Consider the following 57,671-nt stretch of genomic DNA (forward strand, 5'->3'; position numbering starts at 1 on the left):
CAGCAACAAGTAAAACAACAATACCCATTGCATTTCCCATCCCTTTAAAGAAAGATTCTGTAGCAGTTAAGACTTTATTACCATCACGATGACGTATGAGTTCGCAAGCAATCGCAATGATAAAGGACATCATCGATACCACTTCAACGGATAAGTTCAAGCTTGATCCTGTGATCGCATTAATTGCAAAGACAACAAGTAAGATTAAGATTGGTAACAAGGGTAGTAATGTGTAGACAAATTTGTAAAGACCACTACCTTCAATTTGTTTGGGTGCTTCTACATTCAGAACAACCTTTTCTTCACCACTTGCAATAAGTTTTTTATCACAGTATTTTTGCCAGAATGTATGTGCAAGTGCCATCACAAGAAGTGTTGGTACCGAAACAATTGCATGATGTTGGAAGACATAGTCTGCAACAGGCATTCCAAGTTCCGCTGCAATCGCAACGTTATCTGCACCTAATGGTGTTGGCATAACTGTTGCCGTTGTCGCAATAATTGCGGCTGCGGTTAATGTCGACATACCCGATTCTTTTAAAACTGGATACAAGGTTGCAAGCAAAATAATGGATAAATTGGATGCACTTGGAATCACAAGGGATAACAAGTTCCCAAGTAAGAATACAATTGGAACCAAAACGTATGCTGATTTAATGCCTTTTAGAGGTTTTGTAAGTGTATTAACCGTTACCTCATTTGCCCCAATCGCATTCATATAAGCCGTATAACCACCCAATACAAGAATCACAAACCCCGAACTTGGGAGTGTTTTCTTAAATTGATCGATAATCGCGAGCAATGGATCAACTAAGATATGAACCGGTTCTTCAATAACCGCATTCCCCATCATAATCGCCACCATCATCAGTAAAATACCAACACCAAATAACGTAATCTTAATATCTAGTTTTTTAAGAAGCATGACAACTACGATTGCGACCGCAATCAATCCTGCTCCATACATAACAAATGGACTCATAACCTTCATTCTCCTTTATATTAGTTTTTCGTTTGACACTTTTGAATTGATTCGAGGAACCATGTTTTAAACATATCCGCATCAATATCAGTCGTAACTTTCGCATTTGCGGGCTGACCACAATATCCTTTCAGATCTACCACGGTAGCGCCTGATGTATATTCCCCTTGGGTCTCAATACCTACAAATGTCTCCACAACTTCAAACATTTCTGGTTTAAGTAAGTATGCAATCGCACAACTGTCATACATCTTTAAACCAACCTTAAAACTTCCGCCTCGATAGGTTTTAAATAAGTGATAAAACATATTTCCAACAGGATTCATGTCTTTAATCAATGCAGAATCTTCCGGATAAACAAGGGCTTTAAGACCTACATCAAGACCTGCCATCACAATATTTAAACCACTTTCAAAGACAATCTTCGCAGCCTCTGGGTCTACTTTAATATTAAATTCAGAATAGACACCCGCATTACCACGTCCGACACTACCACCCATTAATACCACTTCATCAATGCGTTCAATGACTTCCGGATATTCTCGAATTAATAAAGCAATATTGGTTAGTGGACCAATTGGAACAAGTGTAATTTTTTCCGCACTGTTCATAATGACCTCATGCATTGCCTCCACCGCATTTTTATCGAGAAGCAAACTTCGATCTTCCTCAGGGAAATCATAGCCATCCATCCCCGTTTTACCGTGAACACCACTGGCATCAATCGGTTCTCTTAGTAACGGACGAGCTGCACCCATGGCGACTGGAATTTTTTTACCGTAAAAAGGCAACAGCTTTAAGGTGTTTTTCGTAACCTTCTCTATACTTACATTTCCTGCAACCGTTGTAATCAACTGAACATCCAGTTCTTCTGAAAATAAAGCGATTGCCAATGCAACAGCATCATCAATGCCCGGATCTGTATCAATAATAATTTTTCGTCTACTCATGATTTCCTCCTTGGTTCATAAAATCCATTAACGCTTCAAGTGTGGGAAGCGCTTCTTGAGCACCTTGTTTTGTACATGCAAGGGCACCTGCAGCACTTGCATAGGTTAATGCTTTTTGAAGATTCCATTGCTTACTAAGACCGTATAAGAACGTTCCGATATAAGCATCGCCTGCTCCTGTTGTATCCACCACATCCACGGTATAGGATGGAATGATTTCAGCGTGATCGTTTGAAATACAAATGCTTCCAGAACCACCTAGGGTAAAGACAACCGTCTTAACGCCCCGTTCACATAAGGTTTTGGCCGCACGCTGACAATCTTCAAGATCATGGGGGAATATCTCAGTCAATATTTCACTCTCTGATTGATTTACCACAAGATAATCAATAAGAGGATAGAAATCTTCATTCATCACAATCGCAGGTGCAGGATTCACCACCGTTGTCATTCCCAAGCTCTTTGCTTGTTTGAGACCTTCATATACAGCATAGAGTGGGACTTCAAATTGGGTTAAAAAGAAATCCTGGTCTGATCCCTGTAGGGCTTCGTGAATGCGTGGAACACTAATATTCGCATTAGCACCTTGGTTTATAATAATACGATTATCGTGATCTGTTTTTAAGATCATCGCAACGCCTGTGTGTTCATCATCACTGAGAAGAACATGATTTGTATTAACCCCAAAATTATTTAAAGCATTTAAGGCAAGTTGACCATGATAATCCCGTCCAACACTTCCAATGAGAAATGTAGGGGCGCCCAGATTGGCACATGCCGCTGCTTGATTACCACCCTTACCCCCAATTGCTTCAAAATAATCATAGCCTGCAATCGTTTCACCTTGCGAAGGCACACGATTCGCGGAAATCATCAAATCCGCATTAATACTTCCAAGTACATAAATCTTACTGCTCATAAAATAACACCATCCCACTTCCTAATTCTTCAGTCGGTCTTGTGATAAAACCATACTGAGCATAAAACGCTTCAACACCTGGCGTCGCCATGAGACCTACATAAGCACCTTGACAGGCAACCCGTGCGAGATACTTAAAGATTGATTGCATCAGTAAATCGCCACAGCCTTGATGTTGATATTGCGGATGTACGATGACATCCTTGAGAAAGAACACAATCCTTCCATCACCGACCAGTCGGGCAATGGCAACCGCTTGGTCACCATCAAACACCACAACATCGTATAAATCATGATCAAGCGCAATTCGAATATCTTCTAAAGCATATGCTTTAAAGTTACAGACTGAATGCATCGCTTGATAAAGCTCCGGAGTAAGCACGTTCTCTTTAATTTCAAATACTCGTTTCTTCATGATTAAGCGCTTAACCTCCTTGTAATTCTAGTTTACACCGCTTTGTAACCGCTGTCAATAGTTTTAGATTAAGCGTTTAACCTAAAATCAATAAAAAAAAACATGAACCCATTGTTCATGCTTATTTAACAAGTTCCGGTTTTAATACGGTATCTTCTTGATAATTTTGATTTTCAATTTGTTTAAGAAGCTGTTTGCATGCGTGCATCGCTAAAACAGAAAGATCTTGAGAAACAGAAGTTAACGGAATCCCAAACATCTCTGATTGTTTTAAATTATCATACCCCACAACTTTAAGGGTTTTCTGAGTCAGCCCTGCTTCATCCATCGCCTTAAGCAATCCGTAAGCCATGAGATCATTACATGCAAAGACCCCATCAATGTCTTTACGTGCTACAACATCCTTCCCAAAAACATACCCCGTCTCATAACGATAATCTCCTTCATAACGATTTTCTTTCGCTATAGAATACCCCGATTCTTTTAAAGCACGTAGATGTCCTTCATAACGTTGTCGTCCCCCATAAGTAAGCAACGATCCGGTAAAACATGCAATGTGTTTACAACCCTGTTCAATAAGGTATTGTGTCGCCAGATACCCACCATATTCATTATCGTAAGAAACTTGATTTGTTTGAATGTTTTCAAAAATGCGGTCTACCAACACAAACGGAACACCAATCGAATCCAATTCCTGTTGTACATCCGCATTCACACGGTATGCATCCAAAGCAGGACAGAGAATTAACCCATCAACTTGTCGATCTTTAAGTTCTTTAATAAGCGTGCGATCATTTTCCACATGATCATCACTGTTGACCATAAAAACGAGATATCCTTCTTTACGGAGTAAGTCTTCGACATGTTTCGAAAACGATGAAAAATAAGGGTTCTCAATATCTGGAATGATTAAGCCGATCGTTTGCGTTTTATTGGTAGAGAGACTACGAGCAACATAATTTGGTCGGTAGTTTAACTCTTTCGCGATTCGCTTAATCTCCGTTTTCTTAGCTTCTGAAATCCGTGAGGGCGCGTCATTTAATACTAAAGAAACGGATGCTTCTGAAACATGCGCTAACTTCGCAATATCTTTAAGTCTAACTTTTTTCATATTCCCCCTCCATTCTTACTTCTATTGTAACTGATATTTTATTCATGTGAAGAACCTTTTACACAATTGATTCAGCAGCCACCGTTTTCCATAAGTTTAACAAATATCGGTAATTCAAAAAAAGTATGGATAAAACAATTGAAGATATTTCTTTTTGTGTTAGCATTGACGTATACATAGAGGAGGAACGATCATGGCACAATATGATGTTAGAGAAATGTATAAAGCTTTTACAGGTGGTTTAACTGAATTATCACGTACACAACGCGAGGGTGTTGGTGCGTTTATGAATCTTTTAGGAAAAAGTTATGCTCCAGGAGCATTGGATCCTAAAACGAAAGAATTAATCAGTGTTGGGATTGCGGTATATAACCGTTGCGAATACTGCATTGTTTACCATACACATGAAGCATTAAAACATGGTGCAACACGTCCGGAAATTGAAGAAGCTGCACTTGTTTCTGTTGCATTTGGTGGTGGTCCAAGCATGGCTTATACGGTAACACTACTTAAAGAAAGCCTTGATGAATTCGAAAAAGATTTTAAATAATTAAAGAAAAGCCCACAACTGTGATAAGCTCCCCTTAAAGTAGACACCCGAAATAAATAAAATCGGGCACTACAAAAAAGGAGGAGCTTTTTCTATGGGGAGAAAGAATAAATATCCAGCCGAAATAAAAGAACAAGCAATTAATGAATATTTGAATGGCATAAAAGGTGCACCAGAAATAGCTGAAGAATTATCTATTGATTCTAGTACATTACGTAGTTGGGTGAAAAAGTATCAAACTTATGGTATTGAAGTTTTTTCAGATAAAGATCGAAACAAAAGTTATTCGAAAGAGCTCAAGGAATCCGCAATTAGGGATTATCTTGAAGGCGCAGGTTCTCTTAAAGATATTAGTATTAAATATGGTATAAGTTCCCATGAGGTTTTGCGCGGATGGATAAAAAAGTATAATAGACTTGAAACTATAAAGGATTACGATCCTAAAGGAGAAGTCTATATGACAAAAGGTAGAAAAACAACAATTGAGGAGCGTCAGGAAATTGTCGCATATTGTATTGAACATGACTACGATTATAAGGGGACTGCTGAGCGCTATGAACTTTCTTATGCTCAGGTTTATCAGTGGGTGAAAAAGTATAACGAATTGGGAGATGATGGTCTTCTTGATAAACGTGGCAAGCGAAAACAAGAAGATCAACTTAGTAATGAAGAACGTTTAGAACGTAAAGTAAAACTACTTGAAAGACAACTCGAACTGAAAGAACGCGAGAACATTCTATTAAAAAAAGTGAAGGAAATCGAAAGGGGGCGATATTCTCCAAAGCAAAACAAGAAGTAAAGTATCTCGCAGTGCAGGAACTACATCATAAACATGGCTGGAGTATTCAGTGGATGTGTAAGGTACTTAAAATCGCAAGAAGTAGTTATTATAAATGGACGCATCGTGTTGAAACAAGCAATGAAATTGAAAATCATGAGCTTTGCAATCTCATTCTTGATTATGATGAACTATTTGGACATATCTTAGGCTATCGACGCATGACGGATTGGATCAATGAGTTGAATAGCGTTCAATATAACTCGAAGAGGATTCATAGACTCATGAAGATGCTAGGGGTGAAATCAGTGATTCGTCAAAAGTCTAAAAAATATTCACGAAGCACTCCTGAAATCACAGCTGAAAATATTTTAAATCGAAATTTCTTTGCCGCAAAACCGAATGAAAAATGGCTGACAGACGTCACAGAATTTAAGATTAAAGGTTCAAGTAAGAAACTATATCTCAGTGCGATTATTGATCTTTATGATTTAAGTGTTGTGGCGTATCAAATAAGTGATCGGAACAATAATCAACTTGTGTTTGATACTTATCATAAAGCTATCGCGAGATATCCAGAGGCAAAACCTTTATTTCACAGTGACCGCGGATTCCAATACACAAGTAGGGCATTTAGGAAACAGCTAGAAGATCAAGGAGTGATGCAAAGTATGTCTAGAGTGGGACATTGTATTGATAATGGTCCTATGGAAGGATTTTGGGGAACAATCAAATCAGAAATGTACTACCCTAATGAATTCAGTACAAGAAGCGAATTGAAGAAAGCAATTGAAGTGTATATTGATTTTTATAACAACAAGAGACTTCAGAAACGCTTCAAAAACAAAACACCAATGATGGTTCGAACTGAAGCGCTAGGAACAGAGACACCTGTAGTCTACGCGATTCCAACTAACAAGAAGATTGAAGCTTACTGGTCAAACATTAGAGAAAAACAAATGCAGTCACTTGTAGCATAAAAAAGATGATTCATCATAAAGTGATAAATCATCTTGGATATTTTATTTATTTCACCTGTCTACTTGACAGGGAGCAGTTCACTGATGTGGGCTTTTTATTTGCACCGGTAGAGCGATGCTTTTTTAAATCGTTAAATTATTTTTTTGTTTTTGTAGGAATTTTTCCTGCAGGATAGTAAGCATGTTCAATAATTTCTTTCATATCCTTAACAAGTGGAAGACGTGGGTTACATGGTGAACATTGGTCTTCGTATGCAAGATAAGCAATGGTTTCTGTTTCAGCCATAAATGCTTTTTCATTAACACCTTGTTCTTGGAAACTCATCTTAATACCACAACGAACGGCTAAGTCATGACATGCTTGGGCATAACTTTCAACACCTTCTTCGGTTGTGCTTGCAGGTAATCCAAGGATACGTGCTAATTCTGCATAACGTTCATGAGCACGGTATACATTGTATTTTGGCCATAATGAAGGTTTTTCTGGATGTGTTCCATTATAACGTACAACATAAGGTAAGAGAATTGCATTAATACGTCCGTGAGGCATTTCGTGGAATTTACCACCAATTTTATGTGCCAATGAGTGACTCATACCTAAGAATGCATTCGCAAATGCCATCCCTGCAAGGGTTGAAGCATTATGCATTTTTTCACGTGCATCCAAGTCATTTTTACCGTTATGTACCGCACGTTCAAGGTTTGCGAATACCATCTTAATTGCTTGAATTGCAAGACCGTCTGTATAGTCATTTGCGAAGTTTGAAACATAAGCTTCAGTAGCATGTGTTAATACATCAAGACCTGTATCTGCCGTTACGGATGCAGGAAGGTTTGTTGTGAAAATTGAATCAACAATCGCAACAGTTGGAACAAGTGAGTAGTCAGCAAGTGGATATTTCTTATTTGCATCTGTATCGGTGATAACTGCAAATGGTGTAACCTCACTACCGGTACCGGAAGTTGTTGGGATACATACAAGTTGTGCTTTTTCGCCCAAGTCTGGGTAACGGAATGCACGTTTACGGATATCCACAAATTTTTGTTTAAGATCATTAAAGTCTACATCTGGATGTTCATAGAAGATCCACATACCTTTAGCGGCATCCATTGGTGAACCACCACCTAAAGCAATAATTGTATCCGGTTGGAATGATTTCATCATTTCATAACCACGTTTAACTGTGTTTAATGATGGATCAGGTTCAACATCACAGAATAATTGAATTTGAACTTTATTACGACGTTTATTAAGTTGTTCAACAATTAAGTTGTAGTAACCTAAATCAACCATAGCACGGTCTGTTACAACGAATACACGTTCAACATCACGCATTGATTTTAAATATTGAATTGAGTTTCTTTCGAAATAAATTTTTGATGGTACTTTGAACCATTGCATATTGTTATTACGTCTCCCAATCTTTTTAATATTCAAGAGGTGAACAGCACTTACGTTATCGCCTACTGAGTTATGTCCATATGAACCACAACCAAGTGTTAATGAAGGAATAAAGTCATTATAGATGTTACCAATTCCTCCAAAGGTTGATGGTGAGTTCCAGATAATACGGATTGCAGGAACTGTTTCTCCAAATTTTTCGGAAAGTTCTTTTGATTTTGTATGGATTGCAGCTGAGTGACCCAATCCATCAAATTCAACCATTTGACGTGCTAAGCTAATTCCTTCGTCGCTGTCTTTTGATTTTAAGACTGCAAGAACAGGTGATAGTTTTTCACGTGTTAGAACTTCATTTGGGCCTACTTCTTTACATTCTGCTGCTAAGATTACTGTATTTGAAGGTACTTTAATCCCTGCTTGTTCAGCAATCCATGTTGCATCTTTACCTACAACATTTGGATTTAATTTTGCTTCAAGGACATTTGCATCACCACTGGAAACACCAAACATAAATTTCTCAACTTTTTTCTTATCTGCAGCTGAGAGGAAGTGCATACCGTATTTCTTGAATTTTTCAATGGCTTCATCGTAAACGTCTGCATCAATAATCACTGCTTGTTCTGATGCACAGATCATACCGTTATCAAATGATTTTGATAGAGCAATATCATTTACAGCTTGGGCAACATCTGCTGATTTTTCAATATATGCAGGAACGTTTCCGGCACCAACACCAAGTGCAGGTTTACCGCATGAGTAAGCAGCACGAACCATTGCATTACCACCGGTTGCAAGAATTGTCGCAACACCATCGTGATTCATCAGTTCATCTGTTTTTTCTTTTGATCCACGTTCAATCCATTGAACACAGTGTTCAGGAGCCCCTGCAGCAACTGCAGCTTCATAAACAACCTTCGCAGCCGCAATACTGCATTTTTGTGCAGATGGGTGGAATGAGAAAATAATTGGATTTCTTGTTTTAAGTGAGATTAATGATTTGAAAATTGCAGTTGATGTTGGGTTTGTAACGGGTGTAATTCCACAAATAACCCCTACTGGATCTGCAATTTCGGTAATTCCTGTGATTTCATCATCACTGATAACGCCAACTGTTTTAAGGTGACGCATATGGTTAATAACATGTTCACATGCAAATAAGTTTTTGGTTGCCTTGTCTTCAAAACAGCCTCGTCCTGTTTCTTCAACAGCAAGTTGCGCTAAAACACCGTGTTGATCGAGTGCAGCAACACTTGCCTTCGCAACAATATAATCGACTTGTTCTTGATTTAAATCCATAAAACTTTTTAACGCTTTTTGAGCATTCGCAACGAGTTCATTAACTTCGTTGTCCAATTCTACTTTTTTAGTTGTCATGGTATGTGACCTCCCTTGTTATTTCTTTCACATACATATTGTATGTTGGATTAAGGGCTGACTCAAACAAATCAACGTAAAAATGCGCAAATAAAAACTAAATTCGTGATGAAGAAACAAGTTAAGCGTTTTCATTGTGAAAACTATCACGAATTTAGTAAGTTTTATGATTTTGCGTCAAATTTTGTTTTACAGTTTGGACACGTAATTTCAATTTTTCCTTTTCGTCGGGGTACACGAAGTCGAGTTTCACACGTCTTGCATGTGAAATATTTATACTTCGGCCATGACTTAATGCGATCCCATTTTGCTTTTCCCTTACTTAAGAATGTAAGATACGCTTGATTCTCTTGATATCGTTTTTGAATCTTACGCGAGAAGGTACGGTAATAGACATAAACTAAAAGTAAAAGCCAAACCCCTTGTAGCCAAACTTGGCGGGTAAAAATCCCAACAAGAGCCACAACCACACCTAAATAAAGAAGATGTTGATTCAGTTTATCCGTTCCATAACGGCCCTGCATCATTTGAATAAATTTTTGCTTCATTGAAACGTCACCGTATATTGATGGACAATGTCATCACCTTTCTGAAGACGCTTAATTCCAAGCTTTTCACGAATGTCAGGATATCCACCGTATTCATCCGCAATACCAACCCAAGGTTCAATACATACAAAAGGTGCCATCACACCCTCCTTACAAGGACGCCATAACGCTAAATAGTCAAAACCTTCATATCCTACCGTAACAGCTTCTTGGGTGTTCTTATTTATTAATGTTACTTCTGAAGTATGATCATAGATTAAGGTTGTATCCTTGAAGTTTGCTTCATTCACCTCAAGTCGATCTAATTGAACGGGAGCCTTTCCATTAATAAAGCCTTCTTTAAGTCCGTATTGATGAACGTTTTCAGCTTGTTTAAAAACAAACTCATAATCACCTTCATCATCAAGTCGAAACGCAGGATGTGCTCCAATTGCATAAAACATTTCATTCTCATCTTTATTAAAGATATGCCACGTTACAGTGATGCGTTTTCCATCTAATTTATAAGCAATTTGAACTTTATGTTTAAATGGGTAAACATCTAACATTGCATCATCACTGTGATACTCAAATACAAATTCATTTTCAGTATGACGGACCACTTCAAATTCTTGATCTCTTAAGAACCCATGTTGGGATAAATGGTAGTCTTGGCCATCGATCGTATATTTTCCATTAAATACTTTTCCTACTATGGGGAAAAGGACTGGAGAAACACGCCCCCAAAATGCAGCATCACCATCCCACATTAATTCTTTTTGCGTTTCTTTATTTAATGCACGACGAAGTTCTGCACCTTTACAATCAAATTCTAAAAGTAACGATTCATTTTCTAATTTCATCCTTATACCACCTCATTTTACGTTTTGATTATATCATGTCTTTGTGGAAACGATGCCTCATTCCTCATATTTACATCAAATAACATAATACAAAAAAGCAGTCCTTTCGACTGCTTAGTATGCTTCCACAAACACATCAACATGTTCGTTACCATGAATCAGTTTCGATACAGGGCATCGTTCATGGGCTTGACGTACAAGGCGTTCACTTTCTTCAAGGGAAAGACCCTCTACGGCCAAATATGCATAGGCACTGAAGTAATAACCTACTCCATTTGCCTCTTTATGGAGGTCTACCTCAACACGTACTCTTGAATGATGTTCAAGTTTGCGTGCTTTTAAAAGTGCTTGGCTTGTAGCATTAAGGCATGTTGCCCATGACATAGCAAGAAGTTGTTCTGGATTGGAACCTTCTTGTTCGTCTAAAGGTGGTGTCATTGCAAGTGCCAGACCATCTTCAATTCGAGTTTGATTGGGCACAGTCGTTTCATTGATTGCCGTTGTTTTATAAATCGATGTCATGTTTATCATTCTCCTTTGATATTTATTATACAATAGTCTTAATTCTCTATCCTTGTGAATGCTCATTTTGTTATTTTAATCACGTTATTTTATTCTTTTTTTATGAGTATATTGGGTGAAAATCCTGCGTGAAGACTCTATAATAACGGTGGGTTAATGAGCTGGGAGGTTTTATTATTATTGAGTTTAAAAATGTTTCTAAACATTATCAAGGTAAAAACAAAACATTCAAGGCACTCGACAACGTTTCCTTTGAGATCAAACAATCTGAAATTTTTGGAATTATTGGTGAAAGCGGAGCCGGTAAATCAACTGCGTTGCGTTTAATCAATGGATTAGAACTACCCGATGAAGGTGTCGTTTTCGTTGATAGCACCGATTTAAAATCACTATCAAGTAACGCAATGCGTTCACTTCGTAAAGAGATTGGCGTCGTTTTCCAGAATTTCAATTTGTTGGGGAATCGTACAGTGTTTGATAACATTGCCTTGCCACTAAGACTTGCAAAGAATAAAGATTGTAATGCGGTGTCTGAAGCACTTTGCTTTGTACACTTAGAATCAAAGATCCACCACTATCCTGCACAACTCAGTGGTGGTGAACGTCAGCGTGTAGCCATTGCGCGTGCACTGATTACTAAACCTAAGATTTTAATTTGTGATGAACCATCATCTGCCTTAGATCCTCATACTACCAAAGAAATCCTTGAGGTTTTAAAACAGATTAATCAACAATTCGGCACAACAATTGTGATTGTTACTCATGAATTAGAGGTTGCGAAGACGCTGTGTGATCGGGTTGCGATTTTGGATAATGGAACGCTTCATGAAGTGATTTCAGTAAATCGTCACGACGAAGATAATACAACACGCTCTTACGCAATCCATGCAAAGGACTACTTATTACAATGATATCGATATACGCTGAATTTCATGCTGAGTTGCTTAAAGCACTGAGCGAAACCTTTATTCTTTTAGGATTTTCAATTCTATCTGCACTTTTAATTGGATTACCACTGGGCACACTTATCTACCTTACCCGCAAAGACGGGTATTACGAAAACCGATTTGTTTCGTTTATCTTAAATGGATATGTTGATGTGGTGCGTTCGTTTCCGTTTTTATTGTTTATTGTGTTTATGATTCCAGTGACTCGATTCTTAATTGGGACTTCACTTGGAACTTATGCAGCCTCAGTACCCATGAGTTTTGTTGCAGCGGCATTGTATGCTCGATTTGTTGAACAAGCACTCCTCGAGGTTCCTCAGGGAATTATTGATAGTGCCCTCTCACTTGGAGCAACACCGTTTCAACTTGTTTTTAAATTTCTGTTTGTTGAAGCACGATCAGGCCTTGTCCTCGGACTTACATCTTCCATTATTAGTTATGTAAACTACTCGACGGTAATGGGTGTTGTTGGTGGAGGTGGTATCGGAGACTTCGCAATGCGATATGGTTATCAGCGATTTGAGTGGCAAATCATGTATGCAACCATTCTCATTATGATTGTTCTCGTACTGATGATTCAATTTACAGGAAATAGAATCGCTAAACGAATTGATAAGCGATAAGGAGAAAAGATGATTAAAAAAGGACTTGTATTACTCACAGCAATGCTCATGCTTACCGCATGTGGCGCCAAAAATAATCCAGATGACATGAAGTTAAAGGTTGCATCACATATGATGCCAATGACCGATGTTGTCGAAATTGCTAAAGAGGAATTGAAAAAAGACGGTTATGAACTTGAACTTGTATCCGTTTCAGACAATACCCAAGCTAATACTGCTCTTAATAATAAGGAAATCGATGCTAACTTCTTCCAACATGTTCCATTTATGGAAATGTTCAACAAGAGTCAAAGTGGAACTCTTGTGGGCATTCAGCCGATCTATGATGCAATTGTAGGTTTCTACTCTAAAGATCTTAAAGATCTTAAAGATTTAAAAGATGACGCGAAAATTGCTATTCCAAATGATGCAGTCAACCAAGCACGTGCCCTTCTAATCTTGCAAGATGCTGGACTCATCACATTAAAAGATGGCGTTAAATATGATGCAACGATTAAAGACGTAACAGATCATAAAAACTATCAATTTATCGAAGTTGATCTCTTAACTTTAAATCAAGCATATGAAGAAGTTGATCTCGTATTCAACTATCCTACTTACATAAAACAAGTTGGACTAACACCAAGTGATGCACTGATTTTAGAAAAATCAGATGGACACTATGCCATTTCACTCGTAGCACGTGAAGATAATAAAGAAGATGTGAAAATTCAAGCACTTAAAAAAGCAATGACAAGTGATGCAGTTCGTAAATTCTTAACAGAAGAACACAGTGCAACACTCTCACCAGCTTTCTAAACATAAAAAAACCTCTCGATTTAAGTGGAACTAGGGAACTGACCTAGTTCCGTGGGACTAAAGAAAAAACCAAGTTAGGATGAAGTTAACCGATAATTTACGGGCGATTGATATCCTAGCTTTTCTTGTATTCGATTTTCATTGTAATATTTTAAATAGTTTATCACAGTTTGTGATACAATTTCAGTAGAACCCTTTAGTTCTGGGTTTAATTCGAATGTTTCACACTTTAGAGAGGCATGAAACGATTCGATAGGAGCATTATCAGCGGGTGTCCCCTTACGGGACATACTCATGGTAATGCTTTTATTTTTTACTCTAAGTTGATACTCTTTTGATGTATAGACACTCCCTTGATCAGAATGAAGAATACATGGCTGAACGATATCCGGAAGTTGATTTAATGTATCAACCACACATTCTAGGTTTTGTCTGTCACTCAATGTAGACGCAATAATCTCACCATTATATAAATCCATGATCGTAGATAAATAGAGCATCTTATGGCCATAAGGGATGTAAGTGATATCTGTCACCAATTTCTCTAGAGGACGTAGTGATTTAAAGTCGCGATTAATGATATTGGGCATAATGATCTTCGGATTTTTGTTTTTTCTATACCGTTTGACCTTAACACGGCATTGACATTGGTGTTTCTGCATTATCTTTTGAACAGTGTTCTTATTGATAATTCTTTCTTTTCGAATTAATGCAGTTATTTTTCGATATCCATAACGAAATTTATTTTCTTTACAAAGTTCAATTACTAATGCTTCATTGACAGAATAATTATTAGACTCAAGTTGCTCTTTTTTAGTCCAACGGTAATACGTTGACTTAGGTACCCCAAAAAGATTCAAGATATCTTTAATAGATACAGTGTTGCGATACTCTTCAACGAGCTTGATGATTATTTCAGGAACCACATCCTTTCTCTTTCCAAATACTTTTTTAATAGTTCAATTTGTTGCTCCAAAGATTTAATTCTAAGTCTTTGTGTTTCTTCGACCGTGTCTCCTTCAGGCCCTTTTCCAAAAGTATATTGCTTGCCTACAGGTTGAGAAAATCGATAGTGTTCACCATTTCGATACCATCTCCACCATGTTTTGACTTGTGTTACATTTTTTATTCCAAGTTCAGTCTGAATAAACCTGCTTGAGTATCCTGCCAATTTCATTTCTATAACTTTCATCTTTGTCTCATAGCTATGCATAGTTCGTGTTCCCATATAAAAACCTCCTATATTGAACTATTTTACAATAATTCTCATACAAGAGGTTTTTTTCTTTAGTCCCACGGAACTAGGTCAGTTCCCTAGTTCAGTTCCAGTTGAGAGGTTTTTTTATGTTTAATTATAAGAGTTCTATTTTTCCCTTACATGTGTCTAAAGTCTCATCATCCCAAAGACTCACTTGAACTTCACCAATATGAGCATTTCCTAATAACAACATACACATTCGGCTTTGACCAATTCCACCACCAATTGTTAGTGGAAGCTCATCGTCTACAATCATCTTATGGAAATCATATTTTAAGCGATCTTCTTGATTTGCCTCTTTGAGTTGATACAACATCGCATCACGATCAACACGAATTCCCATACTTGATAATTCAAGTGCAATCCCAAGTGGTTCATGCCAGAACAATAAATCTCCGTTTAAAGACCAATCATCATAGTCCGGAGCGCGATTATCATGTGGTTTGCCACTCTTGAGTTTATCACCAATCTGAATGATAAACGTTGTGTGATGTTCCTTAACATATGCGTTCTCTCGTTCTTTAGAGCTTAGGTTTGGATACATGTCTTCCAATTCTTGACTCGTAATAAACGCAACATTAGAATCAATCATAACATCGACATCTTGATACTTTGTATGCAAGCGACTTGAAGTCTCCACAATTGCATTCACAATACTTTGAACTGTATCCTTAAGATAATCAATTGTACGTTGTTCACGTGAAATTACACGTTCCCAATCCCATTGATCTACATAGATTGAGTGAATGTTATCCAACTCTTCATCACGACGGATTGCATTCATATCCGTATAAAGACCGTTTCCTTCTCTAAAATCATATTGATGCAACGCCATGCGTTTCCATTTTGCCAAGGAGTGTACTACTTCACCCTCTGCATCCAGCGAGGGAACGTCAAAACGAACAGGACGCTCCACACCATTTAAGTCATCATTTAAACCCGAATTTCGTGCCACAAACAAAGGCGCAGAAACCCGTTTTAATTTTAAACTTCCTGTGAGCGCCTCTTCGAAGCAACGCTTAATAAAACCAATCGCAGTCTGTGTGTCATAAACACCAAGCCTGGACTGATACCCTTCTGGTACAATAGTTTTTTTCATATAAACACCCCTTATCATCTATTTGTACTGATGATAATTCTACCACACATAGATACGAAAAACTATGATCTACGACCATTTAGAGTCACGTTTTTACGTTCGCTTTTTGATGCGATCTTTTTTGAATCCAACTCATAAAATATACAGTTAACGGCACTGCAGCCATCATACCAATGGAACCAACAAGTGCTTGGAGTACTTCAACAGAAAACCATAAGCTATTGAGAATATAGGTACCACTTCGCTGATAGAGATTTAAGAGGATAATTGATGGCAAAGCGCCTCCAGTATACGCAAGGACAAGTGTTGTAACCATGGTTGAAATCGCATCAATGCCGACATTCATACCTGCTTTCACGAGATCTCGTTTCGGTAATGACGCTTCGATTTCTATCATCTCGCACATTGATGAAGCAATCGACATGGAAATATCCATCATGGCACCAAGACCTCCGATAATTACGGCACCAAATAGGATTTGATTTACATTGAAAGGCTGTTCGCGATTCATCATCGCTATATACGAGTATTCTTCTGACGCTGCACCTCTAATCTTTAAAAAGAAGACTATCAACATTGCTGATAAGATTGCGATCAGAACACCACCTAGTGTTCCTACAATCGAGGCCATTGTTTTCTTGGAGAATCCCGACAATGTGATAAATGATAGAAGAGTAATACAGAGCGCAACAACCAATACCAAAAGATACATATTTTGTTGAGCTAAAATACCTGGTATAAAGACGGTTCCCACTACAAAAACAGTTGACGCAAAAGAAATTAAGGTTTTTAATCCTTGTCTTCGTGCAATCAGTAATAAGAGGATACTAAATATCCCAATCACGACAAATACACGCATGCTGCGGGTTGGACCGTTGAGGGTGTACTGTACACCCTCATCATTGGTTGTTTGATTCAACAGAACGGAGTCCCCTTTTTGTAACGGAAGAAGGGCTTGAGCCGTATTTTCACTCAAGGATTGTTCGATTGAGATTGTTTTATTGAGATAGGGAAAGGATTCAGAATATACGTCTAAAAATAATTTTGTCATTTTAGAAGTCTCATCTTTTTCGGTTCGTACTTTAGTCACTGTACCTTGATACAAAGCCTCCTGTTTACTCTCCAAAGACTGTGCCATAACGGCATGATTTTGAAAGTAAACACTTAATAACGAACATACGATAATGATTAATAGGATGACTCCGTGGGGTAGATATTTTCGCATCAATATTCACCTCCGAGTGTGTATTGGTAGATCGTCATTGGATTTTCACGACAAGGTATACTTCGTCCATTAGTATCACAACGCATATTCCAGCCATTCCCCCAATAAGCACCACCAGTACCAAAGGTGACCGAACCATCCCATCGTTGATACACAGCTTCAATTGAATCCTCACCAAGATAGTAAAGTTCATGATGTAAGTGCGGACCCATGGACAAACCCGAAGAACCCATTTGAGCTAACACTGTTCCCCCCGAAACGATATCACCAGGGGTTACATTCATACTACCTTCTTTTAGATGCGCAAACATCGCGCCATAAACAATACCATTGGTCTTAAAAATCATGGTAATATAATTACCAAATCCACCATTACAGGATCCATTTGGATAAGATCCATAGGTTGGGCAGCCCCCGTTTACTGCGGTAATAAGTCCCGAGCCCGGTGCCAATATATTGAGACCGATTGATCCTGTAACAGAAGCCAAGTCTACCCCCATATGACGGCCTCCCCAGGGATAGGTCCACGTTCCCGCCGATACCCAATACCCACTTTCAACCGGACGAATAAAGCCATTGGTTTCTTCTAAACTTGAAATACGACTTAACAATCGACTATCAAGGTCAATTTTTTCCTGGAGTTCGTCATATTGAAGTTCGAGCGCCTTATTCTTTTCCATTAAAGATGCAATCGTCTTTTTGACTTTTTCCATATATGTTTTCTTAATCGTTTCTTGTTCTTCAATGAGTTTATTCTTTTTTTCTAACTCACGTCGTTGATGGTTCAAGTGCTCTTTTTCTAAATCAAATACCTTCTTTGCTTGAATTAATTTATTAACGGTAATATCATTGCTTTCTTTGATACGTGCAATACCTTCGACACGGCGAATAAGGGAGACAAAATCTACGGCTGCAAAGACAAACTCTACAAGTGGATCTACATAAAGCTGTGATTGAGACGTCGCAATATTTTTCTTTACTTTTTCATTCAATACATCGATTTCTTTTTGATAGACATCAATATTGATTTGCGTTTGTTTAATGTCTTCGTTGATTGCGGTGATTGAAGCCTTTAATTCCCGAGCTGTTGTAGAGAGCGCGTTAATTTCTTCTTGATACACCCGTATCGTTTCTTGTTGATTTTCAATCGAGGTACTAATATCGTCTTTTTGTTTTTCGATTTCTTTAAGACGCGTTTGGGAATCACTTATTTTTTGGTTGATATATTCTGTAAATTGACTGCATAAAGTTTCATGGTCACGTGATGCCTGACCTGAGCATAAGTCATGAAAATATGCTTCGTCTTTTTTAAAGTCATTTTCAGATAGTGCATGAATGGTCGAGGTTGAAAAAAAGAGTGCAAGCACTATGAGTATACTTGCACTCTTTCTTTTATTAATCATTAGAGCGACAAGCCCTCAACGAGACTTTCTAAGTTTTCATTCATGACTTTAAAATAATCATTTCCGTTTTCTAAATCTTGCTTTGATAAACTCTCAAGTGTATTGAGCTTCAAGATTTTTACACCTGTTTCTTTGGATATCGTTTGGAGTAATTTATCATTACTGAGTGTTTCCATATAAATAGCCTTAATGTTTTGACTCTTTATATACTGGATGGATTCATCAACTTGTTTTGCAGTTGGCTCACTACTTAAGAGACTTCCTGCGATTGCAACTTGTTCGATACCATAAGGTTCAAGCATATATCCATAGGCAGTATGATCCACGACAACTTCTTTATTTTTCACATTTCGTAACTTATTCTCAAAATCATTACTCAATGATTCAAATTCCGCACCAAAGCGTTTAAAGTTTTCTTCATAATAATCTTTGTTTTCGGGATCTACTTCCACAAATGCATCTTTAATATTTTTCATTTGTTGATAGGCGTTCATGGGATTCATCCAAATATGTGGATCGTATTCACCGTGATGATGATCGTGATCGTCATGATCATCATGGTCATGATGATCATGGCCTTCATGAAGGGTAACCCCTTGGCTTGTATCCACGATCTTCAATTTATCATTTTTTACACTTTGTAATGTTTTAGGAGCCCATGCCTCAAAACCCGCTCCATTCATGATAAAAACATCAGATTCTTGAATGCGAATAATGTCATTTGCACTGGGTTCATATCCATGTGCTTCCCCACCTTCAATGATATTTTGAACAGATACTTTGTCCCCTCCGACTTTTTGCGCAAAATCATAGAGTGGATAAAAACTTGTCATTACCTTTAATTTTCCAGATTCATCTTTTTTCTGTGACTGACACCCTGTAAGCATCATCAAGACTAATAACATTAAACCTAATTTTTTCATTATAAATCCTCACCTTCGTGCCCTTGCAATTCCTAAATATGAATGATTTGGGTGTTACCCTAAATTCACATTAGTTCGTTTAAATGCGAAACGTTTGCAACAAAAGAATAACTTTGTTCTTCTTTTTTGTCAATGGATATGTTCAAAAAAATAAAAAATCGAGATTTTCACTCGACTTTTAATATTCTGCTTCATAGGTGTAATTAAATAGTTTCATGGGGTTTTCGCGACACGGTGCATCATGATTATTCATTTCACATCGTTTCTCCCAACCGTTACCCCAATTTGCACCACCCGTACCAAACGTGATGTTTCCATCCCATCGATCATATGCAGCCTCAATACTATCAGATCCAAGATAATAAATTTCAAGATGTAGGTGAGGACCAGAAGATAGTCCTGAAGATCCCATATTCGCAATCACATCACCTGCGCGAACCACAGAACCCGGTGACATCTTGAACGAATTTTCTTCAAGATGCGCAAACAGCGCTCCATAAACCTTTCCATTCACACTAAACATCATTGTAAGATAATTACCCCATCCCCCATTACAATTTCCACGAGGATAAGAACCATAGGTTGGACAGCCGCCTTGCGTTCCCGTAATTATTCCAGACCCGGGTGCTAAAATCTCCATTCCAACACGGGCATCAATATGCGCCAGATCAACCCCCATATGACGACCACCCTTCGCATAATGCCACGTACCCGTTGATACCCAATAGTTCGACTTAAGCGGTCGTACAAATCCATTTTCATTAGGTAAATTACGCAAGTCTAAGAACAGTTTATTTTCAAAACTCAACTTTTCTTGAACCTCTTTACTTTGATCTTCAAGAACTTGATGTTTTGCCATTAACGATTGAATTAAATCTCGAACTTCCATCTGATAAACTTTAATGTCATGTTCCTCTTTTTTAACTGATGCTTCCTTCGCTTCCATTTGTTCCTTCTGAGAAAGTAAGTGTTCTTTCTCTTCATCAAAAGCCTTACGCGCTTCAATCAATTCATTAACGACCCCATCATTACTTTGCTTAATACGAGTTAAGCCTTCCATTCTTCGAATCAAATCTACAAAATCTGCAGCACCAAATACAAACTCGATATAATTATTAACATAAAGCGAAGATTGCGAAGCGCGAATATTAAGCTTGACCTTTTCTTCCAATATTTTAATTTTTTTCTCAAACACTTCAATCTTAGCTTCCGTCTCAACAACATCAGCTTCGATCATTCGAATACTCTCTTGTATTTCTGTAACACGTTCTTTTAAAACAAGGATTTCTTTTTGATAAACCTCTAACAATTCATTATTATCTTCAATTTCTTCTAAAACAGTATCTTTCTGCTCACGAATACGTCGCAATAAGGTTTCTGAGTCGGCAAGTTTTTCATTAATATATTCTGTGAATCCGGTACATTCGTCCTGATGATCACGAGCCTTAGCACCCGAACACAATTCATGATAATACCCTTCATCACGCTCATAGTCTTTACGTGAAAAGGCATCGATGGGTTGAATACCAATCAATGCGAACACGAGAATAACATTAATACATTTTTTAAACCGAGATGCCATGAATCTAAACCCCTCAAATCACTTTGTGAAACTTTCGTGAATATTATACCATAATTTATAATAAAACGATTGCCATTGGCAACCGTTAGATTTCAATATAAATTTGTTTAAGTGTTTCCACATCTTCATCTGAAAGTAATAGACCTTTAGATACATAGGTTTCAAAGTCTCCGTAGATTTCTTGAATCGCATCCCATGCTTCTTTGAGATAGTTTGTATCAACCGTCATGTATCCCCGAATATTATCTACTTGATCATCCGTTAGATTTTCTTTAACCTTAAATCCCGCCAATTCTTTTTCAACAAGTTCATGAGTCATCGTATTGGTTTCAAGGTAATCCGCTAAGATTGCTTCATCACTCGCACCCAATATTTTAAGAATTTGAGCCGCCGCAAAACCTGTTCGGTCCTTACCTGCCGTACAGTGAAAATAGAGAGATCCCTCTTTATTATTAAGGAGATATTTAAAAAATGTACGATACTCATCACGAGCGTAGTGACTTTCCACGAACAATCGGTTTAAACCTTTCATGTGTTCCGTAGAAATTTCACGTCGATATTTGAGTGCCATTTTCTCCGGGTCTGCATTTTGTTGTGCTTTGGTCATGATATCAAGATGAACATCTTCAACACCATCAATGACCATATTTGGCTTTTCTTCAATTTCACGATCAGATCGCAAATCAATAACCGTTTTCAAGTGGTATTCATTGATGAGATGTGCAATTGTAGTCTCATCCAAATTATATAAGGGACCCCCTCTTAGAAGTTTATGGTATTTTACGTGGCCTCCCTTTACAGGAATCCCTCCTAAATCTCTAAAATTACGAATTTTATGATGCATATTTAAACCCTCCTTAGCTTTTATTATAAGGGTTTTATGTTTTCAAAGTAACGTTTGGTATCAATCTCTTTATTTTAGATATAAAAAACACCCGATACCGGGTGCTTTCCTAAATTCAAATCTCAACCGCACCACCCAAGGTGCGGTTGTTTTTGTATAATAAAAGGAGCCCACCCGACTAAAAGGAGCTCCCATATGAAGTATAAACAATTAGATAAAAAAATGAAAGACCAAATTGATATTCTATTAAGCATCGGCTATTCTATGCGCAAGGCAGCACGTAAACTCAATATATCTCATTCTACGATTTCTAGATATAAAAATAATGTCTATAAGAAACGAACGATTGATATCCGAGACAAATATTCCCACTTAATCGAATATCTGCATTCTCACTATGATCCTAAAGTTCATTCGGTAGAAGTATGTTTGAGTAACTATAAACGATATCATCCATATAAACCGTGTGTTACATCGCAGCAAGTCTATAACTGGATTAACCAAGGTAAACTTGATATAAAACCAAATAGAATGTGCTATAAACGTCGAAAACGCAAAAAAAGAATTAGTGGAATGATGAATCATTTAAGATGGAACTTGGAAGAGAAAACGGTGCTTCCAATTAGCCTTAGACCTAAATACATTGAGGAACGTAACGAGATTGGTCATCTCGAAATCGACTCTATAATCGGTAAGAAACATGAATCTGCAGCAATTATATCCATTGTAGACCGCTGCTCAAGAATGACCTGGCTTATTAAAGCAGAATATCGATATGACTATTACACATCAAACTTAATTCGAAAATTTATTGAAGAGAATAATATAACAACCAAATCAATAACAGTAGATAACGGACTTGAATTTAAAACACTAGGAATTACAGCCAAGCGGTTGGGTGTGAAACTATATAAGTGTGATCCATACTGTTCTTTTCAACGTGGAACCAATGAACGAGCGAATGCAATCGTTAGAAGGTTTATACCAAAAGGAAAATCAATGTATGATATAGCGCAACAATATCTTGATGATATTTGCTTCAAAATTAACTCAATGCCGCGAAAAATATTTGACTTCAAAACGGCCTATGAGATAGACTTTAATAAAAGTAAAAGTGGTGCGGTTGAGATTTGATAAAAGAAAAACACCCGATACCGGGTGCTTTTTATATTATTTTCCTGAACAGCTGAATGAACCTTCTGATTCAAGAACTGCTTTAACAGCATCAACGCTTAAGTCTTCTTGATCAAGAATAATTTTTTGACCAGACTTGTTTAGGTATGAGAAATATTTTTCTAATTGAGTACCTTTAGCAACTGCAAGATCAACAGTTGTTTTAACTGTGATTGCGGTATCGGATTTCTCATATTCAAAGGTAACACCATCCGTTACTTTTGATTCAGCGAATTGCTTATACAAGTCATCATAGGTATTCATTTGAGTTGCTTTATCCATTTGGATTACGGTTTCTTCTTCTAAACCAACAACCTCAGAATTTTTCACATCCAACTTAAGTGTACGTTTAATGCCATCAGCTTCTACTGTACAAACGTTCTTATTTGCGGAACATCCAACAAGTACAAGTGAAAATAATACTGCTACAATTATTTTTTTCATTTCCTTCTCCTTTTAACCGTATAAATCATATCATAGATTTAGTTTTACGGAATGAAATTTTATTAAAAATCAACATAATTTTGAAATGTTTATACACTAATCCACTTCAATTCGTACATAATATAAATATCTTTTCCTCTTGTGTTATTTTTCTTGCTTTACGGTAATGTAAACGCTATTATAAATTCAGGCGTACTATTGCAAGTAGTACAGTAGGAGGTATCATGAATCATTTTAAAAGAGCCTGGTTGAGTGTCTCACGACGCAAAGGGAAATCTTTCATTCTTTTAACCGTTGTATTTATACTCGGTAACTTAATCGCAGGAACGTTTGCTATTAAACAAGGCACATCACGTGTTGAAACAAATCTTAAGGAGAAGCTGGGTTATAATGCAACCATAGCGCTTGACTACGAAGCCTTTGATCGCATTGATTTCGAAACGCTTAAGATTAGCGAATCAACCATTCAAAAATTAGGAAAACTCCCTGAGGTCGCATTTTTTGATTACGCGCTTAAGCATGATATTCAATCGCGTTCTCTAAAATCCTATCAAATGCCTCATGCACGAGATCGTGCAGATACTGAAGAGCCGATTCACTATTTCTCATTTCAAGGTGTCGAATATCTTGACCTTCTCGATACGAAAACCGGGCGGATTGAACTCACGTCAGGCCGTACCTTTACCGATGATGATTTAAAGTCTGATGTCTATCCAGTCATTCTTTCGGATATTGTGATGACTGAAAATAACATTCGTCTTGATGAAGTCATCGATCTTAAAACGATGCTTCCTAATTATGGTGTTAATGAGAGTGAAGCAGCTCAAGACATAAGCTTTAAGATTAAAGTTGTAGGATCGTTTAAACCGGTATCGTTTAGTCAAAAATCCGATAATGAAAACTGGGGTCTTGCCTCCATGTATAACCGAATCTACATTCCTAATCATCGTTTACGAACGCTACGCGCTGAAGAAGCGAAGATTGCGGAAGCACAAGGGATTGATATCCTCGGTAATGACTCAATCTATAATGAAGAAAAATATAACTATAGAGATTCTGTATTTGTGATGGAATCGGAAGCAGATTTAAACGCATTTACACAACAAGCAAAAGAACTTTTGGAGGATGGACTCATGGTTCGCACCTCCCAACAATCGTTTGAAATGATTGCAGCGCCCATGGCAATGTTGAATGTGATGGCAGACTATACCTTAAAGGGTGCAGCCATTACCACAACCATCGTGCTTTCCCTTGTGGTGATTCTCTTTTTAAGAGATCGTAAGCATGAGATGGGTATTTATCTTGCATTAGGAGATCGCCAATGGGGCGTATTAGGGCAAGTAACCTTGGAAGTCCTCATGATTACACTTATGGGTCTAACCTTGTCGTTTGGAACGGGTTTAATGCTTGCGAATAAGGTCTCAGATGTTCTTATTTCGGATTCTTATATGGATGACGTATTTATTGACACGGAAAGTTCTTATCTCCCTTCAATTAATATGATTGAAGTCAATGAAGATTATCGCATCGAGCTGTCCCCTTCTTATGTCTTGTCTGTCTATCTCTTGGGTGCAGGTGTTGCGGTTGCTTCAAGCATCCTTCCAATGTTTTATGTTACACGCATGAAACCAAAGAAAATCTTAATGTAGGAGCGCGATCATGAAACTAATAGAAACCAAAAACATTAATTATTTTTATCAAGATGGCGATCAACGTCGCTTCATTTTGCGAGATGTGAATACCAGTTTTGAAGCCGGTACCTTTTATGCCATTTTGGGCCAATCCGGATCTGGAAAAACGACCTTTTTATCCCTACTGAGTGCACTGGATACACCGCGTGAAGGTGCTGTTTACTATAAAGATAAAAACATCTCCGAGATTGGACTTGCCGAGTATCGACGCAACCAAATAGGAATTATCTTTCAAAGCTATAATCTTATTCCTCATTTAACGGCTGTCGAAAATGTACTTGTAGCCATGAACATCACCACCAATCAAATTCCCGAAGAGACAAAAGAAGTTGCATACAATCTTCTTGATTTTATTGGCATTACCCGAAGCAAGGCCGATCGTCTTGTAACCATGCTTTCCGGTGGAGAACAACAACGAGTTGCGATTGCGCGTGCCTTATCAACCAATGTGGATGTAATTCTAGCGGATGAGCCGACTGGTAACTTGGATGAAGAAATGGAAGCTGAAATTATTAATATCTTCCAACATCTTGCCCATGATCACCAGAAATGCGTTATTGTTGTGACGCACTCCCAAGAAATCGCTAAACAAGCCGATAAAATTTTATATCTAAAAAAAGGATCATTGGAAGAAATTAGTAGAGGTGACTTGAATGAGTAATTTTCTTGATCAGTTTAAACCCGGTGTTTATGACCGAAATAAAATACATATAGGAACTGAAAAATCTGAAAAGAAAGTAATGGAAATGGATGACCTTGAATCCACAAGCACCTATCAGGATGAGGAGCGCTTCTATGTGCGTGAAGAAGAAACGGAACTTGATCCCTCCTATAAAGCAAAAAAACAAAAAAAGATGGTTTTTATCGCAATCGGTGTGGTCCTATCACTGCTGCTCATCGGTGGAATTTGGAATAAACAATCTCATACAATGATGCCTGACTTTACAGACAAACAACGTCAAGAAGTCGAGATATGGGCTAAAAAACACAAAGTCGAAGTAGATTTCAAAGATGAATTCAGTTTGGAATACGATGAAAATGTTGTCATCTCACAAGAATTCGAACCCAAAACTAAAATCCGTAAAGGCAGCTTGGTAAGTGTCGTGATTAGTAAGGGACCCGATCTTGAAGAAGTCATTAAGCTCCCTGATTTTGAAAAACTTAATGGAACCGAAATCAATGCATGGATCGAAGACCAAAAAATGCGTTACATCCAAGTCGAAAATGTATTCTCCAAAGATGTCGCAAAGGGTAATTTTATCTCATTTGAAATAAAAGATAAAAATGTAACGAAAGATCATTTCCAACGTAAAAACAAAGCACTCATTAAAATTTCAAAGGGCCCTGAACAATACGAAAAAAACATCATCGTTCCAGACTTTAAAAATCGAACAAAAATGGATCTTGAACTTTGGGCAAAAGAAAAAGAATTTGTAAGTACCTTTACCTATGAAGAACAATTTGATGACAAAATCGAAGCAGGCGGTGTGATCTCACAAAGCGTGAGTGCAGCAGAGAAAGTTGCGAAAAATGATGAACTTACCTTCGTAATTTCAAAAGGGAAAGCCGTACGTGTTCCTGATTATTCCTCTTCTGATCTCAATACTTTCGATACAATCAATTCAATGGGGGCCCAAGTAATTCAAAAACAAATTTACACAATGAATTACCCCTATGGCGCTTTTGTTGAACAAAACACAGAACCAGGAACTATTCTAAACGATGATCCTGATACGATTGTGATTGTTTACTACTCCATTGGCCAACCTTATATTAAAGGTCTTGTAGGCTTGACAGAAGGCGATTTACCAGCTTATTTCTATGAATTTAGTGCTAAAGGCGCACACATCACCTATGATGTGACTCGCGTTGCGGAATGTGGTGAAAAAGGAACGGTCGTACGTGCTTCCAAAAACAACCAATTTGTATCCACAACCGACCATATTAATATCTACATCAGTGATGGTACCAAAGCATGTGCCTCACCCGATGCCTAAACAATACGAAAAACACCTCGTTTAAACGAGGTGTTTTCTTTTAGACAGTTTGCGCTGCACTAATGCGTGCAATAGGGACACGATACGGTGAACAGGATACATAATTAAATCCAGCATCTCTGAAGAATTTAACCGAACGTGGATCACCGCCATGTTCACCACAAATTCCAATCTTTAAGTCTGGTTTTACGCCGCGTGCTTTTGCTATCGCAATTTTAATTAATTGTCCTACACCCTCCTGATCTAAAGATGCGAAGGGATCATTTTGATAAATACCTTTATCATAATAATCTTTTAAGAACGTTCCTGCATCATCACGTGAAAACCCATAAGTCATCTGAGTTAGATCATTGGTTCCAAACGAGAAGAATTCTGCCTCTTCCGCAATCTTATCAGCGAGCAAGCATGCACGCGGAAGCTCAATCATGGTTCCAATACGATAATGAACTTCTACTCCCGACTTCTCAATTAATGCATCCGCAAGGTTTCGAATACGAGTTGCGAGATAATTAAACTCATCGACGTCACCTACAAGTGGAATCATAATTTCTGGATTCACATGGTTACCATTTTGATTGACATTGATTGCAGCTTCAATCAATGCTTGTGTTTGCATAAGCGCAATTTCAGGATAGGTGATTGCAAGACGACAACCACGATGTCCCATCATTGGATTATATTCATGTAACGATCTCATGACCGTCTTAATCTCCGCAACGCCCATGTTCATTGATTCTGCCAATTCCTCAATTTCTTGGGTTGTGGTTGGCATGAACTCGTGTAAGGGTGGATCAAGGTATCGTACGGTAACACTTCGATTTTCCATGACCGTAAAGATTGCTTCGAAATCCTTTCGTTGAATGGGTAAGATTTTCGTTAATGCAGCCTCACGTTGTTTAGGCGTTCGACTTAAGATCATCTCACGCATTGCACGAATACGATCACGTTCAAAGAACATATGTTCAGTACGAATTAAGCCAATTCCTTTCGCACCAAACTCAATTGCAGTTTGCGCATCACTTGGCGTATCCGCATTGGTGTATACATCAATGGGACTCAATGCATCCGCCCATTCAAGGAGGGTTTCAAATTCCTGTGACATGGTTGCTTCTTGTGTTTTAAGTCGACCATGGTAAACACAACCGGTTCCTCCATCAATTGAGATTTCGTCACCGAGTTTATAAACCTTACCATCAATTTCACAGGTATTATCTTCATGCACAATCACATCACTACATCCTACAATACAGGATTTCCCCATCCCACGCGCTACAACCGCAGCATGTGAGGTCATCCCACCACGACTTGTGAGAATTCCCTCAGCTAGATGCATCCCCTCAATATCTTCAGGTGATGTCTCTAAACGAACTAATATAACAGGTTTTCCTTTTTGCGTGTATTTGACTGCCGTAAGCGTATCAAAGACGATCATACCACTTGATGCACCGGGTGATGCCGGTAATCCTTTCGCAATCGGTTCAATTGTTTTTAGGTTTTCGGTATCAAATTGAGGATGGAGTAATCCATCCAAAATGGATACATCAAGATTGTTGATGGCTTCTTGTTTGGTAATAGTTCCTTCATGAACCATATCATAAGCAATTTTCACAGCTGCTTGAGCCGTTCGTTTTCCACTTCGTGTCTGCAACATAAAGAGTTTTCCTTTCTCAATGGTAAACTCCATATCTTGCATATCATGGTAACGCTTTTCAAGTTTTTCTGCGAGTCGCTCAAATTCATGATATGCCTCTGGCATCGTTTCTTTGAGTGTTGAGATGGGTAGCGGTGTGTGTGTTCCCGCAACAACATCTTCTCCTTGAGCATTGTATAAAAATTCACCGTAAAGTTCATGCTCACCGGTTGCCGGATTTCGTGAAAACGCAACACCTGTAGCACACCCATCACCACGATTTCCAAAAACCATTTCTTGAATATTTACCGCAGTTCCCCAATCATCGGGAACATCATGCATTTTACGATAATACTTCGCTCTTGGATTATTCCAACTTCTAAAGACTGCCTCTACAGCATGCACCAATTGAACTTGAGGAGAATCCGGGAAGGGTTCACCCACTTCAATACGATACGTTTCTTTAAGACGTTGAATCAATTCCTTCAAAGCGATAACACTCAAATCATGATCACTGTCAACACCATATTTATGGACCACTAAAGCAACCTCACGATCCATCTTCATCTTTTCAATCCCCATAACCACATCCGCATACATTTGAATTAGACGTCGATACGAGTCATAAGCCATCTTTTCATTATCTTTGGCCAGCGCTTCGACCACTTGATCATTCAAACCGAGATTCAAGACGGTATCCATCATCCCTGGCATAGAAACTCGAGCACCACTTCGAACGGAAACAAGCAATGGTTTCTCTGTTCCCCCAAACGTTTTACCCGTTAACGATTCCAACTTTTTAAGATTTTCAAAAATCTCATCAAGGATGTTTTGCGCGATCGCATGATCTTTTTCATAGTAATGAAGACACGCATCCGTACTGATTACAAATCCTTGAGGTACCGGTAACCCCAAATTCGTCATTTCACAGAGGTTTGCACCCTTACCACCTAGGGTTGGACGCATCGCTGCACTTCCTTCAGAAAACATGTAAACATATTGCATATCGAAAAGCCCTCCTTATACACTTTTCATTATACATTGTCCGTTTTATTTTTTGGGTGCACGCCAACAAGGTAGTACCTACAAATTTTAAATCTCACCGTAATTACACAAGGATAGCAATATCCTTAAAGTAACTGTTATATCTTAGTGATACAATGACTGTAAAGGGGGGCGTGTTTATGAAGCGTTTCATGGTTTTTGTAATCTTACTTATTGCACTTACTGGATGTAATGCGAAAAGCGGTGCTGAGTCGATGCATGATGGAATCCGAACTGTAAGTCATACAGATCTTTGTTTATCCACCATACAAAACGAACTGTCTACAGTTAACGAAGGGTTTTACTTCATACGCGATACCCAGGACAATGCTTATTTTTATATTTACTCGAAAGCACGTAATTTTGAACAGATGAGTATTTCCAACCAAATGATTGATAAGGTACCTCACGTTGTTTTTACTGCTACAACCAAAAATCTTGTCGATCATTATGATGAGCCAAAACTTGATGGATTTATGGCTGTGAATGTGAATGAGCAAGTGGGCCAATTTAAGTTTATGGTAGACGGAAATGAAATTTATCCACAAATTATTACTTCCCGCATTCAACTTGAATCAGCACGTTAAAAAAGAGATCGCATGCGATCTCTTTTTTAAGATTATTGTTCGTATCCGTTAGGATTTGATTTTTGCCAGTTCCATGAATCTTCACACATTTTATGAAGATCACGTTTTGCTTCCCAACCTAACTCTTCACGAGCTTTTTGTGGATCAGCATAACACTCCGCAATGTCACCCGGACGACGTTCTTTAATTTCATAAGGAATTTCATGTCCCACAACATCACTAAATGCTTTTACCATTTCAAGAACCGAATAGCCTTGACCTGTACCAAGATTATAAACGCGGTATTCCGGTGTTTCTGTCATTTTCTTAAGGGCTGCCACATGGCCTAAAGCAATATCAACCACATGAATGTAATCGCGAACACCACTACCATCAACCGTGTCATAGTCATCTCCAAATACAGATAGATGATCTAATTTTCCAACTGCTACTTGAGTAATGTAAGGTACAAGGTTATTTGGAATACCTTTTGGATCTTCACCAATCGTTCCCGATTCATGAGCACCAATTGGATTAAAGTAACGTAAAATTACAACATTCCATGAAGGATCCGCAATATTTAAATCACGCAACATATCCTCTGCCATGAGTTTTGTACTTCCATATGGACTTGTCGTGGAAAGTGGGAATGTTTCATTGATTGGAACCGTTTTAGGTGCTCCATAAACCGTTGCGGATGAACTGAAGATAATATTCTTTACATTATTATCACGCATCACCTCACAAAGTGTAAGTGTACCTGTAATATTATTTTGATAATACTCTAAAGGTTTGGATACACTTTCACCAACTGCTTTTAGAGCTGCGAAATGAATGACAGCATCTACGGATTCTTTTTCAAAGATTGCATTTAAGCTTGGTTTATCAAGAACATTGGTTTCATAAAACGTAACGGTTTTTCCAGTAATTGCTTCAACACGTTTGAGTGCTTCGACACTTGAGTTACTTAAATTATCAACCACAACAACTTCAAATCCTTGGTTTAATAATTCAACACATGTATGACTCCCAATATAACCAGCACCACCTGTAACTAAAACTTTCATACTACCTCCCAAGGCCAATTCTTGGCTTCTTCTAAGTTTATTTTATCAGTTTACAAGATTAATGCAATGTAATAAAAAAACAAGAAATGTTATTTTCTTGCTTTTTTTATTGCGTAAATTTTACTAATGTTTACTGGTATAACTGAGTCATGTCGATGAATGTATCAAAGTTTGGGAATGACATTTCTACTGAATCATTTAACCCAACGACTTCAATCGTAATCAATAATTCCATCGATTCCATTGAATTTTTTTCGGTGACCATAAAACTCAGGTCGATGTTCTCAATCTCTTCCCCAACCTTCACAATTGCTTGACCTTGCTTGAAATCTAAGTCCACATCTTGACCTTGTTCTTCCAACGCATTTTTAAAAGTTTCGGATTGTAAGAAGTCATTTAAGTCAAAGGTATACACCAGTTGATTGTTTTCCGATACAACAGTTGCTTTTTCAAAATTAATATCTACCGGTTCGGATTGCATATCGTTAAGTGGTAGTTCTAAGAACATACCAACTTGTGGAATTTGTTTAAGATCAATCTTCATTTTTTGTTCCATAAAGTCCATATAAACATCAGAACCTTTTTTATAGATGTTCATTGATGCATCTTTTTCATCAGGTACGTTGATTTTGAAAATCAAATCAAAATCAAGGACTGATTCACCTTTCGCATATTGAATTCCCATATTTGCGGATACCGCATCATTAAGCTGTTCGCGTTTTTCTGGTTTCATTTCAAGGGCGAGGTCAATATCTACGGCATTTGCACTCATCAAACGTTCAGAAGCTTCATTGAGCTTTGCTTTTTGTTCATCAGTTGGTTTGTTTGATTTAGAACATCCTGATACCAAAACAAGAACGATCAGTGCAGCAGTAATAATTTTTTTCATAATGAGTTCCCTATTCAGTCTAAGACTGACCTTTTCTATTTTTTTTATTCAATAATGATCCTACACATACTAGGATTCCCGCAATCAGGATCATTGCACCCGTATCATTAGCTTGAACTCCTGTTTGAGGCAATGTTGGGGTTTCAGGCGTTGGAGTTTCAGGTGTAGGTGTGGGTACTGGTTTTTCTGGTGTTGGCGTAGGTACCGGCTTTTCTGGTGTTGGTGTATTATTTTTTGTATAAATATAAGTAACTTTTAAGGTTCCATCAATATACAAGCCTTCCACTTCATCACCCTTCATTTCTTTGAATGTGAATCCATCCACTATTTTTTGAATTGTTTTGTAAGATGTTCCGACATCACCTGTTGTGGTTTCTGAATCCGCAATAACATTACCGTTTTCATCCACATAATGAGCGATAACGGTTCCTTTTTGTGGAATCACAATAGGTGCATCTTTTTCATAAACATATACAACGTTAAGAACGCCATCAATGTAGTTTCCCTTAATTGAATCCCCTTGATTTAACTTAAATGTGTAACCTGGGAATGAAAGCTTCTCAGTATCATAAGCTGTCCCAACGGGTTCTTTCGTAGTTTTCGTTGGTTCTAATGTATTACCATCGGTATCCACATAAGAAACATTAAGCGTTCCTTCAATGATTGGATTTTCAGTTAAGATGGCTTCGCGACCTAAGGCATTTTCGCCTTCGGCTTGTTGGATATCAAAAGGTGTTTTCCAATTTGTTTTTGAAATTGCGGTATTAAAGTCGGGTTGGTAGCGACTGATATCTGTGATTCGTCCTATCAAGACTTCATTGGACGATGCTTCGGTAACGGCAGCTCCGTTCACATCCCACAATTTATAACCATCATGATTTATGCGAACTGTAAGTGTATTATGACTGTCCGCAAATGAGTAAGCTGCTCCTTTAGTATTTGAGAAGATAAACTTACCATTCGCATCGGTTGTGGTTGTCGCAACATCCACATCACCATCTGGGGTGTTTTCCACAAGCGTAATGGATACGCCTTCTTTTAAGCTTGCATCATTCCATACTGGTGTATCCCCATCATCAATGATTTGATGTTTGACCGTTCCACTAATTTCAGGTTGGATCACATAGATGTTTTGATGGTTGGGTGTTGCGGGTTGATTTGCACTGCGGCTATCATTCCAACTCTCCAAAGGCTCATATCCCTCAAGTTGTCCTTGCGTCATATTATTATAATTAAGTTCGATATTGTGATTAAGTGCAATTGCTACGGTTTTATCCGTTACAGCACCAGGAATCAATTTATCCACGCTGAGTTTATACCCTACAAGGGGTTTTGCGTATGAGTAAGCATGGGTTTCAGTATTGAAGTCAAGTTCATCTGTTGCTTCCTCAAAATTTACATAGTCAGTAGTAACGTAGAATTTGAAATCAAATCCATTATCATGCATTTCTTGGATGGTATGATCGTCATCGTGATAATTATTACTGAGATAAAATTTCAAACTTCCTGTTTCAAAGTATTGGATTCCATCATCGGGTGAGACTGTTGTCCACACCATATGATTATCCGCACTTAAAAAATTACGAAGTTGAATGTAATTCTCGCGATACATGCGACGGTTTTCCGCATTGGGATAGATTAAAACCCCACCGTAATCTGACTGAGACTCAACACCAGAAATAACAGCTTTTTGAGCACTGCCTAATGCGTCTATCGGAGTCGGTTGGTTTGTGATTACGAATGTTGTCACGGTTAGAATTAATGCGAGTAAAGATTTATAGATTTTTTTCATAAGATTCCTCCTCTTGTAGTCCCATCGTATCATTTTCCGAGATTAAGAGTGTTTTCATGTTCTTAAAAATTCAATTTCTGTCATAAAATGAACACACTTCACAAAACGTTCATTTTAGAAGCCCAATGGCCGTGGTTTTTGTAGATGGAGCGTAGTTTTTCACAAGATAACGAAAACCAGTATCATTTAGACCTCGAAAACGTCATTTTTAACCAGAACAAGAGCTGAATATCGAGAGTTTGTGAAAAAAGAGCCAAACTTAATTAATGTTTTGCTTGTGTGTTTTAAAGCACTTCCATACACTAAAAGGGCAGTAACAGAAAGGAATCGTGAATATGTTTGTTCGTTTTACGCATAAAGATCGACACACCACATGGGCCGTAATGATCTTATTTGTTTTAAGTTTTGGGTCATTATTTGTAGGTGTCTTGCCCTTGTCTTTTAACGCATTGATTACAGGGAGTGGTGATGCGTGGTCGATTCTGCTTACAAGCCGTCTTCCCCGTCTTTGTGCCATCATTCTGACAGGTTCTTCACTGGCAATTTCCGGAATGATCATGCAAAAGGTGACGCGTAACCGATTTGTATCTCCCTCAACTGCTGTAACGATGGATGCAGCCCGGATGGGAATTCTCATCGCGTTGATTGTCTTTCCAGGGGCATCATTACTGCATAAGACTTTGCTTGCCTATGGTTTTGCGATTTTAGGTACCGCTCTTTTTTTGAGGCTCTTACGTCTAATTCCCTTAAAGAATGTAGTCTTTATTCCCCTACTTGGGATTATGGTCGGAACTATGATTGAATCGATGACCACCTTTTTGGCCCTTAAGTTTGATTTAATGCAAGCTTTAGGAGGGATGATGACGGGATCGTTTACCCAAATTATTGCAGGGCGTTATGAGTTGCTTTTTACGTCCGTCCCGCTGTTATTGTGTGCATTATTTGCCGCCCGTAAATTTGATATTCTATCCCTTGGCGATGATTTTGCGCGTAATCTTGGCTTAAAACCCAAGGCAGTGATGAACCTTGCTTTAGTGCTCGTATCGTTGCTTACCGCTTCAGTCGTGGTGACGGTAGGAACACTGCCTTTTATAGGCTTGATTGTCCCCAATATGATTGCCCTGCGTTATGGTTCCTCCAACTCATTTTTACTGTGTGGGCTTTATGGGTCATGCCTTGTCTTAGTATGTGATCTCATTGCACGCATCGTAATCTTCCCCTACGAACTTCCCGTAGGATTTATATTGGGAATTGTTGGGTCCTTAGGATTTCTAGGGATGATCCGTCATGAATTATAGAAAAATCTTAGGATGGATTGCCTTTATCTGTGCTGTTTATTATATAGGAAGTAGCTTAAACAGTGCGTATATCTTTCAACGGCGATGCGTCCAAATCCTCACCCTATGCATCACTTCTTATTTAGTTAATCTAAGCACAACGTTATTTCAAAGACTCACCCATAACCGCATTGTCTCTCCGGCTTTATTGGGCTTTGAACGCTTGTACCTTTTGATTCAAATCGGGTGTCTTATGATTCTAAACAATCCGATGCTCAATCCTCTCATCGCCTTATTCACCATGTCAATCATTGGCCTCATGATCTACCCCAAAATCTTAAAGCGATGTGGAAATGACATCTATTTGATGCTTCTAATTGGGACAGTCTTTTCAACCTTAATGGGTGCTCTCTCCACAACCTTACAAATGATGATGGATCCGCTGGAATTCAGTATCCTTCGAAGTCAAAACTTTGTATCGTTGAATGCCATCCAACCACAATTTTTAAGTATTTCCGTGGTACTTACGCTTCTCATCATCGGCATCTACAACCACAAACGCCATCAGTTTGATGTTTTAGTCCTTGGGGATGATACTGCACAAAGTTTAGGTGTGGATGTCCCTTTGGTCCAAAAGGAAATCTTATTTATTGTCATTCTCGCAAGTTCGCTTGTCACAAGTCTTGTCGGACCACTAACGTTTCTTGGTCTACTGACCAGCAATTTAGCTCAAGAACTGTGTCCAAATGCGAAGACAAAACCGATTATCATCACCGGAACGCTTCTAGCCTTTATACTGCTTCTCGGATCCCAACTTATCTTCGAACGTCTTTTTAATTTCACCGGAACCATCACCGTTTTGATTAATTTGATTGGCTCATTGACACTAATTATTTTTATGATTAAGGAGCGTAAACATGATTAAAACAGAAAGACTCACTAAAACCTATGGGAGCCTTAATGCCTTAGAGAACTGTGCAATCACAATTCAAAAAGGTGCTATGACCGCCATTCTTGGCGAAAATGGATCGGGTAAATCAACCTTGCTCAATCTAATTGGACGATTATCCCATCCCTCATCAGGGAAAACATATCTTAACGACAACGATATCCAAACCTTCAAAGCCATTGATTTTGCGAAACACGTTTCAATTTTAAAACAACGCAATCACCATAACTTGAATTTGAGTGTCTACGATCTTGTGTCCTACGGTCGTTACCCCCACAATCCACGTCACCTTACGGACGAAGATCATCAAATTGTGAGGACATGCCTTCAAGACATGAAATGTTGGGATTTTAAAGACCAATCCATCCAAACCCTTTCCGGAGGTCAGCTTCAGCGTGTCTACATCGCGATGGTCTTAGCTCAAGATACCGAAGTAATTCTTTTGGATGAACCGTTAAATAATTTGGACTTAAAACATGCCCATGAATTCATGCAATGCCTGAACCATTTCGTAATCCATCGCAATAAAACCATCGTCATGATCATGCACGATGTAAATATGGTATATCGATATTGTGATGCGGTTGTTTGCTTAAAAGATGGGAAATGCATTGCGCATGGCGCCGTTGATTCAACGCTAACACAAGCCATCCTAAAACAGCTTTATGATTTAGACTTTACAATTTTCACCCATAACACAATCAAACAATGTTGTGTAGAAACGAGGAACTATGAACTTTAAAACATTAATCGTGTGCTTTGCCCTCATCTTCGTGACGGGATGTACACCTCAAAAAACAAAAGATACCACCCTTTCCATTACACATAAATTAGGAACAACCGAGGTTAGCGAAAACCCACAGAACGTATTTGTCTTTGATATGGGAATCATTGATATGATGGAATCCTATGATTTACCAATTTCCGGGGTGCCTACTGCTTCCTTAACGACAACGCTTAAGTCAAAGTTGGACCCAAACCTTACCGATATTGGTACGCTTTTTGAACCTAATTATGAACGCATAAGCGAAGCACAACCGGATCTTATCGTTATCTCAGGTCGCAGTGCCAAACATTACGAAGCCCTCTCAAAAATTGCCCCTACCATCTATATGGGAAGAGACAGTCATCCCGATGGCTTAATCGCATCCATGAAGGCAAATACTGAGGTACTTCATCAACTCTACCCAGGACGTGATCTTGAAGGCTTGATGACTGATTTAGAAAGTCAGGTAGATGCATTCAAGAATGAAGCACAAAATCAAACGGGCACCTTACTTTTCTTAATGGCCAATGGCAATGAGATTAAAGCCTTCGGACCTGAAAGCCGATATGATCATGTGTACCGTGATTTCGGATTTACGTCCGTTTCCAAACAATTTGATGTCTCAACCCATGGTTCTACCCTCTCCTTCGAACAAATCCAAGACCTTAACCCTGATTATATCCTTGTAATGGATCGCTCCCGGGTAACCGGTGGTGAAGGAAATGCGGAAGTCTTGATGGACAATGCCTTTGTGAAAGCAACGCGTGCCTACCAAAACGGCCATATCATCTATGTGGATCCTGAAGTTTGGTACCTAACCGAAGGGGGAACAACCGCAGTTTTATCCATGATTGAATCATTAAAACCTCTATTACCGTAAAAAAAACACACTCTAGAAGTGTGTTTTTTGCTTAGAGTTCATGTTTCACAAACAACAACAATGTGTGAACACTGAACTAAATCCTTGGTTAATTTTGTAATTACAAATGAATTGATTCCCTTTAAATAAGTCTATAGACAATCATCGCTACCAAAGACACCACAAAAGTAATGTGTGAATTTTTCTTGTTATAAAGAAACATGATTCCAAAAAGACAAAGTAATAAGTAGTATTCTAAATGACTGAAAACACCTAAAGAATCTGCTTGAACAAAATAAATAAAAAGCGAATTTGTCGTATAAATTGTTATGATTGAGAATATTAATTTTTCAAATATAAAATAATAATACTTCTCTTTTTTTCTGATTTTAATATTTGTCTCAACATCCAAATATGGAGTCAAGAAATCAAATACATATAGAATATTAAAAATAGAAACTAATAGAGAAGCGCAAAGTTTCATTAATGTGAAATTACTCGAAGGAATTTTAAAAATAAGGTGTTCAATCTGACTACTCTCTACGATATTTTTTGTTATACAAGACAATATTAATAATAGGTTAAGTAAGAAAAATCTATATTTTTTCCAATTTACCATTTACGAGCTCTAATTTCTTATCAAAATTTATGTCTTCTATTTCATCATGTGAACAAATTATGATTGTTTTTGCCTTCATATTACTGATTATATTTGTGAAACTTAAAATAGATTCATCATCGAGACCGCGTGTTGGCTCGTCAAGAAGAATAAGATCTTGATCTTCCATGATTGCCTGAATTAGACCCGCTTTCTGTCTCATCCCAACACTATAATTTTTCATTTTGATTTTACTATCGATTTCTAAATCAAAAGCGTCTGCTAATTCTTTTACATATTCATAATTAAAATTTGATTTTATATTAAATAAAAATTTGAGGTTTTTTATTAATGTTTGGTCTTCTATAAAAGAGGGATTTTCAATAAGAGCCCCTATATTTTTATAATTGGTTTTTATGCTGCCATCATCCGCTTTTAGTATTCCAGATATAATTTTTAGTAAAGTTGATTTACCGCATCCGTTTTTACCTTTTATATAAATGATTGAATGATCGTTTAGTTCTAAATTTAGATTTTCTAAAACAGTTAAATCCTTATAGCTTTTTTTTATATTTTCTAATATTAACATAGGTTACTCCTTTTTATAAAACTGACATAAACACAACGTGAAATCCAAAAGTTAACAAAAAACTTAAGAGCGAGACAAATAAAAAATAACGGTTATTAAAATAAATTACGAAGGATAAGAGTAAAGATATACTGTAGTACAGTAAAAGTAGTGACAAGATATAGATAAATAAAATTGTGAGAAATTCAAATTTAACAAAAAATATTACGGGTATTATATGTGCTAGCGTACCATAGCAAAAAATAAAAAAAATAGTCCTCTGTAACCTTATCGATAATTCGCGATTATTTACACGAGCCAACAGAAAAATTTTTTTTTTTGAGATTTTATAAACTATAGTAAAACCAATTATTAGACATACAACATTTAAACTCATCCAATAAAAATTATGATTCAACAAAACAGCGATAGCACGCGCTCCTGAATTATAAATAAGAGCGTATTCAGCTATATTTAGAATTATAAATATAAACAACAAGATATACTGTTTCTTTGAAACACACGAAAGTATTTTTCTATTTGGGTTCATCCTTCTGTCTCTCTCTTTTTAACAGTTATAACATAAAAAAGAATCGATATTAAAAGGTACAGAACAATAGAAGCAAGGAATATGTTAAGTCTGTTTGCTCCCGATGAGAAGTTGCCAACTGTTGGAAGATTTCCTATAACCAAGCCGTAGAAATACATTGATAAGTTCTTCAATGCACTTAATTTATTCGTAAATGGAATGATAAAAACTCCAACTATAAAAATAGTTGTGATAGAAATTAATGGACTTAGTGCAGTATATAAGTATTTATTTTTTATATAATAAATTAAACTGCTTAAAAAGACACAATAAACTGTGGTTCCGATAATTGAAAGTAAAAAATAAACAAAGAAATTAATCGGATTATGTGTGCTAAACGGTAACATTTGCGTTAATGTCGGATCATTGACTTCAAAGGTCAGTGGAGATTTGATAAATATAATGATTAATAGTAACGAAATTTGTTGTAACAACGAAATAAAAAGAGTTCGCTTTATTACGTTTTTGATCTTGCTCGAATAATACTTAAAATATCCAGTTCTTAATATTACTAAATCATCAAATTTATTTTGTGTGATGAGATATTCGAAATTTAGAGCATATATGCTCTCTAAACTAATTATTATTAAATAATAAACAAAAAAGAATCCTGGATTTGTTATTGTATAATAATAGAAAGAGGCATCGAAATTAAATATTTCTTGCTTTAAAACAAAAATAACTTGGACTACAATTATTGGTAACATAATTGATAGTAAATTTTTTTTACTTGATTTGTACATTTTTCCCCCGTATTAATAAAACTTTATCATTATAGACAATGCTGTACAACGCATTATTTGTCTATTTGCTTGATGTTTTTGTAAGTGTTTAGTGTGTGTTTTTGATACACTACTGGAGTATTCTCATCGAATTATCAACTCAAATCATTTTGTATCTATACTATGTCTATCGTAATTGTGGATTAACGCCGGTTGTGAAAGACTTAGCGGTTTCCACACAGAGACTTACCCTTTCCTTTGAAAAATCCAAGACGTTAACCCGGACTATATCCATGGTTGAATTATTAATTCCTCTATTTCCGTAAAAAAACACACTCTAAGAGTGTGTTTTTGTTTAGAGTTCCAGTTCGTGTTCCACAAACACTAACAATTCTCGAACCCTGTCTTTCGCAATATTATAATAAACCCGTTTATTGCTGCTGGGTTCGCATTGAATCAACCCATCATTTAATAATTCTTGGATGTGATAGGAAATGGTTGCGGGTGTTAAATCAAGCAGGGTCGCGAGTTCCTTTCCGTATTTTTGTCCATGATTCAAGGCTTTTAAAATCGCAAATTTACTTGGATCACCCATACTTTTCATCATCTTACATGCATTTTTATCGCTGAGTTGATTTCGATTTAAAAATGCTTCTGTCATCGTAATTCCCAAATACGTTACATCCACAAATGAATTATTAGCCATCACACTTGGATAAATAATCCCCTCATGATCATCCCAAACAATTCCAAACGTATCACGAAGATATTCAATATAAGTATTTGACTCAAGACGCGCGGTCCACTCTTGGTTTAAGACCTCAATTTCTTGATCAAACACCGATAACATTTGTTTCAGCGGTTTTGAAAGGTCTGTCACAATACCTTTAAACTCGTGATACAGCACATCAGCGGACTCGACCATACTTACTAATGCCCACTTTCCAGAATAACTTAACGATGCATGATTGATTACCTGGAAAATCCCTTCATGACGCGTGGATCCTTCACTAAAAAATGCTTTTAAAATATCTTCAATGGTTTCGACCAATAAAGCCTCAATCTCGTTTTGATTACGTGTTTGGATTTCAAGAAAACATTTAAAGGGAATATAGTACAGTTGTGCTTTTTCATTGCCAAGTAATTCAAGAATTTCAGTTGCATGGGGGTAATCTTTTTGAACTTGAATCATCGATGCTTCACACCCTTTATAAATTGAATCAATGCGATCATGAATCGCATGAGCATCCTCTGCATAAGGGGCCTCTTGGGTCAAAAAACGTCGAAACATTACATAAGCTTCAAATTCATAATTTAGTTTTTTCTCAAATTTCATCGTAAACTCCTTTAAATATGTTGGGACTGCACAAAGCGTTCATAGACACCGTGCTCTGTTAACAGCGAATCATGGGTTCCCATTTCCACAATCACACCGTGATTTAATACAATAATTTTATCAGCATCTCGAATGGTGCTCAATCGATGTGCCGCAATAAGAATTGTTTTTTCGTTTTGGATGTTTGCGATGGCTTTTTGAATCAGTTGTTCTGACTCACTGTCCAATGCGGATGTTGGTTCATCCATTATGAGAATGGGTGCTTCACTTATTAGTGCACGAGCAATCGCGATGCGTTGACGTTGTCCCCCTGAAAGCATTCCACCTTGTTCGCCCACATGTGTATCATACCCTTGGGGAAGCGACACAATAAAATCATGGATTGCGGCTTTGTGTGCGGCTGCCTCAATCATCGCATCACTGACAATGCCTTTACTGCCTAGACGAATGTTTTCTCGGATGGTGGTGTTGAACAAGGGGGATTCTTGTTGGACATAACAAATTTGATTTCGGACACTTTGCAGTGAATAATCTTGCACATCCTTTCCATCCAACAAAATCTGCCCCTGATCGGGTTTATAAAAGCCAAGAAGTAATTGAAAAATGGTTGACTTCCCACTTCCCGATTCTCCCACAAACGCCACCTTAGATTGTGGACTGATCGTAAAATCAACAGACTTTAAAATGGTATGATCTGGTTGATATCCAAATTGAACCTGATCAAAGGTAATTAAATCATGACCTTTCCCAAGACTTAGGTCTTGTCTATCAATACGACCCTCTTCACATTCCATGTCCAACATCGTTAAGATACGATCCGCAGATGTTTGAACTTCCAAAATATAGTTCCAAGCAACACCAAAGTTTCCAAACATATATCCAATAGATGCCTGTAATGGTAACAACAACATTACCTTCGCAAATTCAAAATCAGTGGTCCGTGCTAAGTAAAAGCCAATTCCCACAAACAATATTTTACCCAAAGCCCCAAAACCATCATTCCACATAGTAACTCGATGCTTTTTAACTTCCGCATTTATGAGGGCCTTTGCATGCGCTTGGTTTAATTCACGATAATCATCCACCACCGTATTCTGTGCATTATACAAACGCACCATTGTTTCATTTGCGATAATATCGGATACGTGATTGGTTGCTTTGTTTTGGAAGTTTCGTGCTGATACGTAATCAGTTTGAATTGCGTCTGCATACCGTGTTGCCACCCATACACTCACAATTCCCAACACAACCGCAATCACCCCAAATCGCACATCCACAAAGAATGTTGTGATTAAGGCTGCAAGACCACCCACTGTAGGATGAATAAACATGTAATTAAATCCTTGGAAATAATAATTATTAATGACATCCGCATCACTGGTTAATAAGGTCATCATATCGCCGGTATGTGAAGCACGAATTGTTGCTTCTTTTTGACGTAAGATATGATGAATCATGTGTTCTTTGAGACGTTTCTCTGCGTTTAATCCCCCCATGAGATTTCCCGTTTGTCCCATTACAAGAAGTGGAAACATAAGGAGAAATAGACCGGTTATTGTGAGGAGGATTTGTAAATCAAAAGTTCCTGCTGTAGCTTGTTCGATGGAAATCTGCGTCATCTTTCCAAACGTAAAGTTAAGACCGAAATTTGCGAGACTGGCAACACAACCGCCTAGAATTGCGCCAACAAAAGCCCACGAACCAATTTTGGATATTCGTCGCATGGTTTTAAATACGTTTGTCATGATGATCACCTCCATTTTGAATTGCGATTAAACTTGCATAGATCCCGTCTTGAGCCATCAGTTCATGATGCGTTCCACTCGCAACAACCGCCCCTTGATCCATCACAATAATGCGATCACAATTGCGTAAGGTTGCAAGACGATGCGCAATAATCAGTTGCGTACGTTCTGTCGTATCCATAACATGCTGGATGAGCTGTTCTGTTTCCACATCTAAAGCTGAAGTTGCTTCATCAAACAACAAGACATCACTCTCTTTAAGCAGCGCTCGTGCAATCGACAAGCGCTGACGTTGTCCCCCGGACAAACGATTCCCCTTTTCGCCAACGATAAAGTCCAAGCCGTTTTGATCCACAAAGTCTGAGAGATGAACGTGATCCAGCACCTCATGAAGTTTCTTATCCGATACCATCTGATTGCCATACTGAAGATTTTGACGAATGCTTTGATTCATCAATTCACTATTTTGAAATACAACCGCCAAGTCATTACGTAAGGCTTGTTTATCCCAATCTTGAATCGAAATCCCTTTATAATAAACCGCACCGGCTTGAGGCGTATACAGTCCTAACAGGAGCTTCATCAGCGTTGATTTCCCTGAACCACTGGTTCCCACAACACCGACGTGTTCCTGATCATAAATCTCAAGATTGAAGCCCTTTAATACGAGAGTATCCGTATTTGGATATCCAAAAAATACATCTTTAAAAGCAATAACAGGATCGCTATCCTCTGATCCCACCGCATTCCCGAATGTTTCTTTCGCAGCATCCCAAATTGGATAAATTCGTTCGGTTGAAACCAATAATTGCGGAATGTTTTGAACCATATTCGCAATAACATTAAATTCATTTGAAATCAGTTGAACTAAAAGAAAGGCACTGACAAGTTGACCCAATTCTAGCTCACCGTGTGCGATAAGATAGGTTCCACCAATACCAATGAGGAAATTGGGAAGCATGGCAAAGACTGAAAATGGAAATTGCAGTAAGTAGAGGGAACGGATTCCATAGATTCCCTTATCCCGTGAATCCACCAGTGCTTTCTCGACCCATGAAGCAACCGTATCATACAAACCAAAGGTTCTTATGGTCGTTCGGTTATTCATCACATCTTGCGTGAGGGCATTGGTTTTACCCATAGCCGTTTTCCATGGAAGGATGAAATCACTGGATTTTTGTGAAGCATAACGTTGAATGATAAAAGCCAATGGAAGGGGAATAAAATACAAGATTAATAAACGCACATCAATACGAAGAATCCCAAAGGATAAGATTATTAAAAGTACAACCGCTTTAGATAAGGTGACACTTAAATTTGTTGCGGAAACAATGCTTGAAACATCATTTTCAAGCCGTCCAATGAGATCACCTTGTTCCAGTTGTGAACTGACACGATAATCACTTTCCAAAATGCAATCAACTGTTTTTGTTTTAAATTGACTGCGCATTGTTTCAATCACTTGAGTTTGATATTTTTGAGCCTGATAAGTCATTAATACCGCAAGGAGGGTAAGACAACCAAACCCTATTAAACTGGTTTGAGTTTGGGTAAAATCACGCAGTAATATCGATTGGGTTAGTGCTCCAAAATATTGCGATGCCATTAATTCCATGGCACCAATTAATACGAAACTACAAAGGAGTACCACATATCGATTGAAACGATTGCTTTCGCGCCATGCACGCTTTAATTTATGGATCATAAACCATCCTCCTACGCTTAGTTATACATTCATCTAATGTTATGTTAGATAAAGATTAACACAAGCGGTCTTTTCAGTCAACAAATATCTAATATCGTGTTAGACATTAATGAGAACCATAAAAAAAGAGTCTTACGACTCTTTGACTTGGATACGATCTAGATTAATAACTCCGGCATTTTTTAAGATTTGGTACATCTCTTCGGAAACATTTTCCAGATCCACATAATAGAGATAGACTTGATACTGCGTTTCGTTAACACCATCAGAAGCTTCAATTTTAAGCTGTGTCGCCTCTTTCACCGGTGATTTTGAAGAATTGAATTGAATCTCAATATCGTGATCAAATCGCGTATCCGTAACACGCAATTCCCCTTCATCATCCCCTGTTTGGACCACAATGCGTGCACCACTATCAACTTCTTTATCATCTACACGATATGTTATTTTAGGCGGAATTGTATCAACGGCTTTAAAGACTTTCTCAAAGCTTGCTTCTTCACCGTTTGAAAATGATGCGATAAAGCGCATTTCTAAATCACCGACAACAGGAATTTCATCACCGTTATCTAGCAAGTCCATAATTCCCTTATCATCATACCCTTCTGGAAATGGATAGGGAATGTTATGCATCGTTGTATACAACTGGATTTGTTCTTGTCGGATGGTCTCAGGATCTATAATCTTTCCATCTCTTAAAAATTCAACGTGATACGTTCCAAAATTACTCTTTTCGAGATCAATCGCATCTTGTAGTGCTGCATTACTTAAGTAAGTGTATTGTTCTAATTGCGCATTATTTTTAAATACGATTGTTGGTTTGGCTGGTTTGGTTAGTTGATAAACAAAGACAATAATTACCACAATCAAAATAACCGCAACTGAACCAACATATCTGAACTTTTTCACTTTGTCTGAACGTTTTAATGGTTCCATCTCAATGCTCCTTTCAAGTTTATAAACTCATATTACTTTAATCGTAGTCCCTTTTGATTCAAAATGATACCCACATCACAAAAGACTCATCAGATTACCATTTATTTGATAAATAAGTTGATTTCTTCCTCTGATAAATCTCGGTACGCACCGGGTTGTAAGCTTGAATCCAGTTCCAACTCACCAATCTTAATGCGTTTTAAATAGGTAACTTCATTATCGCAGGCATGCATCATGCGTTTCACTTGATGGTATTTCCCTTCACCGATTGTTAAGTGGATGGCGCGTTCCCCTACAACTTCAACTTGAGCAGGTTTCAAGAGTTCATCCCCTAACATCATCCCTTTTTCTAATTCTTCACAAAAGCGCAGGTCAAATGGTTTATCCAGTTCAACATAATATTGTTTATGAACATTACTTTTACTGTGCGCAACACGATGTGAAAACTGGCCATCATTTGTAATTAAGAGTAACCCTTCCGTATCCGCATCCAAGCGACCGACAAAAACCAAATCACGATGATACGATTCGATCAGTTCTAAAACAGAGGGATACATTTCAGGATTATGTTCACAAATATATCCAGCCGGCTTGTTCATCATAAAGTAAATATCCTTCTGGTACGATACGCTCTCCCCTTGAACAAAGACTTCATCCTTTTCAAGGTTTAAAACCATACCTGCATCCCGTACCACATCGTGATTTACCGTAACCATACCCTTTTTCACAAGTATCTTTACATCTTTTCGTGTTCCAAATCCATTATGAGCTAAAAATTTATCCAATCGCATATCTCATCCTCATTTCAATATCTTCTATTATATCGTATTCTGTAGAATTACGGATGAATTTTAAAAAGATTATAAATCACTTAAAGGCTATCATTAAATACATTCCTTTGGATTAAATACATCAGATTTCCAATGCGTCCGATACCATAACTCATGAGCGTCAACATAACCCACACTAAAACAATGCCTGTTTTTAACGTGACCGGAATCGATGTAATGAGGAGGTCTTTCATTGTATTTGAAAAATCTACATTTAAGACCTTGGTAATTTTTAGAATATGCATCGCAATCATTGTGAAACTCATCATCATCGAATAAATCAAGAGTGAATATCTATGGATCTTTCGATAGTTTTTCATTCCCATTTTACTTACATGAATAAACCCTTCATTACGGCGATCATAAATAAGGTGGTATTGCTGATAGCCTAAGAAAAACATTGGGACCAATAATACACCCATAAAGATAAGACGATAGAAGACTTGGTTCTTCATAACGATGAGTGAGGCACCACGATTATCAATCATGGTATCAACACCCAACATCTGTGCCTGCTTAAGTTCTTCATCAAATCGGAGTGCATTTGAAATTTCATGGGCACGTTTAAATACCGCATCATGCTCTACGTAGAGATCATGAGCGCGCTCAGGTTCCCGTTCAATCATTATTTGAATCTTTTCTTTTTCTCTTACAGCTTCTTGAATTATCTCAAGTGCTTGCTTATGTCTTATGATACTTGAATCATCGATGGGGCCAAGATAATTTTGTTTATAAAATTGATAAGACTGTTCATTTGACGTCGTACTGATCGAAAAGGTTTTAATATTATAGATACCAAAAATTAGTACAAAAACAAGAATTATTAACCCATAAGAACTTATCCAAAGTTGATACATGCTATGTACAATTCGATGTGTACTTCGAATCGGAATCCCCGCCCCCTTATGCTTACGGATTGGTCCACTCTTTACATAGCACTCATATGAAACAATGCCCAAAATTCCAGTCAGAACTACACAAAAAAGAAGTAAATTATAAGGGAAATCGCCTTTATCATGGACAACCATATAGTAAATATTATATAACTTGAGGAAGCCATATTTTGAATGAATCGGAATCATTGCATATTGCATGCCTTGCACAAAGAGAACACTTAATCCTGCGATTACTGTAAGAAGTGTATTTCGCGTAAGGGTCATAAAAATTAAAGTTAACAGTAAAAGCATTAGGGTCACTACAAAAATTGAGATATACCTAAACATTGAATAGTGAAACACACTTCCCATAAGCCAAACATGTTTGAAATAGGGAATGCTGTGAATGGATGCCTTTGAAAACCCCAATCTAAACCCATCAAATAATATTAGAAGACCCGTCACAACGAAAAGTAACCCCGTTAGTACCACCATTTTTGAATGAAATAATTTTGAAAGACCTCTTTGTGTCGGCTGATAAATCTCAAGTGTCCCTTCTAAAAGATCTTCTCCAAAAAGTAAGTAGAGTAAATAAAAACCAAAGAGCAGCATCACAATCTTAGGCGTTGGACTGCGTAAAATTAGTTCATGGCGTTGGATGTTTATAAATTCAACGGGTTCAAGTTTGAGCTGCTCATAAAAATCATGTTCCTTATTCAATTTATGAACATCTTTGGGATCTTCAAAAAGGCCCGTCTCACGTTTGTCATTGATTTCTTGAAGGTGTTGATCAATGTTTTCATGATAACCTGATATGTATTTAATCTGTTCTTCAAAATACATTGTGGCATCATCTACTGAATCATTTGTGAACAAGTCGGTATGTTTAGAATATTCCTTATAAAGTGCATCATACGCACCTGTAGATTTCAGATAAACCATATTTAAAGAGACAAAGGCTAAAACAATCACCACGAGCATTCGAAAATTCATGCGCATTTTTAGATTTTTGAGTTCAAGATGGATCATGATAGTGCGTACAGGTAAAGATCCTCGATTGTTGGATTAACCTTTACCCCTTCAATGTCATCACTAAAATGGCGAATTCTTACCTGTTCCCCAATGCGAATGCTATTGATAATTTTATGTTCTTGAGCGAAACGTTTATACGCCTCAAAAGATAGCGTGGATTCAAAGACACGCATCTTTAAAATAAGTTTATCCGGTGTATCAAATTCAATGATATTTCCTTTTTGAAGAAGTATTATTTTATCGGCAATATATTCGATATCGGATATAATATGCGTTGCAATCAAAACAATTTTATCACCAGAAAGTTCCATGATTACATTTCTTAGATTGCTCCGTTCAACAGGATCAAGACCTGCGGTTGGTTCATCCAAGATTAAAACTGCGGGATCATTCAACATCGCTTGCGCAAGCAAGACCCGTTGTTTCATCCCACCGGAAAGAGAACTTAATTTATGATGTTTCTTTGTTTCCAAATTAAAACGCGTCAAAAGATCTTCAATCCGCAATCTCGCTAAATCATTTGGAATCGCCTTTAGGGATGCGATATAGAAGAGAAAATGCTCGATAGTCATCTGTGCAGGTAACGATTGATTTTGAGGCATATAACCCAAAAGACTTCGAAATACGGTGTAATCTTTTATCAATTCTCCATTAAAAGATACTGTTCCCGAATCTGCTTTCATCAAGGTTGCAAGTATTTTAATTAAAGTGCTCTTCCCTGCACCATTATGCCCAACAAGCCCATAAATCCCGTTCTCCATATCAAAGCTAAGATTATTCACAGCTTTCGTAGCGCCATAAGCCTTATTTAAATTCCTTACTTCCAACCTATTTAACAAGATAATCACACTCCTTCATCGCCAAATCGCACATAAAGTGAGCTTCCTGTGATTTCCCAAAAACATAACGATCATCCACAACGCGTAACATCAGTGAAAAATCACTACGCATGAACATCGCGCTCTCCGGTCCGCGAGATGTGATTGTCTCAGCGGGTACTACGCGACTGATCAACGTTCCATTATGATCATACTGTTCATATGCTTGTATGCCATCAAGACTTGAAGTATAGAAATAATCTTTATTTGCATACATAATAATTTTATTATCAAGTCTAATTTCGTGATCACCCTTTGAAAAAACTGCCGTCACGCGAGCATTTTCTAAAGAAGTGTTTGAATCATCCGTTGTCCGATGGATCTCATAATAAAGTCGCATGGTCTCATCTTCATAAACGGTCAACGGTTCTTCTGGAATTCTCAATTGCCCTTTATCAATAAAGAATTGATATGTCTGTATGGATTCAGGATACAGATTACGTTCAATTTGTTTAAAATGATGGTCATATACTTCAATAATGGATTCCCCGGTTACTTCATCTTCAAAAAGAACATAGATGAAGCCTGAATCAATTCGAAAACGAAGCGGTAAGGTTTCAAAGCGGAGAACTTCTTCATAAGCTTCCCCTTTGCGATTCAAGCGTCCAAGCGAATAAGCACTTCCACCATCGGCACTCATTCGCGCGAAAAGTCCATAAAGATAATCCCCATAATAAATTAAGTCGCTATCTTGCACAAAACTCTCAAAGTAGCGTGTATAGGATATCCGATCATTTTCAACTTCTTGGTCATCCGCAAAGGACATCCCGGTTAATCGTGCTACTTTTTGTCGGTTGATATTATAGTAATAAAGCGATGCATTCTCGACAAAATACACATCGTGATCCGTTTTAGCAATGGATGATTCGATTAAAGGCGTTGATAAATCAAATGGCTGAATCTGAATTGAATCTGAACCTAATGTTGTCCCACAACCAGATAACGGAAGCAATAATCCCACGCATAAAAGCTTTTTAATATTGAACATAGTTCCCCCCCTTGGTACGTTCTTTATAACTCTATAATAGCATTCACAAATAAAATGTAAACGCTATCTAAACATTTTTAACACGAAGTCAAAAACAGCGTATTCATCCACCCGATTCACTCTTGATTTATATCCACAAAAAAAATCCCAAGTTCAAATCTCGAGATTTTTTCACGAACACTATTATTAATCACTTTAAATTGAAGGTCTTATAAGATTCCATGCCACTTCAAAATGATATCGTCCCGGATTTTTTAGTGATTGAAAAACCTGGTTCACCATCATTACTTTCTAAGACTAAGTGTGTATCTGCCAGTGTCATAAGATAGGAATCATGAGTAACAATCACCACTGTCTTCCCTTCATCCTTCAACATCATCAATAATTCTATGATTTTATCTCTGTTTCGCTCATCTAAACTCCCTGTTGGCTCGTCACACAAGACAAGTTCACAAGGTTTTAAAAGGATTCGTGCAAGTGCGATACGCTGTTGTTCTCCCCCGGAACATTGATAAACAATTTTATCTTTAAATCCATCGAGACCTACTTTTTTTAGGACCTCATTCACCTTTTCTTTTTTGTTCTTTAGCTTAACGTTCTCTAAAGCTAACATTAAATTATACTCGACGGATTTGTTCTCGACGAGCGCAAAATTTTGAAAAAGATAACCGATTTTTGTGCGTAATAATGCCGTTGCTTCTTTAGAAAACGGTTTAGGATTTGCTTTTCCAAACAAGGTCACTGTGCCTTCGTCTGGCGTATCCAGGAGTCCAATAATATTTAATAATGTACTTTTACCACTTCCTGATGGGCCTGAGATTACAATAACTTCATGAGATGGCATTTCTAGATTAATTTCAGTTAAGATTGGTATATCGTTAAACTGTTTAGAAATCCCTTCTAACTTTATAATTGATTCCATTTAGTCATCTCCTTTTAAAATTGTAGACACTTCCGTCGATTCATATTTTTTTATGCTCGCCTTAATGGTGATCCATTCCAAGATTAATGTCACGACAAATATTCCTAATAATACCGCAGCAATTGCTTTGTCTCCTGAAGCCTGGTAGAGAAGATATGTAAAAGCAGCAATTGTTGAAAAGACTGATCCATTAATGAGCATTGCATAGCGATTGTAATAATTCGTCCCGTTGAGATATCTAATGGCAATTTTTTTGCTATAGCCATCAACATAGATTTTAATTGAAGTATAGTTTATTATTAGAAGTATTAAAAAATATAATCCAATCGATTGTAAACAAACTAAATAATCATTTTTGATTTCAAAAATACTTAATTCATAGATATCTCGCGATTTCACAACTTTATAGCTCGCATCATATTCTTGATCCATACGTTCCAAGATATTTGTAAGGCTATTGGTTTCTCCGTTGTATAACAAGCTCACAGTAAAGTTATCAATCCCTCTTGAGTAAACATTATCTACAAAGTAAATAGGATCATCTATGGTCCCTGCTGGAATGGCTATCGTTCTATTGGCGGATACATAAGTTGAATTTGGTTGAATATAAAGAATTTCATAGTTACTCATATATGGCTCTAAGTAATTATAATACGTATTAACTCGTTCCTTAGAAACCAAGATATAATTTTTATCTTTTGATAACATTTTAGGATTTAACATTCGATTTGTTTCGTCAGTGATGCTGATATAATCTAAATATGCATTATTAATGTGAACGGATGGTGGTACATATCCGTCCATTGCTAATTCAATGTTCTTGTATTGATCATGTTTTAGCACGGTGAGGTAGAAATCATATGCATCATGGTTTGCGTATGCAATATCATTTTGACTTACAAGCTCAAACAAAGCTTTCTCATAGTCCTTATAATCTTTATCCACAGGAGATTTTGATGCATAAGCAATGCGCTTAGAATTTAAAACCATTGGATTTTCTGTCAATGAATTTATATGCCCCTGTTTGTATTCAATGCTTTGAATTCGAGTAAAAATAGGAATAAGAAGAATAATTATGGATAGTGCTTTCAAAATAAGCGTTAACATATATATTGGTACAATTGACATACTCGATTTTAAAATTTCATTAGACGTTCGTTTAACAACCAAAAAATATGTAACGAATAAACATCCTAAGATACTAAAAACATAAATAAGAACAAATGGAATCAGTTTTACTAAAAACATAAATAGTAACGTTCCATAAGAATCCGTGATGACAAAGGCTGTACAAAAAATCGTAAAAGCGAATAGAATTGATAGACCTATAATGTCTTTTAAAAATAATTTTTTAATAATTTGTATTGTTGACTGTCCTTGCAAATAACGTATCCCGATTTCCTTACCATTTTTAAGTACTGTAAGTACCATTAACATAAGAACGCTGATAACAGCAACAACCGTAGCCGGCTGTAATTCTCTATCCACACTTACATTATTCATTTGTCCTAACTCAGATACAAAAAATCCGGAAGGGCCATTCATATAATTATAAACTTGAAAATAATCAAAGATCGTCTCTTGTATCTGTGTTGAATATTCGTCAACAAAAATTGTAACTAAAGTTTGAATACCACTTGATGGATAGTATTCTTCTATTTTGGACAAGGGATAGATCGAAATGGAATCTTTATAAGTTGAATCAAAATCATAGAAACGATTATCCAGATAATCAATTAAATAACTTGGTTTTTTGAGGTGATTATTAGATATAACCCAATCGTCATTAATAAAAAAACTTTCCTTTAATCTCCCCTCTTTCACAATAATGTGGCTTAAGAGGTTCGATTCATTACCACTTATAAAATAAAAGTAGCCATTTTCTTGATTGGAATAGTCATCCTCTGAAGTTGTAATCGCAATATTATATTTGTATCTTTCACTAAAAGTTCTAACGTCTTCGATCAAATCATCAATCGAACGATTCACTTCACTCGGAGTTATATCAATATAGTAAGCTTTTGAATGTTCTCTATGAATTTGGTCCACACCTAAAAGCCCAAGTCCTACCTGGTACTCATAATTGAATACTTGAAAACTGCTTGTAGTAATTAAGATTGCTAACAATATCGTAAAAACCATATTTATTTTTTTGATAAGAAGGCCCCCCTTTCCTTAAATGTACCATAAACGCACACCTATTCATATTATAGTTATGTGTAGATTAAACCCTCTAAAGCTGAAGAACCTAATGATTTCAACTAAAGAAAAAAGTCTCAAGATAATATCTTGAGACTCTTAATTAATTATAAATTGGCACGCCCGACAGGAATCGAACCTGCAACCTTTTGAACCGGAATCAAACGCGCTATCCCTTGCGCCACGGACGCATATCAATGCATGGATATAATACCATAGAATTGATATTTTAAAAAGACCGTATTTCATTCTTTAAGGTTAAGAATTATTTGGTGTTTGAGTTAAATAACGAGTCAGAAATGACTCAATGGATTTTTTGTAATATACAGGATCTTTTTCATAACTCTCTGCATGATTTGCACCTTTTATTACGATTTTTTCTTTGGGACCAGGATGTGCTTGGTATAAGGTATCCAACATCTCATAAGGTACAAAGTCATCTGCATCCCCATGAATGAATAACGTAGGCAACGTGCTTCGTTTTAAAGACTCGACTGCAGATGCTTCATAGAAATTAAAGCCTGCTTTGACTTGCGTAATCATACTTGTAATTGGAATCATTGGAAAGGCGGGTAGATTATACATATCTTTGAGTTTATAAGACAGTTGATCTGCAACACTGGTATAACCGCAATCTTCAATCACAGCCATGACATTGTCTGGGAGATCAAGACCACTTGCCATCATTACCGTTGATGCTCCCATACTAAGACCAAATAATGCAATTCGAGAATCTTCACCATTTTGATTTATGATTTTTTGGACCCAAGCTTCAATATCAAATCGCTCTGGCCAACCAAATCCAATAAGGTTTCCCTCACTTTCACCATGTGATCGTGCATCTGGTGCGAGCACATTAAATCCCATCTCATGGAACAGTCGGATATAATGACCCACACGGTCTTTGTTATTGCTATAACCGTGTGCAACTAATATTGTATCTTTCGTTTCTGTTTTCGCAGGAACATACCACGCTTTAAGTTTCAATCCGGAATCACTGACAAGTTCTTGAGACGTTTTATTCACCGATTTTAACCATTCTTGATCGGGCTTCCATACAGCTTTCACATCAGCGTCTATAAAATCTTTATCCCCCGGGATCAATGCAAGTTTAAAGAAGTACCCACCCGCAAAACCAAGTAGTACCACCAATATACCCGCAACGATTATTAATTTTTTTAAATGTTTCATTGTCACCTCATATACTTTGATGTTCAAAGTAATAAAAGAATAACATAGATTATTAAGTTTGTAAATCTATAAAAAACAGAACCTTAACAACAGGTTCTGTGAAAAATTGCAGGATTCAAATCAATTAAAACAATGCATTATTGATCTAAAAAATCTAAAGCGGTTGGTTCTAGATAAAAATTTTGACCGTAAGCGTGGATGTCGGTGGCTGGATAATCACTCGGATTTGACTCTAAAATACACACTCTTAAAAAATGACGATCAAAATCGAGGTAGATAAAATCTGATTCATAACTTGTATCACTGTATTCAGCCTCAAAATAGTATCCAAAACCTGGCTTCTCAATCAATGGCACTTCTTCAGATTTTACAATTTCAAGAATTTCATCTTTCTCGCTATCCATCACTACTTGATAAATTGTGGCGTTATTGTGTTCGCCAAGCGATAAATAATATTGAGTATAACGATCGGGATAGGATTTAATTACCGGATCCTTATAGTTATCATTAAAAATAAATGCGGAATTTCTAATTTCCTTTAACACTTCTTCATTTAATGACAATGTCGGTTCTTCTTGATGTGTACATCCAACAAGAATGAGTGTTATAAGTAACGAAAAAATGAGAACCCGTCTTTTCATTAACATTCCGATTCCCCTTTGATGAGTCTTAGTTTTTTATCATCAATTTCATATACAACATCGGCAATTTCAAAAACTTCTTCCCCATGATTGGTAAAAACAAGGGTACATCCTGTTTCTTCAACATATTCATCCAACATTTCTATCACAATTTTTTTACTTAATCGATCCAGTCCATCAAAGGGTTCATCAAGGATTAAGTAATCAGGACGCTCCATTAAAGCTTGAATCAATCTCATTTTTTGTTTCATTCCTAAGGAATACGTTTTATATTTCTTAGATAACTCCGCTTCAAAATTAACCTTTTTAGCGAGAAGGATAATATCCGCTTCATTCACACATCTTCGAATGCGTGCAATTTCACGAAGGTTTTCAAGTCCTGTTAATGAACCAATAAACTCTGGCGCATTAATACTTACACCGCCATTGGGTACAAAATCGATATCCTGCTGCAATTTCTTCCCATCAATCACAATACTCCCTGATGTTGGGACAGAGTAGCCGACGATGAGTTTCAATAACACACTCTTACCACTACCGTTTGGACCTACGATGGCGGTCTTTTTTCCTTCTCTTATATTAATATTGACATCTTCAAAAAGAAGTAGGTCTTTAAACTTTTTAGAAACGCCATTAAATTGAATCATAATAAATGCTCCTTTTTAAAATAAGTATGGAACCTACGAAGGCAATTAAAACAAATACGAAAGCTAAAATCATTCGCATCAATTCAAGTTCTAATACACCAACAAAAGAAACAATACTTATTGAACTGTAATAATCCATTGATATCATAATCATAATCATAAAATATGGAAAAATTGATGTAACCAAATTCTCACTGAACCGGATACTGATTGCTTCAAATAACAGTCCAATCGCTAGCATTAGACTTGTTAATCGGGTGAGATACAATATGATTACAAACATCGTAGTTAATGTACTCTTATAGACTAAAGTCATGAAAACAAAAAATATAAAGGTCATGACCATCATCTTAATTGCATTCAAAACATGATACTTCGCTAGAACTGTATAAGACGTGATTATATTCTTCCGATAAAGTAAGAGACCATAAAATGATTGTAAGTCTTTAAATTCCCTTAAAACGGTATTCATTAATGTAATTGTAATTAACGTAAACACAATGACATTTTGAATGCTTGCTTGATCAATGCCGTACAAAGGAAAACTTTCAAAGTTTAAATATAATACATTCATAAGATCGCACAATGTTATGACTCCATGCGGGCCTGGGAACATTTGGAGTAAAGAGATTATAATTCCAAGTATCAAGGTGATAAAATAAATCAATACTGTCATAATTCTAAATCCTCCATTTTTAAGTAGAAAACTAACATCAACAAGAATACATAGGGTAGATAGTTTAAAATAATCACCCCACAATTTAAGCCTTCTAAATGATAAAAAATGTAGAACGGATTCATGGGATTATCCAATATTGGCATATAGTAACTTGTAGAGGAAAGAATTAACAGAAATTCCACAAAACTTGTTATGGGTAACTTTGAGCCAAGACGTAAAAGTTTTACGAGCACTTCCGATATCCCTAACACTACCACCAGCACCATTATTTTCAGAAAATAATAAAAATCGAAACCCGAATAAAAATAGATTGATAGGATCAAATAAAATAGAACTAAACTAAAATAAAGCACTGAAGCATGATACACAGC

The 57,671-nt window shown here is 37.1% G+C and carries 53 protein-coding genes and 1 tRNA gene (2 of these 54 only partly in view); 15 read left to right on the forward strand and 39 right to left on the reverse strand.

Translation table 11 applies throughout. The features are described 5' to 3' along the window. From dcuC to NMG63_RS07255, 5 genes are all read right to left on the reverse strand, one after another. Positions 1–982 carry the 5' portion of a C4-dicarboxylate transporter DcuC gene (gene dcuC, locus NMG63_RS07235; RefSeq protein WP_254006823.1) on the reverse strand. Its footprint begins 398 nt before the window's first position, so only the first 982 of its 1,380 coding nucleotides appear in the window; it begins with the start codon at positions 980–982; the stop codon falls past the left edge of the window. A 20-nt stretch (positions 983–1,002) separates the two neighbouring features. Continuing rightward, positions 1,003–1,932 carry a ribonucleoside hydrolase RihC gene (gene rihC / locus NMG63_RS07240; protein WP_254006824.1) on the reverse strand — a complete coding sequence of 310 codons (930 nt, stop codon included), beginning with the start codon at positions 1,930–1,932 and terminating at the stop codon, positions 1,003–1,005. Then, complete coding sequence (locus tag NMG63_RS07245; protein WP_254006825.1) at positions 1,925–2,851, reverse strand: ribokinase; 927 nt, start codon at positions 2,849–2,851, stop codon at positions 1,925–1,927. The genes rihC and NMG63_RS07245 overlap by 8 nt, the downstream gene beginning before the upstream one ends. Then, complete coding sequence (locus NMG63_RS07250) at positions 2,841–3,266, reverse strand: GNAT family N-acetyltransferase (RefSeq protein ID WP_254006826.1); 426 nt, start codon at positions 3,264–3,266, stop codon at positions 2,841–2,843. Before NMG63_RS07250 ends, NMG63_RS07245 begins: the two co-directional genes overlap by 11 nt. Positions 3,267–3,387: 121 nt before the next feature. Continuing rightward, complete coding sequence (locus NMG63_RS07255) at positions 3,388–4,377, reverse strand: LacI family DNA-binding transcriptional regulator (RefSeq protein WP_254006827.1); 990 nt, start codon at positions 4,375–4,377, stop codon at positions 3,388–3,390. 193 nt (positions 4,378–4,570) lie between these two features. Between NMG63_RS07255 and NMG63_RS07260 the strand changes: the two genes are divergently transcribed. From NMG63_RS07260 to NMG63_RS07270, 3 genes are all read left to right on the forward strand, one after another. Further along, positions 4,571–4,927, forward strand: a complete 357-nt coding sequence (locus NMG63_RS07260; protein WP_003774883.1) for a carboxymuconolactone decarboxylase family protein — start codon at positions 4,571–4,573, stop codon at positions 4,925–4,927. Between the two features lie 94 nt (positions 4,928–5,021). Next, the gene (locus tag NMG63_RS07265; protein WP_254006375.1) at positions 5,022–5,726 is read left to right on the forward strand and encodes a helix-turn-helix domain-containing protein; all 705 of its coding nucleotides are present in this window, start codon (positions 5,022–5,024) and stop codon (positions 5,724–5,726) included. After that, positions 5,699–6,685 (forward strand): IS3 family transposase, encoded by a 987-nt coding sequence (locus NMG63_RS07270; protein ID WP_254007443.1) that lies wholly within the window; start codon positions 5,699–5,701, stop codon positions 6,683–6,685. Before NMG63_RS07265 ends, NMG63_RS07270 begins: the two co-directional genes overlap by 28 nt. A 136-nt stretch (positions 6,686–6,821) precedes the next feature. Here NMG63_RS07270 and adhE read toward each other — a convergent pair whose 3' ends face one another. The 4 genes from adhE to NMG63_RS07290 all read right to left on the reverse strand — a co-directional run bounded on the left by adhE (position 6,822) and on the right by NMG63_RS07290 (position 11,373). Then, the gene (adhE, locus tag NMG63_RS07275) at positions 6,822–9,461 is read right to left on the reverse strand and encodes a bifunctional acetaldehyde-CoA/alcohol dehydrogenase (protein ID WP_254006828.1); all 2,640 of its coding nucleotides are present in this window, start codon (positions 9,459–9,461) and stop codon (positions 6,822–6,824) included. Positions 9,462–9,625: 164 nt separating this feature from the next. After that, positions 9,626–10,009 carry a hypothetical protein gene (locus NMG63_RS07280; protein WP_254006829.1) on the reverse strand — a complete coding sequence of 128 codons (384 nt, stop codon included), beginning with the start codon at positions 10,007–10,009 and terminating at the stop codon, positions 9,626–9,628. Continuing rightward, positions 10,006–10,851, reverse strand: coding sequence for an aldose 1-epimerase family protein (locus NMG63_RS07285; RefSeq protein ID WP_254006830.1), 846 nt, complete (start codon positions 10,849–10,851; stop codon positions 10,006–10,008). The genes NMG63_RS07280 and NMG63_RS07285 overlap by 4 nt, the downstream gene beginning before the upstream one ends. A gap of 114 nt (positions 10,852–10,965) precedes the next feature. Further along, positions 10,966–11,373, reverse strand: a complete 408-nt coding sequence (locus NMG63_RS07290; protein WP_254006831.1) for an OsmC family protein — start codon at positions 11,371–11,373, stop codon at positions 10,966–10,968. A gap of 179 nt (positions 11,374–11,552) precedes the next feature. Here NMG63_RS07290 and NMG63_RS07295 point away from each other — a divergent pair, with 179 nt between their 5' ends. Genes NMG63_RS07295 through NMG63_RS07305 form a run of 3 tightly spaced genes read left to right on the forward strand, consistent with a single transcriptional unit; the run spans position 11,553 to position 13,741 of the window. After that, positions 11,553–12,284 carry a methionine ABC transporter ATP-binding protein gene (locus NMG63_RS07295; RefSeq protein WP_254007456.1) on the forward strand — a complete coding sequence of 244 codons (732 nt, stop codon included), beginning with the start codon at positions 11,553–11,555 and terminating at the stop codon, positions 12,282–12,284. Further along, positions 12,281–12,943, forward strand: a complete 663-nt coding sequence (locus NMG63_RS07300) for a methionine ABC transporter permease (RefSeq protein WP_254006832.1) — start codon at positions 12,281–12,283, stop codon at positions 12,941–12,943. Before NMG63_RS07295 ends, NMG63_RS07300 begins: the two co-directional genes overlap by 4 nt. Positions 12,944–12,952: 9 nt before the next feature. Next, positions 12,953–13,741 (forward strand): MetQ/NlpA family ABC transporter substrate-binding protein, encoded by a 789-nt coding sequence (locus NMG63_RS07305; RefSeq protein WP_254006833.1) that lies wholly within the window; start codon positions 12,953–12,955, stop codon positions 13,739–13,741. Positions 13,742–13,815: 74 nt separating this feature from the next. On the opposite strand, the gene NMG63_RS07310 is transcribed toward NMG63_RS07305, so the two are convergent. From NMG63_RS07310 to NMG63_RS07340, 7 genes are all read right to left on the reverse strand, one after another. Continuing rightward, positions 13,816–14,969, reverse strand: a protein-coding gene (locus NMG63_RS07310; protein WP_254006834.1) for an IS3-like element ISErh1 family transposase whose coding sequence is annotated in 2 segments (ribosomal slippage) — positions 13,816–14,696 and positions 14,696–14,969 — 1,155 coding nt in all. Because the reading frame shifts where the segments join, the coding sequence is not laid out codon by codon here. A 124-nt stretch (positions 14,970–15,093) separates the two neighbouring features. Continuing rightward, on the reverse strand, positions 15,094–16,098 hold the full coding sequence (asnA, locus tag NMG63_RS07315; RefSeq protein ID WP_254006835.1) for an aspartate--ammonia ligase: 1,005 nt from the start codon (positions 16,096–16,098) through the stop codon (positions 15,094–15,096). Positions 16,099–16,183: 85 nt separating this feature from the next. Continuing rightward, on the reverse strand, positions 16,184–17,323 hold the full coding sequence (locus NMG63_RS07320) for a YibE/F family protein (RefSeq protein WP_254006836.1): 1,140 nt from the start codon (positions 17,321–17,323) through the stop codon (positions 16,184–16,186). After that, positions 17,323–18,726, reverse strand: coding sequence for a murein hydrolase activator EnvC family protein (locus NMG63_RS07325; protein ID WP_254006837.1), 1,404 nt, complete (start codon positions 18,724–18,726; stop codon positions 17,323–17,325). The genes NMG63_RS07320 and NMG63_RS07325 overlap by 1 nt, the downstream gene beginning before the upstream one ends. Next, positions 18,726–19,649 (reverse strand): metal ABC transporter solute-binding protein, Zn/Mn family, encoded by a 924-nt coding sequence (locus NMG63_RS07330; RefSeq protein WP_254006838.1) that lies wholly within the window; start codon positions 19,647–19,649, stop codon positions 18,726–18,728. Before NMG63_RS07330 ends, NMG63_RS07325 begins: the two co-directional genes overlap by 1 nt. 178 nt (positions 19,650–19,827) lie before the next feature. After that, positions 19,828–21,231 carry a murein hydrolase activator EnvC family protein gene (locus NMG63_RS07335; protein WP_254006839.1) on the reverse strand — a complete coding sequence of 468 codons (1,404 nt, stop codon included), beginning with the start codon at positions 21,229–21,231 and terminating at the stop codon, positions 19,828–19,830. An 85-nt stretch (positions 21,232–21,316) separates the two neighbouring features. Then, positions 21,317–22,075 (reverse strand): tyrosine-protein phosphatase, encoded by a 759-nt coding sequence (locus NMG63_RS07340; RefSeq protein ID WP_254006840.1) that lies wholly within the window; start codon positions 22,073–22,075, stop codon positions 21,317–21,319. Between the two features lie 195 nt (positions 22,076–22,270). Between NMG63_RS07340 and NMG63_RS07345 the strand changes: the two genes are divergently transcribed. Further along, positions 22,271–23,209 (forward strand): IS30-like element ISErh4 family transposase, encoded by a 939-nt coding sequence (locus tag NMG63_RS07345; protein ID WP_254006521.1) that lies wholly within the window; start codon positions 22,271–22,273, stop codon positions 23,207–23,209. A 36-nt stretch (positions 23,210–23,245) separates the two neighbouring features. Here NMG63_RS07345 and NMG63_RS07350 read toward each other — a convergent pair whose 3' ends face one another. Continuing rightward, positions 23,246–23,692 carry a hemolytic protein gene (locus tag NMG63_RS07350; RefSeq protein WP_254006841.1) on the reverse strand — a complete coding sequence of 149 codons (447 nt, stop codon included), beginning with the start codon at positions 23,690–23,692 and terminating at the stop codon, positions 23,246–23,248. Between the two features lie 224 nt (positions 23,693–23,916). Here NMG63_RS07350 and NMG63_RS07355 point away from each other — a divergent pair, with 224 nt between their 5' ends. Genes NMG63_RS07355 through NMG63_RS07365 form a run of 3 tightly spaced genes read left to right on the forward strand, consistent with a single transcriptional unit; the run spans position 23,917 to position 27,380 of the window. Further along, positions 23,917–25,341, forward strand: coding sequence for an ABC transporter permease (locus tag NMG63_RS07355; protein ID WP_254006842.1), 1,425 nt, complete (start codon positions 23,917–23,919; stop codon positions 25,339–25,341). Between the two features lie 10 nt (positions 25,342–25,351). Next, positions 25,352–26,044 carry an ABC transporter ATP-binding protein gene (locus NMG63_RS07360; protein ID WP_254006843.1) on the forward strand — a complete coding sequence of 231 codons (693 nt, stop codon included), beginning with the start codon at positions 25,352–25,354 and terminating at the stop codon, positions 26,042–26,044. Next, positions 26,037–27,380, forward strand: a complete 1,344-nt coding sequence (locus NMG63_RS07365) for a PASTA domain-containing protein (RefSeq protein ID WP_254006844.1) — start codon at positions 26,037–26,039, stop codon at positions 27,378–27,380. Before NMG63_RS07360 ends, NMG63_RS07365 begins: the two co-directional genes overlap by 8 nt. Positions 27,381–27,420: 40 nt before the next feature. Here the strand turns inward: NMG63_RS07365 and ppdK are convergent, their stop codons facing one another. Further along, positions 27,421–30,015: a pyruvate, phosphate dikinase gene (ppdK, locus tag NMG63_RS07370; RefSeq protein ID WP_254006845.1), complete on the reverse strand. Its 2,595-nt coding sequence runs from the start codon at positions 30,013–30,015 to the stop codon at positions 27,421–27,423. Positions 30,016–30,194: 179 nt separating this feature from the next. On the opposite strand from ppdK, the gene NMG63_RS07375 reads away from it, so the two are divergent. Further along, on the forward strand, positions 30,195–30,641 hold the full coding sequence (locus NMG63_RS07375) for a hypothetical protein (RefSeq protein ID WP_254006846.1): 447 nt from the start codon (positions 30,195–30,197) through the stop codon (positions 30,639–30,641). A gap of 32 nt (positions 30,642–30,673) precedes the next feature. Here the strand turns inward: NMG63_RS07375 and galE are convergent, their stop codons facing one another. The 3 genes from galE to NMG63_RS07390 all read right to left on the reverse strand — a co-directional run bounded on the left by galE (position 30,674) and on the right by NMG63_RS07390 (position 34,368). Beyond that, complete coding sequence (gene galE / locus NMG63_RS07380; RefSeq protein WP_254006847.1) at positions 30,674–31,687, reverse strand: UDP-glucose 4-epimerase GalE; 1,014 nt, start codon at positions 31,685–31,687, stop codon at positions 30,674–30,676. Positions 31,688–31,817: 130 nt separating this feature from the next. Beyond that, a complete protein-coding gene (locus NMG63_RS07385; RefSeq protein ID WP_254006848.1) occupies positions 31,818–32,576 on the reverse strand; it encodes a hypothetical protein in 759 nt (252 codons plus the stop codon). Positions 32,577–32,595: 19 nt separating this feature from the next. Beyond that, positions 32,596–34,368 (reverse strand): MucBP domain-containing protein, encoded by a 1,773-nt coding sequence (locus NMG63_RS07390; protein WP_254006849.1) that lies wholly within the window; start codon positions 34,366–34,368, stop codon positions 32,596–32,598. Between the two features lie 335 nt (positions 34,369–34,703). Between NMG63_RS07390 and NMG63_RS07395 the strand changes: the two genes are divergently transcribed. Genes NMG63_RS07395 through NMG63_RS07410 form a run of 4 tightly spaced genes read left to right on the forward strand, consistent with a single transcriptional unit; the run spans position 34,704 to position 38,240 of the window. Beyond that, positions 34,704–35,666 (forward strand): ABC transporter permease, encoded by a 963-nt coding sequence (locus NMG63_RS07395; protein WP_254006850.1) that lies wholly within the window; start codon positions 34,704–34,706, stop codon positions 35,664–35,666. Continuing rightward, a complete protein-coding gene (locus NMG63_RS07400; RefSeq protein ID WP_254006851.1) occupies positions 35,656–36,570 on the forward strand; it encodes an iron chelate uptake ABC transporter family permease subunit in 915 nt (304 codons plus the stop codon). The genes NMG63_RS07395 and NMG63_RS07400 overlap by 11 nt, the downstream gene beginning before the upstream one ends. Further along, positions 36,563–37,336, forward strand: a complete 774-nt coding sequence (locus NMG63_RS07405; RefSeq protein ID WP_254006852.1) for an ATP-binding cassette domain-containing protein — start codon at positions 36,563–36,565, stop codon at positions 37,334–37,336. Before NMG63_RS07400 ends, NMG63_RS07405 begins: the two co-directional genes overlap by 8 nt. Continuing rightward, the gene (locus NMG63_RS07410; RefSeq protein ID WP_254006853.1) at positions 37,326–38,240 is read left to right on the forward strand and encodes a siderophore ABC transporter substrate-binding protein; all 915 of its coding nucleotides are present in this window, start codon (positions 37,326–37,328) and stop codon (positions 38,238–38,240) included. Before NMG63_RS07405 ends, NMG63_RS07410 begins: the two co-directional genes overlap by 11 nt. Before the next feature lie 575 nt (positions 38,241–38,815). On the opposite strand, the gene NMG63_RS07415 is transcribed toward NMG63_RS07410, so the two are convergent. From NMG63_RS07415 to NMG63_RS07500, 18 genes are all read right to left on the reverse strand, one after another. Next, the gene (locus tag NMG63_RS07415) at positions 38,816–39,406 is read right to left on the reverse strand and encodes an ATP-binding cassette domain-containing protein (RefSeq protein WP_200548849.1); all 591 of its coding nucleotides are present in this window, start codon (positions 39,404–39,406) and stop codon (positions 38,816–38,818) included. Positions 39,407–39,931: 525 nt separating this feature from the next. Next, positions 39,932–40,717, reverse strand: coding sequence for a hypothetical protein (locus NMG63_RS07420; protein WP_254006854.1), 786 nt, complete (start codon positions 40,715–40,717; stop codon positions 39,932–39,934). Positions 40,718–41,051: 334 nt separating this feature from the next. Then, the gene (locus NMG63_RS07425) at positions 41,052–42,032 is read right to left on the reverse strand and encodes an ArsR/SmtB family transcription factor (RefSeq protein ID WP_254006855.1); all 981 of its coding nucleotides are present in this window, start codon (positions 42,030–42,032) and stop codon (positions 41,052–41,054) included. An 11-nt stretch (positions 42,033–42,043) separates the two neighbouring features. Continuing rightward, complete coding sequence (locus tag NMG63_RS07430) at positions 42,044–43,777, reverse strand: ABC transporter ATP-binding protein (protein WP_254006856.1); 1,734 nt, start codon at positions 43,775–43,777, stop codon at positions 42,044–42,046. Next, positions 43,761–45,482, reverse strand: a complete 1,722-nt coding sequence (locus NMG63_RS07435; RefSeq protein WP_254006857.1) for an ABC transporter ATP-binding protein — start codon at positions 45,480–45,482, stop codon at positions 43,761–43,763. Before NMG63_RS07435 ends, NMG63_RS07430 begins: the two co-directional genes overlap by 17 nt. Before the next feature lie 132 nt (positions 45,483–45,614). Further along, the gene (locus NMG63_RS07440; RefSeq protein WP_013853292.1) at positions 45,615–46,418 is read right to left on the reverse strand and encodes a hypothetical protein; all 804 of its coding nucleotides are present in this window, start codon (positions 46,416–46,418) and stop codon (positions 45,615–45,617) included. A 101-nt stretch (positions 46,419–46,519) separates the two neighbouring features. Continuing rightward, positions 46,520–47,209 (reverse strand): pseudouridine synthase, encoded by a 690-nt coding sequence (locus tag NMG63_RS07445; protein WP_238000494.1) that lies wholly within the window; start codon positions 47,207–47,209, stop codon positions 46,520–46,522. An 80-nt stretch (positions 47,210–47,289) separates the two neighbouring features. Next, positions 47,290–49,152 carry a lantibiotic ABC transporter permease gene (locus tag NMG63_RS07450; RefSeq protein ID WP_238000493.1) on the reverse strand — a complete coding sequence of 621 codons (1,863 nt, stop codon included), beginning with the start codon at positions 49,150–49,152 and terminating at the stop codon, positions 47,290–47,292. Continuing rightward, positions 49,149–50,003, reverse strand: coding sequence for an ABC transporter ATP-binding protein (locus NMG63_RS07455; RefSeq protein ID WP_254006858.1), 855 nt, complete (start codon positions 50,001–50,003; stop codon positions 49,149–49,151). The genes NMG63_RS07450 and NMG63_RS07455 overlap by 4 nt, the downstream gene beginning before the upstream one ends. Then, positions 49,984–51,021, reverse strand: coding sequence for a hypothetical protein (locus NMG63_RS07460; RefSeq protein ID WP_238000491.1), 1,038 nt, complete (start codon positions 51,019–51,021; stop codon positions 49,984–49,986). Before NMG63_RS07460 ends, NMG63_RS07455 begins: the two co-directional genes overlap by 20 nt. A gap of 229 nt (positions 51,022–51,250) precedes the next feature. Further along, entirely contained in the window at positions 51,251–51,943 is a 693-nt protein-coding gene (locus NMG63_RS07465; RefSeq protein WP_013853297.1) for an ATP-binding cassette domain-containing protein, read from the reverse strand. After that, positions 51,944–54,085, reverse strand: a complete 2,142-nt coding sequence (locus tag NMG63_RS07470; protein WP_254006859.1) for a bacteriocin-associated integral membrane family protein — start codon at positions 54,083–54,085, stop codon at positions 51,944–51,946. Between the two features lie 172 nt (positions 54,086–54,257). Beyond that, a tRNA-Arg gene (locus NMG63_RS07475) sits at positions 54,258–54,333 on the reverse strand. 67 nt (positions 54,334–54,400) lie between these two features. Further along, positions 54,401–55,333 (reverse strand): alpha/beta hydrolase, encoded by a 933-nt coding sequence (locus NMG63_RS07480; protein WP_003774802.1) that lies wholly within the window; start codon positions 55,331–55,333, stop codon positions 54,401–54,403. 137 nt (positions 55,334–55,470) lie between these two features. Then, positions 55,471–55,980, reverse strand: coding sequence for a hypothetical protein (locus NMG63_RS07485; protein ID WP_254006860.1), 510 nt, complete (start codon positions 55,978–55,980; stop codon positions 55,471–55,473). After that, the gene (locus NMG63_RS07490; protein ID WP_254006861.1) at positions 55,974–56,621 is read right to left on the reverse strand and encodes an ATP-binding cassette domain-containing protein; all 648 of its coding nucleotides are present in this window, start codon (positions 56,619–56,621) and stop codon (positions 55,974–55,976) included. The genes NMG63_RS07485 and NMG63_RS07490 overlap by 7 nt, the downstream gene beginning before the upstream one ends. After that, positions 56,608–57,297, reverse strand: a complete 690-nt coding sequence (locus tag NMG63_RS07495) for a hypothetical protein (protein ID WP_254006862.1) — start codon at positions 57,295–57,297, stop codon at positions 56,608–56,610. Before NMG63_RS07495 ends, NMG63_RS07490 begins: the two co-directional genes overlap by 14 nt. Continuing rightward, positions 57,294–57,671, reverse strand: partial view of a hypothetical protein gene (locus tag NMG63_RS07500; RefSeq protein WP_254006863.1) — the 3' portion only. Its footprint extends 225 nt past the window's final position; the window shows 378 of its 603 coding nt (coding positions 226–603); its start codon lies beyond the right edge, outside the window; its stop codon occupies positions 57,294–57,296. Before NMG63_RS07500 ends, NMG63_RS07495 begins: the two co-directional genes overlap by 4 nt.

The sequence above is a fragment of the Erysipelothrix amsterdamensis genome (assembly GCF_940143175.1).
Lineage (GTDB): Bacteria > Bacillota_I > Bacilli_A > Erysipelotrichales > Erysipelotrichaceae > Erysipelothrix > Erysipelothrix amsterdamensis.

Coding starts and splice junctions, on each gene's coding strand:
- rihC (WP_254006824.1), bottom strand. CDS start 1,932: ATGAGTAGACGAAAAATTATTATTGATACAGATCCGGGCATTGATGAT.
- NMG63_RS07490 (WP_254006861.1), bottom strand. CDS start 56,621: ATGATTCAATTTAATGGCGTTTCTAAAAAGTTTAAAGACCTACTTCTT.
- NMG63_RS07470 (WP_254006859.1), bottom strand. CDS start 54,085: ATGGTTTTTACGATATTGTTAGCAATCTTAATTACTACAAGCAGTTTT.
- NMG63_RS07385 (WP_254006848.1), bottom strand. CDS start 32,576: ATGAAAAAAATTATTACTGCTGCACTGATCGTTCTTGTTTTGGTATCA.
- NMG63_RS07260 (WP_003774883.1), top strand. CDS start 4,571: ATGGCACAATATGATGTTAGAGAAATGTATAAAGCTTTTACAGGTGGT.
- NMG63_RS07480 (WP_003774802.1), bottom strand. CDS start 55,333: ATGAAACATTTAAAAAAATTAATAATCGTTGCGGGTATATTGGTGGTA.
- galE (WP_254006847.1), bottom strand. CDS start 31,687: ATGAAAGTTTTAGTTACAGGTGGTGCTGGTTATATTGGGAGTCATACA.
- NMG63_RS07485 (WP_254006860.1), bottom strand. CDS start 55,980: ATGTTAATGAAAAGACGGGTTCTCATTTTTTCGTTACTTATAACACTC.
- NMG63_RS07495 (WP_254006862.1), bottom strand. CDS start 57,297: ATGACAGTATTGATTTATTTTATCACCTTGATACTTGGAATTATAATC.
- NMG63_RS07465 (WP_013853297.1), bottom strand. CDS start 51,943: ATGGAATCAATTATAAAGTTAGAAGGGATTTCTAAACAGTTTAACGAT.
- NMG63_RS07390 (WP_254006849.1), bottom strand. CDS start 34,368: ATGAAAAAAATCTATAAATCTTTACTCGCATTAATTCTAACCGTGACA.
- NMG63_RS07330 (WP_254006838.1), bottom strand. CDS start 19,649: ATGAAAAAATTAGGTTTAATGTTATTAGTCTTGATGATGCTTACAGGG.
- NMG63_RS07265 (WP_254006375.1), top strand. CDS start 5,022: ATGGGGAGAAAGAATAAATATCCAGCCGAAATAAAAGAACAAGCAATT.
- NMG63_RS07325 (WP_254006837.1), bottom strand. CDS start 18,726: ATGATTAATAAAAGAAAGAGTGCAAGTATACTCATAGTGCTTGCACTC.
- NMG63_RS07450 (WP_238000493.1), bottom strand. CDS start 49,152: ATGATCCATCTTGAACTCAAAAATCTAAAAATGCGCATGAATTTTCGA.
- NMG63_RS07365 (WP_254006844.1), top strand. CDS start 26,037: ATGAGTAATTTTCTTGATCAGTTTAAACCCGGTGTTTATGACCGAAAT.
- NMG63_RS07360 (WP_254006843.1), top strand. CDS start 25,352: ATGAAACTAATAGAAACCAAAAACATTAATTATTTTTATCAAGATGGC.
- ppdK (WP_254006845.1), bottom strand. CDS start 30,015: ATGCAATATGTTTACATGTTTTCTGAAGGAAGTGCAGCGATGCGTCCA.
- NMG63_RS07300 (WP_254006832.1), top strand. CDS start 12,281: ATGATATCGATATACGCTGAATTTCATGCTGAGTTGCTTAAAGCACTG.
- NMG63_RS07285 (WP_254006830.1), bottom strand. CDS start 10,851: ATGAAATTAGAAAATGAATCGTTACTTTTAGAATTTGATTGTAAAGGT.
- NMG63_RS07290 (WP_254006831.1), bottom strand. CDS start 11,373: ATGACATCGATTTATAAAACAACGGCAATCAATGAAACGACTGTGCCC.
- NMG63_RS07375 (WP_254006846.1), top strand. CDS start 30,195: ATGAAGCGTTTCATGGTTTTTGTAATCTTACTTATTGCACTTACTGGA.
- NMG63_RS07345 (WP_254006521.1), top strand. CDS start 22,271: ATGAAGTATAAACAATTAGATAAAAAAATGAAAGACCAAATTGATATT.
- NMG63_RS07395 (WP_254006850.1), top strand. CDS start 34,704: ATGTTTGTTCGTTTTACGCATAAAGATCGACACACCACATGGGCCGTA.
- NMG63_RS07280 (WP_254006829.1), bottom strand. CDS start 10,009: ATGAAGCAAAAATTTATTCAAATGATGCAGGGCCGTTATGGAACGGAT.
- NMG63_RS07255 (WP_254006827.1), bottom strand. CDS start 4,377: ATGAAAAAAGTTAGACTTAAAGATATTGCGAAGTTAGCGCATGTTTCA.
- adhE (WP_254006828.1), bottom strand. CDS start 9,461: ATGACAACTAAAAAAGTAGAATTGGACAACGAAGTTAATGAACTCGTT.
- NMG63_RS07305 (WP_254006833.1), top strand. CDS start 12,953: ATGATTAAAAAAGGACTTGTATTACTCACAGCAATGCTCATGCTTACC.
- NMG63_RS07460 (WP_238000491.1), bottom strand. CDS start 51,021: ATGTTCAATATTAAAAAGCTTTTATGCGTGGGATTATTGCTTCCGTTA.
- NMG63_RS07320 (WP_254006836.1), bottom strand. CDS start 17,323: ATGCGAAAATATCTACCCCACGGAGTCATCCTATTAATCATTATCGTA.
- asnA (WP_254006835.1), bottom strand. CDS start 16,098: ATGAAAAAAACTATTGTACCAGAAGGGTATCAGTCCAGGCTTGGTGTT.
- NMG63_RS07400 (WP_254006851.1), top strand. CDS start 35,656: ATGAATTATAGAAAAATCTTAGGATGGATTGCCTTTATCTGTGCTGTT.
- NMG63_RS07405 (WP_254006852.1), top strand. CDS start 36,563: ATGATTAAAACAGAAAGACTCACTAAAACCTATGGGAGCCTTAATGCC.
- NMG63_RS07435 (WP_254006857.1), bottom strand. CDS start 45,482: ATGATCCATAAATTAAAGCGTGCATGGCGCGAAAGCAATCGTTTCAAT.
- NMG63_RS07420 (WP_254006854.1), bottom strand. CDS start 40,717: ATGTACAAATCAAGTAAAAAAAATTTACTATCAATTATGTTACCAATA.
- NMG63_RS07250 (WP_254006826.1), bottom strand. CDS start 3,266: ATGAAGAAACGAGTATTTGAAATTAAAGAGAACGTGCTTACTCCGGAG.
- NMG63_RS07335 (WP_254006839.1), bottom strand. CDS start 21,231: ATGGCATCTCGGTTTAAAAAATGTATTAATGTTATTCTCGTGTTCGCA.
- NMG63_RS07355 (WP_254006842.1), top strand. CDS start 23,917: ATGAATCATTTTAAAAGAGCCTGGTTGAGTGTCTCACGACGCAAAGGG.
- NMG63_RS07350 (WP_254006841.1), bottom strand. CDS start 23,692: ATGAAAAAAATAATTGTAGCAGTATTATTTTCACTTGTACTTGTTGGA.
- NMG63_RS07445 (WP_238000494.1), bottom strand. CDS start 47,209: ATGCGATTGGATAAATTTTTAGCTCATAATGGATTTGGAACACGAAAA.
- NMG63_RS07430 (WP_254006856.1), bottom strand. CDS start 43,777: ATGACAAACGTATTTAAAACCATGCGACGAATATCCAAAATTGGTTCG.
- NMG63_RS07410 (WP_254006853.1), top strand. CDS start 37,326: ATGAACTTTAAAACATTAATCGTGTGCTTTGCCCTCATCTTCGTGACG.
- NMG63_RS07245 (WP_254006825.1), bottom strand. CDS start 2,851: ATGAGCAGTAAGATTTATGTACTTGGAAGTATTAATGCGGATTTGATG.
- NMG63_RS07425 (WP_254006855.1), bottom strand. CDS start 42,032: ATGAAATTTGAGAAAAAACTAAATTATGAATTTGAAGCTTATGTAATG.
- NMG63_RS07415 (WP_200548849.1), bottom strand. CDS start 39,406: ATGTTAATATTAGAAAATATAAAAAAAAGCTATAAGGATTTAACTGTT.
- NMG63_RS07440 (WP_013853292.1), bottom strand. CDS start 46,418: ATGGAACCATTAAAACGTTCAGACAAAGTGAAAAAGTTCAGATATGTT.
- NMG63_RS07340 (WP_254006840.1), bottom strand. CDS start 22,075: ATGCATCATAAAATTCGTAATTTTAGAGATTTAGGAGGGATTCCTGTA.